The sequence below is a fragment of the Parabacteroides chinchillae genome (assembly GCF_900108035.1).
GTDB lineage: Bacteria > Bacteroidota > Bacteroidia > Bacteroidales > Tannerellaceae > Parabacteroides > Parabacteroides chinchillae.
Genome location: NZ_FNVS01000012.1, coordinates 1 through 57,671, shown reverse-complemented (window position 1 = coordinate 57,671; position 57,671 = coordinate 1). Strand labels below are relative to the sequence as shown.

At 40.7% G+C, this 57,671-nt stretch carries 51 protein-coding genes, 1 tRNA gene and 3 pseudogenes (1 of these 55 running past the window's edge); 32 read left to right on the top strand and 23 right to left on the bottom strand.

What is annotated here, in order from left to right; all coding sequences use genetic code 11:
• The 5 genes from C4S38_RS10570 to C4S38_RS10550 all read right to left on the bottom strand — a co-directional run.
• Positions 1 to 7 carry the 5' portion of an outer membrane beta-barrel protein gene (locus C4S38_RS10570; RefSeq protein ID WP_160034715.1) on the bottom strand. The gene continues 671 nt to the left of window position 1, outside the view, so the window shows 7 of its 678 coding nt (coding positions 1-7); its start codon is at positions 5 to 7; its stop codon lies beyond the left edge, outside the window.
• Positions 8 to 349: 342 nt separating this feature from the next.
• Positions 350 to 1,804 (bottom strand): hypothetical protein, encoded by a 1,455-nt coding sequence (locus tag C4S38_RS10565; protein WP_103983723.1) that lies wholly within the window; start codon positions 1,802 to 1,804, stop codon positions 350 to 352.
• 396 nt (positions 1,805 to 2,200) lie between these two features.
• A complete protein-coding gene (locus C4S38_RS10560; RefSeq protein ID WP_394340849.1) occupies positions 2,201 to 3,274 on the bottom strand; it encodes an AAA family ATPase in 1,074 nt (357 codons plus the stop codon).
• Positions 3,274 to 3,588, bottom strand: coding sequence for a DUF3853 family protein (locus C4S38_RS10555; protein ID WP_103983721.1), 315 nt, complete (start codon positions 3,586 to 3,588; stop codon positions 3,274 to 3,276). Before C4S38_RS10555 ends, C4S38_RS10560 begins: the two co-directional genes overlap by 1 nt.
• Before the next feature lie 207 nt (positions 3,589 to 3,795).
• Positions 3,796 to 5,121 carry a site-specific integrase gene (locus C4S38_RS10550; protein ID WP_103983720.1) on the bottom strand — a complete coding sequence of 442 codons (1,326 nt, stop codon included), beginning with the start codon at positions 5,119 to 5,121 and terminating at the stop codon, positions 3,796 to 3,798.
• A gap of 573 nt (positions 5,122 to 5,694) precedes the next feature.
• Here C4S38_RS10550 and C4S38_RS10545 point away from each other — a divergent pair.
• Positions 5,695 to 6,459, top strand: coding sequence for a hypothetical protein (locus C4S38_RS10545; protein ID WP_146059478.1), 765 nt, complete (start codon positions 5,695 to 5,697; stop codon positions 6,457 to 6,459).
• Positions 6,460 to 6,525: 66 nt separating this feature from the next.
• Here C4S38_RS10545 and C4S38_RS10540 read toward each other — a convergent pair whose 3' ends face one another.
• Both C4S38_RS10540 and C4S38_RS15840 read right to left on the bottom strand, forming a co-directional pair.
• A complete protein-coding gene (locus C4S38_RS10540) occupies positions 6,526 to 8,811 on the bottom strand; it encodes an NADP-dependent malic enzyme (protein WP_103983718.1) in 2,286 nt (761 codons plus the stop codon).
• Positions 8,812 to 9,155: 344 nt separating this feature from the next.
• Complete coding sequence (locus C4S38_RS15840; RefSeq protein ID WP_160034712.1) at positions 9,156 to 9,464, bottom strand: hypothetical protein; 309 nt, start codon at positions 9,462 to 9,464, stop codon at positions 9,156 to 9,158.
• A 65-nt stretch (positions 9,465 to 9,529) separates the two neighbouring features.
• Between C4S38_RS15840 and C4S38_RS10530 the strand changes: the two genes are divergently transcribed.
• The gene (locus tag C4S38_RS10530; protein ID WP_103983716.1) at positions 9,530 to 11,836 is read left to right on the top strand and encodes a TonB-dependent receptor; all 2,307 of its coding nucleotides are present in this window, start codon (positions 9,530 to 9,532) and stop codon (positions 11,834 to 11,836) included.
• 368 nt (positions 11,837 to 12,204) lie between these two features.
• On the opposite strand, the gene yihA is transcribed toward C4S38_RS10530, so the two are convergent.
• Genes yihA through C4S38_RS10510 form a run of 4 tightly spaced genes read right to left on the bottom strand, consistent with a single transcriptional unit; the run spans position 12,205 to position 17,668 of the window.
• Positions 12,205 to 12,801: a ribosome biogenesis GTP-binding protein YihA/YsxC gene (yihA, locus tag C4S38_RS10525; protein WP_099463022.1), complete on the bottom strand. Its 597-nt coding sequence runs from the start codon at positions 12,799 to 12,801 to the stop codon at positions 12,205 to 12,207.
• Positions 12,802 to 12,823: 22 nt separating this feature from the next.
• Positions 12,824 to 14,293, bottom strand: a complete 1,470-nt coding sequence (locus tag C4S38_RS10520) for a sodium:solute symporter (protein ID WP_103983715.1) — start codon at positions 14,291 to 14,293, stop codon at positions 12,824 to 12,826.
• A 55-nt stretch (positions 14,294 to 14,348) separates the two neighbouring features.
• Complete coding sequence (locus tag C4S38_RS10515) at positions 14,349 to 15,665, bottom strand: SpoIID/LytB domain-containing protein (protein WP_103983714.1); 1,317 nt, start codon at positions 15,663 to 15,665, stop codon at positions 14,349 to 14,351.
• A gap of 8 nt (positions 15,666 to 15,673) precedes the next feature.
• Positions 15,674 to 17,668, bottom strand: a complete 1,995-nt coding sequence (locus C4S38_RS10510) for an OPT family oligopeptide transporter (RefSeq protein WP_103983713.1) — start codon at positions 17,666 to 17,668, stop codon at positions 15,674 to 15,676.
• 355 nt (positions 17,669 to 18,023) lie between these two features.
• Here C4S38_RS10510 and recR point away from each other — a divergent pair, with 355 nt between their 5' ends.
• The 3 genes from recR to C4S38_RS10495 are packed head-to-tail and all read left to right on the top strand — an operon-like array spanning position 18,024 to position 20,371.
• Positions 18,024 to 18,641 (top strand): recombination mediator RecR, encoded by a 618-nt coding sequence (gene recR / locus C4S38_RS10505; protein WP_103983712.1) that lies wholly within the window; start codon positions 18,024 to 18,026, stop codon positions 18,639 to 18,641.
• Between the two features lie 13 nt (positions 18,642 to 18,654).
• Positions 18,655 to 19,830 (top strand): glycosyltransferase family 2 protein, encoded by a 1,176-nt coding sequence (locus C4S38_RS10500; RefSeq protein WP_103983711.1) that lies wholly within the window; start codon positions 18,655 to 18,657, stop codon positions 19,828 to 19,830.
• Position 19,831: 1 nt separating this feature from the next.
• Positions 19,832 to 20,371, top strand: a complete 540-nt coding sequence (locus C4S38_RS10495) for a GNAT family N-acetyltransferase (protein WP_103983710.1) — start codon at positions 19,832 to 19,834, stop codon at positions 20,369 to 20,371.
• Here the strand turns inward: C4S38_RS10495 and C4S38_RS10490 are convergent.
• On the bottom strand, positions 20,368 to 20,964 hold the full coding sequence (locus tag C4S38_RS10490; protein ID WP_099463015.1) for a YqgE/AlgH family protein: 597 nt from the start codon (positions 20,962 to 20,964) through the stop codon (positions 20,368 to 20,370). The genes C4S38_RS10495 and C4S38_RS10490 overlap by 4 nt on opposite strands.
• 119 nt (positions 20,965 to 21,083) lie before the next feature.
• Positions 21,084 to 22,397 (bottom strand): pyridoxal phosphate-dependent aminotransferase, encoded by a 1,314-nt coding sequence (locus tag C4S38_RS10485; protein ID WP_103983709.1) that lies wholly within the window; start codon positions 22,395 to 22,397, stop codon positions 21,084 to 21,086.
• A 147-nt stretch (positions 22,398 to 22,544) separates the two neighbouring features.
• On the opposite strand from C4S38_RS10485, the gene C4S38_RS10480 reads away from it, so the two are divergent.
• Positions 22,545 to 22,618 (top strand) — tRNA-Asp (locus C4S38_RS10480).
• A gap of 142 nt (positions 22,619 to 22,760) precedes the next feature.
• Here C4S38_RS10480 and C4S38_RS10475 read toward each other — a convergent pair.
• From C4S38_RS10475 to C4S38_RS10450, 6 genes are all read right to left on the bottom strand, one after another.
• The gene (locus C4S38_RS10475; RefSeq protein ID WP_103983708.1) at positions 22,761 to 23,885 is read right to left on the bottom strand and encodes a DNA polymerase III subunit; all 1,125 of its coding nucleotides are present in this window, start codon (positions 23,883 to 23,885) and stop codon (positions 22,761 to 22,763) included.
• A 430-nt stretch (positions 23,886 to 24,315) separates the two neighbouring features.
• A complete protein-coding gene (locus C4S38_RS10470) occupies positions 24,316 to 25,089 on the bottom strand; it encodes a prephenate dehydrogenase/arogenate dehydrogenase family protein (RefSeq protein ID WP_103983707.1) in 774 nt (257 codons plus the stop codon).
• Positions 25,086 to 26,153, bottom strand: coding sequence for a bifunctional 3-deoxy-7-phosphoheptulonate synthase/chorismate mutase type II (locus C4S38_RS10465; RefSeq protein ID WP_099464025.1), 1,068 nt, complete (start codon positions 26,151 to 26,153; stop codon positions 25,086 to 25,088). The genes C4S38_RS10470 and C4S38_RS10465 overlap by 4 nt, the downstream gene beginning before the upstream one ends.
• A 40-nt stretch (positions 26,154 to 26,193) precedes the next feature.
• Positions 26,194 to 27,372, bottom strand: coding sequence for a pyridoxal phosphate-dependent aminotransferase (locus C4S38_RS10460; RefSeq protein WP_103983706.1), 1,179 nt, complete (start codon positions 27,370 to 27,372; stop codon positions 26,194 to 26,196).
• Positions 27,347 to 28,192 carry a prephenate dehydratase gene (locus C4S38_RS10455; protein WP_099463010.1) on the bottom strand — a complete coding sequence of 282 codons (846 nt, stop codon included), beginning with the start codon at positions 28,190 to 28,192 and terminating at the stop codon, positions 27,347 to 27,349. The genes C4S38_RS10460 and C4S38_RS10455 overlap by 26 nt, the downstream gene beginning before the upstream one ends.
• Before the next feature lie 271 nt (positions 28,193 to 28,463).
• Positions 28,464 to 29,390 carry a hydrogen peroxide-inducible genes activator gene (locus C4S38_RS10450; protein WP_103983705.1) on the bottom strand — a complete coding sequence of 309 codons (927 nt, stop codon included), beginning with the start codon at positions 29,388 to 29,390 and terminating at the stop codon, positions 28,464 to 28,466.
• A 215-nt stretch (positions 29,391 to 29,605) separates the two neighbouring features.
• Here C4S38_RS10450 and C4S38_RS10445 point away from each other — a divergent pair, with 215 nt between their 5' ends.
• The 6 genes from C4S38_RS10445 (at position 29,606) to C4S38_RS10425 (ending at position 33,948) form a co-directional block, all read left to right on the top strand.
• Complete coding sequence (locus C4S38_RS10445; protein WP_103983704.1) at positions 29,606 to 30,097, top strand: Dps family protein; 492 nt, start codon at positions 29,606 to 29,608, stop codon at positions 30,095 to 30,097.
• Between the two features lie 177 nt (positions 30,098 to 30,274).
• Positions 30,275 to 30,412, top strand: a complete 138-nt coding sequence (locus tag C4S38_RS15735) for an antibiotic biosynthesis monooxygenase family protein (RefSeq protein WP_146059477.1) — start codon at positions 30,275 to 30,277, stop codon at positions 30,410 to 30,412.
• Positions 30,413 to 30,417: 5 nt separating this feature from the next.
• A complete protein-coding gene (locus C4S38_RS10440; RefSeq protein WP_103983703.1) occupies positions 30,418 to 31,464 on the top strand; it encodes an agmatine deiminase family protein in 1,047 nt (348 codons plus the stop codon).
• Positions 31,465 to 31,498: 34 nt separating this feature from the next.
• The gene (locus C4S38_RS10435; protein ID WP_103983702.1) at positions 31,499 to 32,374 is read left to right on the top strand and encodes a carbon-nitrogen hydrolase; all 876 of its coding nucleotides are present in this window, start codon (positions 31,499 to 31,501) and stop codon (positions 32,372 to 32,374) included.
• A 13-nt stretch (positions 32,375 to 32,387) separates the two neighbouring features.
• Positions 32,388 to 33,374, top strand: coding sequence for an aminodeoxychorismate synthase component I (locus tag C4S38_RS10430; protein WP_103983701.1), 987 nt, complete (start codon positions 32,388 to 32,390; stop codon positions 33,372 to 33,374).
• A complete protein-coding gene (locus C4S38_RS10425; RefSeq protein WP_103983700.1) occupies positions 33,358 to 33,948 on the top strand; it encodes an aminotransferase class IV family protein in 591 nt (196 codons plus the stop codon). Before C4S38_RS10430 ends, C4S38_RS10425 begins: the two co-directional genes overlap by 17 nt.
• Here the strand turns inward: C4S38_RS10425 and C4S38_RS10420 are convergent, their stop codons facing one another.
• On the bottom strand, positions 33,949 to 34,125 hold the full coding sequence (locus C4S38_RS10420; protein ID WP_099463003.1) for a DUF4250 domain-containing protein: 177 nt from the start codon (positions 34,123 to 34,125) through the stop codon (positions 33,949 to 33,951). It abuts the gene before it with no gap.
• Between the two features lie 105 nt (positions 34,126 to 34,230).
• Positions 34,231 to 36,060, bottom strand: coding sequence for a DNA helicase RecQ (gene recQ, locus C4S38_RS10415; protein ID WP_103983699.1), 1,830 nt, complete (start codon positions 36,058 to 36,060; stop codon positions 34,231 to 34,233).
• 306 nt (positions 36,061 to 36,366) lie between these two features.
• Between recQ and C4S38_RS16075 the strand changes: the two genes are divergently transcribed.
• The 6 genes and pseudogenes from C4S38_RS16075 to C4S38_RS10385 all read left to right on the top strand — a co-directional run.
• Positions 36,367 to 37,491, top strand: a complete 1,125-nt coding sequence (locus tag C4S38_RS16075; protein WP_103983698.1) for a phage integrase SAM-like domain-containing protein — start codon at positions 36,367 to 36,369, stop codon at positions 37,489 to 37,491.
• Between the two features lie 102 nt (positions 37,492 to 37,593).
• Positions 37,594 to 38,460 (top strand): hypothetical protein, encoded by an 867-nt coding sequence (locus C4S38_RS10405; RefSeq protein WP_103983697.1) that lies wholly within the window; start codon positions 37,594 to 37,596, stop codon positions 38,458 to 38,460.
• Positions 38,460 to 39,722 (top strand): MBL fold metallo-hydrolase, encoded by a 1,263-nt coding sequence (locus C4S38_RS10400; RefSeq protein ID WP_103983696.1) that lies wholly within the window; start codon positions 38,460 to 38,462, stop codon positions 39,720 to 39,722. The genes C4S38_RS10405 and C4S38_RS10400 overlap by 1 nt, the downstream gene beginning before the upstream one ends.
• Positions 39,719 to 40,288 carry a metallophosphatase domain-containing protein gene (locus C4S38_RS10395; RefSeq protein WP_103983695.1) on the top strand — a complete coding sequence of 190 codons (570 nt, stop codon included), beginning with the start codon at positions 39,719 to 39,721 and terminating at the stop codon, positions 40,286 to 40,288. Before C4S38_RS10400 ends, C4S38_RS10395 begins: the two co-directional genes overlap by 4 nt.
• A gap of 323 nt (positions 40,289 to 40,611) precedes the next feature.
• Positions 40,612 to 40,710: pseudogene (locus C4S38_RS16275) on the top strand (plasmid mobilization relaxosome protein MobC); the annotation flags it as partial.
• Positions 40,700 to 40,891 (top strand): annotated as a pseudogene (locus C4S38_RS10385) (relaxase/mobilization nuclease domain-containing protein); the annotation flags it as partial. The pseudogenes C4S38_RS16275 and C4S38_RS10385, both read left to right, overlap by 11 nt.
• Positions 40,892 to 41,069: 178 nt before the next feature.
• On the opposite strand, the gene C4S38_RS10380 reads toward C4S38_RS10385, so the two are convergent.
• Positions 41,070 to 41,963, bottom strand: a complete 894-nt coding sequence (locus tag C4S38_RS10380; protein ID WP_103983694.1) for a helix-turn-helix domain-containing protein — start codon at positions 41,961 to 41,963, stop codon at positions 41,070 to 41,072.
• Between the two features lie 179 nt (positions 41,964 to 42,142).
• Between C4S38_RS10380 and C4S38_RS16070 the strand changes: the two genes are divergently transcribed.
• The 14 genes and pseudogenes from C4S38_RS16070 (at position 42,143) to C4S38_RS10315 (ending at position 57,208) form a co-directional block, all read left to right on the top strand.
• A complete protein-coding gene (locus tag C4S38_RS16070; protein WP_234999350.1) occupies positions 42,143 to 42,295 on the top strand; it encodes a hypothetical protein in 153 nt (50 codons plus the stop codon).
• Entirely contained in the window at positions 42,292 to 42,522 is a 231-nt protein-coding gene (locus C4S38_RS10375; protein WP_234999349.1) for an aldo/keto reductase, read from the top strand. The genes C4S38_RS16070 and C4S38_RS10375 overlap by 4 nt, the downstream gene beginning before the upstream one ends.
• A 21-nt stretch (positions 42,523 to 42,543) precedes the next feature.
• A complete protein-coding gene (locus tag C4S38_RS10370) occupies positions 42,544 to 43,374 on the top strand; it encodes a carboxymuconolactone decarboxylase family protein (RefSeq protein ID WP_394340848.1) in 831 nt (276 codons plus the stop codon).
• A 5-nt stretch (positions 43,375 to 43,379) separates the two neighbouring features.
• Positions 43,380 to 44,387: an amidohydrolase family protein gene (locus C4S38_RS10365; protein WP_103983692.1), complete on the top strand. Its 1,008-nt coding sequence runs from the start codon at positions 43,380 to 43,382 to the stop codon at positions 44,385 to 44,387.
• A gap of 3 nt (positions 44,388 to 44,390) precedes the next feature.
• Positions 44,391 to 44,801 (top strand): putative quinol monooxygenase, encoded by a 411-nt coding sequence (locus tag C4S38_RS10360; protein WP_234999348.1) that lies wholly within the window; start codon positions 44,391 to 44,393, stop codon positions 44,799 to 44,801.
• A gap of 8 nt (positions 44,802 to 44,809) precedes the next feature.
• Complete coding sequence (locus tag C4S38_RS10355; protein ID WP_103983691.1) at positions 44,810 to 45,352, top strand: flavin reductase; 543 nt, start codon at positions 44,810 to 44,812, stop codon at positions 45,350 to 45,352.
• Between the two features lie 5 nt (positions 45,353 to 45,357).
• Complete coding sequence (locus C4S38_RS10350; protein ID WP_234999347.1) at positions 45,358 to 45,714, top strand: cupin domain-containing protein; 357 nt, start codon at positions 45,358 to 45,360, stop codon at positions 45,712 to 45,714.
• A 219-nt stretch (positions 45,715 to 45,933) separates the two neighbouring features.
• A complete protein-coding gene (locus tag C4S38_RS10345) occupies positions 45,934 to 47,226 on the top strand; it encodes a DEAD/DEAH box helicase (RefSeq protein ID WP_103983690.1) in 1,293 nt (430 codons plus the stop codon).
• 105 nt (positions 47,227 to 47,331) lie between these two features.
• The gene (locus C4S38_RS10340) at positions 47,332 to 47,925 is read left to right on the top strand and encodes an RNA polymerase sigma-70 factor (RefSeq protein WP_234999346.1); all 594 of its coding nucleotides are present in this window, start codon (positions 47,332 to 47,334) and stop codon (positions 47,923 to 47,925) included.
• A gap of 91 nt (positions 47,926 to 48,016) precedes the next feature.
• On the top strand, positions 48,017 to 49,024 hold the full coding sequence (locus C4S38_RS10335) for a FecR family protein (RefSeq protein ID WP_103983688.1): 1,008 nt from the start codon (positions 48,017 to 48,019) through the stop codon (positions 49,022 to 49,024).
• Positions 49,025 to 49,146: 122 nt separating this feature from the next.
• Positions 49,147 to 52,460, top strand: a pseudogene (locus C4S38_RS10330) (SusC/RagA family TonB-linked outer membrane protein).
• Between the two features lie 15 nt (positions 52,461 to 52,475).
• Positions 52,476 to 54,170 carry a RagB/SusD family nutrient uptake outer membrane protein gene (locus C4S38_RS10325; RefSeq protein WP_103983687.1) on the top strand — a complete coding sequence of 565 codons (1,695 nt, stop codon included), beginning with the start codon at positions 52,476 to 52,478 and terminating at the stop codon, positions 54,168 to 54,170.
• Positions 54,171 to 54,180: 10 nt separating this feature from the next.
• Positions 54,181 to 55,707: a sulfatase-like hydrolase/transferase gene (locus C4S38_RS10320; RefSeq protein WP_103983686.1), complete on the top strand. Its 1,527-nt coding sequence runs from the start codon at positions 54,181 to 54,183 to the stop codon at positions 55,705 to 55,707.
• A gap of 94 nt (positions 55,708 to 55,801) precedes the next feature.
• Positions 55,802 to 57,208, top strand: a complete 1,407-nt coding sequence (locus tag C4S38_RS10315) for a Gfo/Idh/MocA family protein (RefSeq protein ID WP_103983685.1) — start codon at positions 55,802 to 55,804, stop codon at positions 57,206 to 57,208.
• Positions 57,209 to 57,479: 271 nt separating this feature from the next.
• Here C4S38_RS10315 and C4S38_RS16060 read toward each other — a convergent pair.
• Positions 57,480 to 57,671, bottom strand: a 192-nt coding sequence (locus C4S38_RS16060; RefSeq protein WP_103983684.1) for a hypothetical protein, incomplete at its 5' end; no start/stop codon positions are given.

The following is a 57,671-nucleotide window of genomic DNA, read 5'->3' as shown; positions in this document are numbered from 1 at the left end:
TTCTCATAATGATAACATTTCCCATGACCCTAAGGATTTAAGTTTATAAAAAGAAACGTGAGCCAACTATGCCACGTCTTGATTTGTAGGTCGTAGGAAACCATTAGAGCAGATGTAACAATAGTGACCCACGCTATATGCGTGAGAACCACTATGCTATCCCTTGCTCTATTTGTTGAATTTCCTACGTTCACAAATCACAAGATAAGCATAACGCTTCTTATTTACCAAAATGTCATGGTTAGACTTCCGCCTAACCAATAGCAAAGTTAGCAATAATAATCGAGATATGACTATTCGGCACGGTGGAAAATGAGAGTAAATGAAAAATTGGTATGAATTTTAACATTTACCGTCTCATTCCCCGGTGTTGGGGCTGTTCAAGTTCCTCTATGACGGAAGGGAAGGAAGAAGTGAGAGCGTCCATCTCGCGGTATCCTTTCTTGAATTGAGCATCATCGAGAAACGGCCGGGAGAACAGCTTGACGAAGTCGGCTTGCTTCTTCGGGTCGTTGCCTGTGATGAGCCACGGCACGATCGCCTCCTTGTGAGTGCGTGTGAAAGTTGAGCATATTGACCTTGCAAACTGAATTAGGGCGCGTATCGCCTTTTCAAGATTGCCGCCGAGCATACTGAGCATCGCTTCCATCCGTGCCAGCATGGTCTCCTTCTCACGCTTGAGGTTGTCAATCACCATGCGGTTGCCGCTTTCCATTTCTCGGTATCGCCGCGAGAGGTCGCTAAACTTCGATTGCAGGGCTTGTTGCTCCCGACTGTGGGTGGCGTTCAACGTGCGGATTTCTTCGGCATGGGCTTCGTTATTGTCTGCAATAGTCCGGCGTACCTGCCTCTCCACCAGCATGGGGATTTTCGCGACCTGCGCCTCCATCCTTGCCACATCGGTCTTCATCCGGCTGTTCTCATCTGTCAGCCGCTCGTTCTCGCGCTCTATCTCCGCAAACCGTCCTTTGCCGAACAGGTTTGCCACGCCGCTCATGAGCGCGCTACCGTTTTCCTCGTCGAGAGCCTTCTTCTTCTCCTTGCGCCGCTGTTCAAGGTCTTCGATTGACTTCTCCGCCTCCAACACCTGCAGCCCAAGCTGCTCGTTGTGGCTTTCAAGACGGTCATTCTCGGCTGTGAGGCGACGGTTGTTCTCACGAGCCATCTTCTCCTTGTACTCGATTGCGTTCAATCCCTCTATGCCGGAATCTTCTTTGGGGGTTCCGCGCTCCATGCCGAGGCTTTCGGCAAGCACGGTCTGCATCTCCTTGCAGTCGTTGGCGTTGAGCTTGATGCTCTTCCCGGTCGCATGATCCATCCAGTCGACGATGATGTGGGCGTGATGGTTCGGCAGGAAATCGTCGGTCAGAGGGTCGGCATGTCCCTCGTCATGATGGAGGTCGATGCTGATGACGGTGATGCCCTTGTCGGCGAGCCATTTCACGAAACGGTCGAAATCCTTTATCTTCGTGTCCGACTTGATGGGAGGACAGCCCTCGCGGATGGCTGAGCTGCCCGACCGCTTCCGCTTCTTTCCGGTCTTGCGGTCGGTGTACTCCACATCCTTGCACTGCATGGCACGTCCGGTCTTCTGCTTGACAAGCACCTTGAGGTCTTCAAGCACATCCGGCAGCGGCTTCGGATAGGTGGGACTGCGCCACGACACGTTGAGGTGCCGGTACGCTTCCCAAAAATATGTCTGCCCGAACTTGCGGGCTACAGCCTCACAGTAGGCACGGATACGGCGGTTGTGCGCCTCGGCGGTGCCTACGTTGCATGGCTTGAACTTGATGCCTGTCTTCATGTTCCGTTAGGGTTTTTGATATTCGTTACAGCGGGTTCTCAGACGAAGGGTCTGAGCGAGAGGTGTCGGAGAGGGGTCATCTCTGACGATGGGTTCTTAGGGGTGAACGCCCTAAGCGGAGGGTGCAGGGAGAGGGTCACTCCTTGCTTTGGGTTCGCAGGGGCAACGCGCCCTGTGCGGGTCAAGGGCAGAGCCATTGCGGGTTCTTAGGGCAGCGCCTTAAGTCCCTCGGAAGAGCCCACAACTACGGGAGCGAAGCGGAGTAGTTATAGTGGGCTATAACAAGGGCAAGCCCTGTCTGTCGCCACTCCCGGTTTCTCTCTTTTACGCTGTCATGCCTATTCGCTTTACACTGTTCCATAATATAGACCCCGAAAAGCAGAGTAAAGCGGTTGGTCAATATTTAAAGTCGCTGTTGTATGTGTATTTCTTTGAGCCGTCCTGTATAATCATACGCTTGCATTTGAGCATGGAAATAAGGGAGACAATCTTGTTGTTGCTCAGTTTGACGCTGACAAGGGAATAGGCTTTGAGTAATGCCTCAGTCAGTTCCTTGTAGCCGTATTCCGATTGTAATGAGAATGCGGATTCAAGGGCAATCCTATGGTGCTGTTCGGAAATGTCGGAGTATGGGTCGAATCTGGAGCGGCGTTGCCTGCCGCCATCTTTGGTCGCCGCAACATATCCGTCCATCAGCTCCGGCAAAGCGTCACTGTTGATACGAAATGCAAACGGTTCAAAATCCATTGCTCGGATATGTACACTCCTTACGCAACTCGTGTCTGAATCCTGCGGATCCTTTTCTACAAGAAGTACGGTTTCAGCCTTGTTGTTGAGTTCAGTCCCGATATGCCCTCTTGCGTTTTCATCGCTCTTGTTCTGATGAAGGATTGCATGGATATGGATTTGACGCTCGTCAGTCCATTTCATAAGCATGGTTATTATCCTTGTCGATTCTCCGGGGCTATTTATATCGTTTACAAAATCACGGATTCCGTCAATTATCACCAAGCCGATGTCGGAAAGATTGTATATCGCCTGTTTGGTGATTTCAATGCGTTCCTCCGGAGAATATTTACGCAACGCGAGATATTCAAGATTCTCATGATCTTTGTCGGTAGGCAGACCACAAAGGCGAAGGATGCGCCGTATCACTTTTTGGCAATGATACGGGCTTTGCTCGGTGTCGATATACAGCACCCTGCGTTTGTTCTCCGGCAACGAGGCACTGTATCTCAGCACTGTTCCGTTCATCAGAGCGGCAGCCACTATCGCCGATACGTTGAATGTCTTTTTACTCTTAGCCTTTCCAATTGACGCACTGAAGTTGCCGAGTGTCCCAATTACTGAATCATGCGCCTTTATTATTTCCGGTGACATCTCATAGGTCTGCGTTACGCTCAGCCGCGAGGCGTGCCACATCTTTATGGCTGCCTCTGCGGTCAGTGCGGTTGTCATACGTTCCTCCATCATCTGCGTCCACCTGTTTTACGTCCTGCAAGTTCAAGCGCAAGCTCGGCATCAACAATTATTTTTCTGCCGATCTGACGTATCGCCTTATCAATCTTTCCGCTTTTCTTGATGCGGTTGGCGGTAGGGATACTACATCCGAAAATCTGCGCTATCCCTGCCAATCCATATACATACTTGGATGCGGTGGCATCCACTGTATTTGTCATAGGCTCTTTCGCCTCGGTATCTCTGCCGGCGTTCCGGGAGAGATACATGAACTCCTCCCCGGTCATTTGCCACAAAGGTTTCTGGAGTAAATTTGCGATATTCATATTATTGTTCCTTTTAGAGTTTAAGCCCCGGCGCCGGGGCTTTTGTTTGTTCTTGTCGACACTGCAAAATTACAATGGCTTACAGGTGGCACGGAGGTGGCAGACTTAAATATGTGATTATTGCATATCGCTGATATTTAATAAGTAATAAAAATACCACCCAAGAAAATTGAGTGGTATCGGTGGTTGTCAGGTAATATCGTCTGATTATGTATGCTGACCGAGAAGATTATCGAATTTTGTCATGGCTTGCGCCTTGATATTGTCCGCTATGTCGATGTACGGTTTCATCGCCTTGTAATCGGAATGCCCCGTCCATTTCATCACCACATGGGGAGGAATGCCAAGGGCAAGAGCATTGCATATAAATGTCCTTCTTCCGGCGTGGGAACCAAGCAGTACATATTTGGGAGTGACCATATCAATGCGTTCATTCCCTTTATAAAAGGTTTCGCGTATGGGTTCGTCTATGCCTGCCAATTGTCCGAGCTCCTTCAGATACACATTAAATTTTTGGTTGGTGATAATAGGAAGAACTCGGTCATTCTTAAATTGAATGTCTTTGTATTTCTCAATAATCGATTTTGTTTGCGCATTTAATTCAATACTCAAACTATCGGCTGTTTTCATGGTAGTAACCTCTATGTGCCCGGCTTTTATGTCGCTGCGCTTGAGATTTGCAATGTCGGAATATCGCAAACCGCTAAAACATAGAAACAGGAAAATATCTCTTACCCTTTCAAGATATTGTTTTGCAGAAGGAATTGTTACGTCGCGCAGCCGTGTCAGTTCCTCCGTGGTGAGAAAGATCACTTTTTTCTGAGTGCTCTTTAACTTCGGCTTGAATGAGTCAAAAGCCATATTGCTGTGATATCCCTTTCTCGCAGACCATCGCAAAAACCATTTCAAGAATGATATTTGCTTGCCTATGGTCACATTGCGCATATCCTCAACGTTTCGGAGATAATCAACATAATCATTCAACCCATCTTCTGAGAAAAAATCAAATGAAAGTTCGTGTTCCAGATAGTTCCTAAAATCGGTAAGGTGATTATTTACAGTCTTGAATTTTTGAAAAGTGGCATGAGTCCAATTATTGAGTCTGCCGTTTTCTTTCACAAATTCATCGTACAGTTCCCAAAACGATATGACGGGCTCTTCAATGATTTCCTCGGTGGGTTCTTCATTGACTGACGCTTTGATTCGTTCATTGAACGACAAACGAATCTGCGCAGGAGTAGGCAATGTGTTTGCGACTTCGTACTCCTTGAATATTGATTGTATTATAGATTCGTAATTGTTAATGTCGGCATTGATTTCACTTGATGATTGTTTGAGTTTATTCGTGCTGCCATTCTTAACACGTTGTTTCTCGTAATCCCATTTAGCGACATCAATACGATAGCCTGTTGTGAAGTCAATGCGTTTGCCTCCGAAAATCACTCTCATTCGGATAGGCACATTCTCCACAATTGGAAGACCGTCTTTTTTCCTGCTTTCGGGAGTGAAGATTATGTTTCGTTTGATATTCATTTTGGGTGCGTTTATTATTTACACCCAAAATTACACCCAATTTTTGAGATAACCAAATTAATTTTGCGATTATTCATTTTGTTATTCCAACGTATTAAGCTGCTTATTAGTAATATATTGATATGATAAGATATTTTATGATATAATAGGATAGAGAGCCTATCTCTCCGCTGAACACTAAAGATAAATGGTGGAAAAGCTAAGACAAGTCCCGTAAAATCAAGGTTTTACGGGACTTTTTTTGTTTTGTCGGCAGACAAGAAAAGGACAAGAAAATGCCTCGTTTGGACAAAGTAGTGTTACTAAATCGTTACTGAAAATTGAGCGAAATAAAATAGTAACGATTTTAATGTTAAGTTGCTGATTTGTCGCTCGTTGTCTCTTAGATGTCCGTTCATAAACTAATTGTTAATCGTTTCTTAGCAGCGGGAGGTTATAACCCCATTGTTACGAACATAAAAAACAAGGTATATGAGCAAGAGTATATTTAAGATTTCCTATAAATAGGTTATGAAGTTATGCAGTATTTTGTTAATCTTGCATTTTATAAATACATCATTAAAATCTTCCTTTATGAGAACAAGGACTTTATATGGAATACTAGTTTTATGCCTATTTGTCATAGGTATAGTACCGACCACGGCTCAAGAGAAAGAGCATTTTACAACTATTAAGGATAAGCATAGAATAGAATCTATGCAGAGACCGTTTATGATGTCATTTTCTTTAGGTTCTAATTTTAATACCGGAGGAAATGATTATTCAGAATGGTTTGGTTCACGAGCGGATGTAGCTACCCAGTTTGACATGCGAATGAATGTTGCGTTTGCACGCAATTGGTGTGCTTATTTTGATTTAGGACTTTCTTTCTATAAAGTACAAACCGATGATTTAGTACAGAATATCGGTAACGCACTTCTTGACGAGTTGATTCCAGGTTTAAGTAAAATAAAACCTTCTGTGGCACTTGGAGTATCATATATTGTGGAAAGGAATAGGTGGCAGTTGATGCCAAGAGTCGGAATAGGGTGGATGTCTGCCGGTTGTTCATCTGATAATTCGACAACGGTTGATGGGAAAACTACCCGTTTGGAAATAGACAGGTCGCCTATGTTTTTCAATGCAGGAACATCTATAGGTTATCGTACATCAAATAAATGCAGTGTCATTTTTGATGTAAGCTATCGTTTTCCGATACAATCTTGTAAAGCTATCCATACAACAACGTTGCCGGACATACCTCCTGTCATAGTTACAAATAAATCTCATTCATGGGCGAATGATTTGAGCGTTTCGATTGGTATTCAACTTCAAATGGACCTGAAAAAGAAGAAATAAAAATATAGCGCAGGTGCAAAGAAAAAGATTGTTGCACCTGCGCTATAGAGAGTAAGTTTTTTATTTTTATTTCTCTTTTTCTATCTGTTCCTGTACAATCGCATCTACAACTGCAACGGTTGTCAGATTTACGATGTCGCGGGTCGTGCTTTCCACATCTGTAAAGTGGATCGGCTTATTTAATCCCATTTGGATCGGGCCAATTGTCTCGGAAATTCCAAGTGCGTCCAATAATTTATAGGCACTGTTGGCTGAGCTTAGATTCGGGAAAATTAATGTGTTTACATCTTGGCCTTTTAGTTTATTGAACGGATACATCTCGTCGCGAAGTTTCTTGTCGAGAGCAAAGTTTACTTGCATTTCTCCGTCAATAACCATTTCCGGATAATTTTTATGCAAGAAATCGATGGCATCATGTACTTTTTGCGGACTACCTTTTTTGTCGGAACCGAAATTGGAATATGAAAGCATTGCCATTACAGGTTCATGTGCAAAGAACTTGACGGCATCATGCGTCAGACGTGCAATATCGATCAGTACGTCGGTAGAAGGATGACGGTTAATCAATGTGTCGGAAATAAAGAAAGTTCCTTTTTTGCAGGTAACAATATTCATTGCTCCGAAATGATTGTATGTGGGACGGATTCCGATGATTTCTTCCGCCAGTTTTGTCACTTCCGAATAACGGCTGTAAACGCCGGTAATGAACGCATCTGCATCTCCGGTTGCTACCATCATCATCCCGAAGGCATTGCGACCAACCATCTTTTCACATGCTTCGGCAAAAGTGACACCTTCGCGTGCCTTTTTTTCTGCAAGAATGCGGGCATAGCGATTGCGCCGTTCTTCTTCACGGTCGTGGCGCAGATTTACGATCTCTATACCTTCAAGGCTCAGATTTTCTTCGGCTGCCAGTTTTTGAAGTCGTTCTTCATTGCCTAATAAAATTGGTTGGCAAATACCTTCAGACTTTGCTTCAATAGCGGCTTTCAGCATATTTACATGGTTTGCTTCTGCAAATACCACACGTTTCGGATTTGCCTTGGCCATATCCGTGAAAGAACGAAGCATTTTATTATCGTATCCCATCATTTCACGCAAATGGTTTGCATAATCATCCCAGTCGGTGATTGTTTTGCGAGAAACTCCTGATTTGATGGCAGCTTTGGCTACAGCTATGGAAACGCGGGTTAGTAAGCGTGGGTCGAGTGGCTTTGGAAGAATATAATCGCGTCCAAAGGTAGTGCGTTTTAGCTTATAAGCCGCATTTACCACATCCGGAACAGGTTCTTTTGCCAGATCAGCAATCGCATGAACGGCACCTAGTTTCATCTCTTCATTAATTGCCTTGGCATGAACATCGAGTGCGCCGCGGAAAATATAAGGGAATCCTAATACATTATTTATTTGGTTCGGATAATCGGAACGGCCGGTTGCAAAAATGATGTCGTTGCGCGATGCCATTGCATCAGCATAAGAGATTTCAGGATTCGGATTAGCCAATGCAAATACGATCGGATTTGCATTCATGGAACGAACCATTTCCTGGGTTAATACGTTGGCAACAGACAAACCAAGGAATACATCACTACCTGCAACAGCTTCCTGCAATGTCTTTATATCCCGATCGGTTGCAAATTCGAGCTTAGCAGCATTCAAGTCGGTGCGTTTGTTTGATATAACGCCTTTACTGTCGCACATGATAATGTTTTCCTTGCGTGCTCCTAGCAATACATATAGTTTTGTACAAGAGATAGAGGCCGCACCGGCACCGTTTACTACGATCTGTACTTCTTCAATCTTTTTGCCGGTTAGTTCCAATGCGTTTAAAAGACCGGCAGCAGAGATAATGGCTGTTCCGTGTTGGTCGTCGTGCATGACAGGAATATCTAGTTCTTCCTTCAGGCGTGTTTCTATTTCGAAACATTCCGGAGCTTTTATGTCTTCCAGATTGATGCCTCCAAAAGTAGGCGCAATAGCTTTTACTGTTTGAATGAATTTTTCAGGGTCTTTTTCTGCTACTTCGATGTCAAATACATCAATGCCTGCAAAGATTTTGAATAAAAGCCCTTTTCCTTCCATTACCGGCTTTCCTGCCATTGGGCCGATGTCTCCCAAACCTAAAACGGCAGTACCGTTTGATATAACAGCTACCAGATTTCCTTTTGATGTATATTTATAAGCATCGAGCGGATTCTTTTCAATTTCCAGGCATGGTTCGGCTACACCTGGCGAATAAGCTAATGATAAATCTGTTTGTGTACTGTGTGGTTTTGTGGGAATTACTTCTATTTTTCCGGGTTTGCCTTCGGAATGATACCGAAGCGCTTCATCTTTCGTTATTTTTGCCATATGTTCATCGATTTTGTATTTTGTTTCTTTGTAAATTGCCTACAAAAGTAACAAATTATTATACAAATGCTATTTGATGCTTACAATTAGTTTGTTGTTTTTTGTTATAATTTTGTTTGTTCTGCTAAAAGGATTAAATAGTTATTTTAAATGAAATATTGCTTAAAAACGATTGTTTTTTTATCTTTGTTGTCCCTAATCGGGATAAAGTTGGATGAGACAACATATAATTAAATATTTGAAGTGGTTACTACCGGTACTTTTTATTACGTACTATAGTTGTGTATCACTTTTTACACACGTGCATATTGAGTACGGCGTAACCATTGTACATGCTCATCCATTTAAAACTGATTCGAATAGTTCTTCTCATCATCACAATTCCTTAGCCGAAATACAGCTGTTCCATATACTCTCTTCGCTACATGCGACCGATGGAACGGTTCATCCGCTGCAACTACATTTTTATACACTTTATATAGGCGAAATTTCTGAATCGCCGGTTTATCCGGCGTTTCCGGTTCCTGTGAAAGGGAATTTATATCTTCGTGCACCTCCTGTTTTAGCTTGATATTAAAAACATTCCTTTCGGAAGGATTTAGGATTCCTTTCGAAAGAAATTCTATTTTCTCCCGGAAAGAATTATATTCCATTGAAAGAATATGTTATTCCTTCCAAATAGATTATTAAGATCATATTAAATTATTTTTATCAAGCAATGAATAGGATATTTATACTTATACTATGCCTGTGTCATACCTTTTCGGTTTTATGGGCAGGAGATGATGATATGCACCTTAACCCTTCGGATGCTAATGTAGTGGGACATATTTTGGACAAAAAAAGCGGAGAACATCTTTCTTTTATTAACGTCTATCTACACGGAACAACGATCGGTACTTCCACTGATGCTACCGGACACTATTACCTGAAAAATCTTCCGGAAGGTAAGTTTACTTTAGTGATGAAGTCTTTAGGTTATAAAACAATAGAGAAGCAATTGACTCTTAAGAAAGGAAAGACTTTGGAAGTAAACTTTGAAGCTGAAGAAGATGCTGTTTCATTGGATGGCGTTGTTGTTTCGGCAAACCGGAATGAGACGACCCGCCGGTTGGCTCCGTCTCTGGTGAATGTATTGGATGCGAAGGTTTTTGAGACAACCCATGCAACCTCTTTAGCTGACGGGTTGAACTTTCAACCGGGAGTGCGTGTGGAAAACAATTGTCAGAACTGTGGTTTTCAACAAGTTCGAATCAATGGGCTGGAAGGCCCTTATACACAGATACTGGTAGATAGCCGTCCGATATTCAGTGCCCTTACCGGTGTTTATGGATTGGAACAGATTCCTGCTAATATGATAGAACGTGTAGAAGTTATGCGCGGAGGCGGTTCTGCATTATTTGGCTCTTCTGCCATAGCAGGAACAATAAATATCATAACAAAAGAGCCATTGCGCAACTCTGCCCAATTGGCTCACTCCCTGACAATGATAGGAGGTAGCCGCCCTGATAATAATACCACATTGAATGCTTCATTAGTAACGGATGATCATAAAGCCGGAATTTACCTTTTCGGACAAAGCCGTCACCGTGCTTCGTATGATTATGACGGCGATGGTTTTTCCGAGTTAGGACAGTTGAATGCAAAAACGGTAGGTTTTCGTTCTTATTTGAAGACCAGCACTTATTCTAAGCTGACTTTCGAGTTTCATAATATTAATGAATACCGTCGTGGAGGCGACCAGATTGATCGCCCTCCTCATGAGTCCCTTGTTGCTGAGCAAACAGAACATAATATAAATGGCGGAGGGTTGAAATTCGACTTGTTTTCCAAAGACTACAAACATCGCTTAAATGTATATACTTCGGCCCAGCATACCAAACGTGATAGTTATTATGGAACGAACCAGAATCCGGACGCTTATGGACATACTACTGATATGACCTTTGTTGGTGGTACGCAATATTCATACAACTGGAATAAATGCCTTTTTATGCCTGCCGAATTTACCGGAGGCCTGGAGTATAATTATGACAGGCTGAAAGATGAGATGTTAGGTTATCATCGTGTAGTTGACCAGACTGTACATATTGGAAGTCTTTTCCTTCAGAATGAATGGAAAAATGATCGTTGGAGCTTTCTTGTCGGCGGCCGTTTTGATAAACATAACCTGATGGATCATGTTATTTTTAGTCCGAGAGCTAACGTACGTTTCAATCCGGTTGAAGATATCAATTTACGTTTATCTTATTCAAGCGGTTTCCGTGCTCCGCAAGCATTTGACGAGGATTTGCATGTTGCTGCTGTTGGTGGCGATGTAGCTATTATCCAGCTTGATCCTGATTTGAAAGAAGAACGGTCGAACAGTGTAAGTGCTTCGGTTGATTTTTATCATCGCTTTGGGCCTGTTCAGGTAAACTTTCTGGCGGAAGGATTCTATACGGATTTAAAGGATGTATTCTTCCTTCAGGAAGTAGGGAAGGATGAACAAGGTAACTTGATATTGGAACGTCGTAATAAAGACGGTGCCCGCGTAATGGGGATTAATTTGGAGGGTAAGATGGTTTATTCGTGGATGCAGTTGCAGGCCGGTGCTACTATACAGCGTAGCCGTTATAAAGAAGCAGTGACGTGGAGCGAAACAAATCCGGGCATCCAGCCACAAAAGAAAATGTTCCGGACACCAGATGTTTACGGTTATTTCACTTCTGTTTTTACTCCAGTGAAACGTCTGTCCGCATCTCTTACCGGAACTTATACAGGAAGTATGTTGGTACAGCATTTGGCAGGTTATATTCCTGAAGATAGAGAAGAGAAAACGCCGGATTTCTTTGATATGAATATTAAACTGGCTTATGATATTCCTTTGTTTAGTTCTGTTAGTTTACAGATAAATGCAGGTGTACAGAATATATTCCAGGCATATCAGAGTGATTTTGATCAGGGTAAAGATCGCGATTCGAAATATATCTATGGACCCGGTACGCCCCGAAGTTATTTTGTGGGGTGCAAGATCAGTTATTAAGGTATAAAGAATGAAGGTGTGTCAAAAGTCGGAATTAAGGAACGCAGACGGAGCGCAGGCCATATTGATTATTAATAAAATCAGTCTGCGCTCTTCTGTGTGTTCTGCGTCATCTGCGTCCGGTAATAGCGTTTTGACACAACCTCATTTTTTATCTTATTTATTTTATATCTCTTCCGGTTGGCAATAAGGCCGGATTTCTACGTAATGTGAAGATATTATTTTCTGATAAAAGAGTACCGGTGGTTGGGCAACTGTACTCGGCGGGGTGTTTGCCCCATCGGGATAGTTTGTATTTGCTTCCCGGTAAAGTTGTTGGCGATTCCATACCACCCGTACTATTATCACCCCACAATAAAAAGGTGTATTTATAAACTTTTGTTGATTTCCTCAATGTAATTCAATATTTCGTCCCGCCCCTCTCTTTTTTCGGATGAAGAGACTAAAATCGGTGGTAATTCTTCCCATGTTTCAAGTAATTTTTCCTTATAAGCTTTCAGGTTTTCTTGCAACCGCCCTTTGGTTATTTTATCTGTCTTTGTGAAGATAATAGTGAATGGAATACCGTTTTCACCAAGCCATTCCATAAATTCAAGGTCTATCTTTTGTGCTTCATGCCGGCAATCTACCAGTAAGAAAAGACAGACTAACTGTTCACGTTCTAATATATAGTCTTCAATAATGCACTTTAACTTTTCACGTCCGCTTTTGCCGTGTTGTGCAAACCCATAACCGGGAAGGTCAACCAAATACCATTCATTATTGATGATAAAATGATTAATAAGCTGTGTCTTGCCCGGCTTTTGTGAAGTCATGGCAAGCCCTTTCTTGTTAGTTAGCATATTAATAAGGGACGATTTGCCTACATTACTGCGTCCAATGAAAGCATATTCAGGTAAGTTTCCTTCCGGACATTTCTTTACATCCGTATTGCTAATTACAAATTCCGCACTTTTTATTTCCATAGGTTGAATTGTAAATTATAAATTATGAACTATGTATACTTGTTTGTTTGTTATGTGCCGAAACTGCCCACAACCCGGCAAATGTAATACCTCCGTTAACCATCAGCATTTCATAACCAAAGGTATAGCCGGCATATTGTTTTACAAGATAATCCAGGGTAAAACAGATCAAAGGCGAGGCTATACATATGTAAGGAACATATTTGTCGCGTGGTTGTTTACGGGTAAACAGGCCGAAAACAAACAGGCCTAATAACGGACCGTATGTATATGAAGCAATCATGTAAATGGCATCTATCACACTCCGGTTATTAACAGCTTTAAATATAAGAATGATAATAGCGAATAATACGGAAATCATAAGATGTACTTTCAGCCGGGTACGTTTGGCCTTTTGTGCTTCTTCCTGTTCTACACCAAGAATATCTACGCAGAAAGAAGTTGTGAGTGCTGTTAATGCAGAGTCTGCACTGCTGAATGCCGCAGCAATAATACCGATGGTAAAGAATATCAGAATACTGCTCCCTAAAATACCCGAAGTACAGAACATGGGCAGAATATCATCGTTTAACTGAGGCAATTGTATTTGTTGCTGGTTGGCTAAGGTTAAAAGTAATACACCCAGCGCAAGGAAGAGGAAGTTTACCGGAGTAAAAGCAAATCCGTAAGTGTACATATTCTTTTGTGCATCCTTTAGATTTTTGCATGAAAGATTCTTTTGCATCATATCCTGGTCCAAGCCGGTCATCACAATGGTGATAAATATTCCGCTAAAGAATTGTTTGAAGAAGTTTTGCGTACTGTGCCAGTCTCCGAATTCGAATATGCGGAAGCGAGGACTTTCTACCAGCGTTTGTATCATGCCACCGGTACTTAAATCCATCTTGTCTTTTACTTGCCAGATAATGACAATAAGCATGGCAACCAGGCATAGCGCCTGAATGGTGTCTGTCCAAATAATTGTTTTGATCCCGCTGCGGTATGTATAAAGCCAGACCATAAAAATACTAAGTATAACCGTTACTGCGAATGGAATGTTCCAGGTACTGAACACGTAAGTCTGTAATATTAAAACAACGAGGTAAAGCCGGGCTGCCGCTCCTACGATTTTAGATAATAAAAAGAAGGAAGCTCCTGTTTTATAGCTACGCCGCCCTATACGGCTGTCAAGATATGAGTATATGGAAGTAAGTTGTAATTTATAATATAGAGGCAACAGTACTTTGGCTATCAGGATATATCCGACAAAAAAACCAAGAACCGTTTGCATATATGTCATATCTATTCCACGAACCATACCCGGGACTGATACGAATGTAACACCTGAAAGGGAGGTTCCGATCATACCGATAGAAACAATATACCAGGGCGATTTACGGTTTCCGAGAAAAAAAGCTTCATTGCCGCTGTGCTTTCTTCCGGTAATCCAGGCTATCAATAATAGTATTCCAAAATAAGCCGCAATGATAAAGAGGATAATGTAGCTATTCATCGAGTGATTTTTATTTCCTGCAAATATACAATAAAGGAAGGACTTTTTGAACCGTTTAATATCTTTTCTCAACTTCCGCTCCGGGGAAATAATGAGCCAGAATTTGTTTGTAGTTATATCCTTTGGCACCCATTACGGCTGCGCCTATCTGGCACAATCCGACGCCGTGTCCCCAGCCGGCACCAGTTAAAATAAAGCGTTGTGGAATATCGCATGATACCTCTTTCTTATCTACTATAAATGCAGAACTATACAAATGGGTTTCTGAGAGCGTACGGCGTATTTCAAGTTCCTTGCCGATAATTAAACTTTGCCGTGTGCCGATAATCTTCAGTTTTACGATACGCCCGGATGTTCCGCGTTCTATTGGAATTAAATCTTGTATCTGGCCGAAATCCATACCGCTTTTGCGATGGATAAGTTCGGAAAGTTGTTTTTGAGTGTATTCCACCTTCCAGCGATAAAAGTCAGTTGTCTCCTGATCGTAGTTGTTTAATACTTGTTTCAGAATGGCACTGTCATGTGTGTTGCAAAAGGCTTCCGGTGAGGTCCTTATCCAGTTTTCTGCGTTAGCTTCATTAGTAAGATCGGGATACTTTATCTCATATTGACTGTCTTTTACGGTGGTAAGGTAGGAGTGGGGAACCGGTTCCCAGCAATTCTCGAACTTCTCGGTTATACCGCCGCAGCATTTGGAGAAACGGGTATCGCAGATTGTTTTACCATCGGTCAGTATTTCTCCGCGTGTTTCGCGTATTACTTGTTCTACGATTGGAGTAGAAGTGCGGGTAATGCCTTGATAACGCTGGCAGTGATCGTCTGCACAAACATCAAAGAGTGTGTGATCTTCGCGGTCGTACCAACGGATCAGTTGCTCTCTGTCCCTGTAGTAACTTTGGTATTTCTTTTCCGAGGCCGATAGTATCGAACTTTTTTCTACCTGGGCAAGTAGCCAACTACGGGAAATGACAGCGTGTGCTTTTAGCAGTTCTTTTGATGCGTGTGCACTCATCTCAGACGAAATAACACTGGTTAAGTATAATTCGGCATCTACTTGGTTGATCGTGATAATACCTTCTTTTCCGGCAACTAAATTTAAAGCGCCGTAAAAACGTTGGTCTTCTTGCCGCTGCCAATGGAACTGAACGCCAATGGTTACAGCTTTCAATTCGAAGGAAGCGTCCGGAGAAGTAGGTTCAAAGAATATTTCTTTATATAGTTTGCCGTTAAAAACAATATTTCCGTTTACAAACAAAGCGCGTTGTTCCCCGGTTAGGAAAGTGCCTGTTTCTGTATGTACGTATTCTGCATTAAATACGAATGATACTGCCTTTTCTGTTAATATACCTACGTTTACTACCGGTGCTTCCATGATCTGAATTATTCTTTTTTTGCTTTTAATGAAGTAATTGCCAGATAAGCCATGATTGCAATATACATTACAATGGCTAGCATCTCTGCCATTGTGCTGTTCATCCAATCTTCATTCACCAGATTAACTCCTCCAAAGCGAAGGGCGGCACTCACCACTCCCATTAAAGCACCTCCGGCTATGAATCCGGAAGCAAGCAGTGTACCTTTTTCCAATCTGGCAGAGTTCAGAGCTTGGTCTTTGCTACGGCTTCCTACGTACCAACTGATGGCTCCGCCTATTAGCAAAGGTGTGTTGAGTTCCTGAGGGATAAACATACCCAAGGCAAATGCCAATGCCGGGATTTTGCAGAAGTTCAGTACGATAGCCAATACGGCACCTATGGCATACAAAGCCCACGGCGCACCGGCTCCACTCATTAAAGGTTCTATAACAGCTGCCATAGCGTTTGCTTGCGGAGCGGCCAATTGTCCGGTAGTAAAACCGTATGTCTGATTCAGTATCAATATAACACCACCTACTGTCGCTGCCGAAACCAATGTTCCGAGGAACTTCCATGTTTCCTGTTTGGCTGGTGTACTTCCCAGCCAATATCCTATCTTTAAGTCGGTAATAAAACCTCCAGCCATAGATAGAGCAGTACAGACAACACCGCCAATAACGAGGGCGGAGACCATTCCTGCCGTTCCTTTTAATCCTGCGGCTACAAGGATGATGGAGGCTAAAATAAGTGTCATCAACGTCATGCCCGAAACCGGGTTTGTACCTACTATAGCAATTGCGTTGGCTGCAACTGTTGTAAAAAGGAAGGCAATAATACCAACCAGCAGTAGCCCTATTACAGCATAAAACCAGTTATCTAATACGCCAAAGTGGAAGAACAAATAAGTGATAATTAATGTCACAATTACACCGATGGATATAATTTTCATTGGGATGTCCCGCTGTGTCCGGATTGTTTCTTTTTCAGCGTCTCCGCCTTTTCCTTTCAGCTCTTTAGCAGCTAATCCTACAGCTCCGCGTATAATTCCCCATGATTTGATAATACCTATTACACCTGCTGTTGCAATACCGCCAATACCAATGTGGCGGGCGTAAGTGGTGAATATCTGTTCCGGTGTCATACTGCCTACAGTGGCGGTTATAGCATTATTGCCGAATGTGAGCACATCGGCACTGAAGATGGCGGACATAGCCGGGATGATAACTAACCAGACAAGGAATGAACCTGCACAAATAATCATGGAATATTTTAATCCGATGATGTATCCCAAACCTAATACGGCGGCACCGGTATTGACTTTCAATACGATTTTTGCCTTCTCTGCAAGCAATTCTCCGGCACCTATTATGCGTGTGCTGACCGTTTCGCTCCACCATCCGAAAGTAGCGATGATGAAATCGTACAGCCCGCCTATTAATCCTGCAAAGATCAAAGGTTTTGCCTGACTGCCTCCTTTCTCACCGGACACAAGTACTTGGGTGGTAGCTGTAGCTTCGGGGAAAGGGTATTTGCCATGCATGTCTGAAACAAAATACTTACGGAACGGAATTAACAATAAGATGCCCAATATTCCACCAAGCAACGAACTCATAAATACTTCAAAGAAATTTATGCTGATTTCCGGATATTTATCTTGTAAAATATACAAGGCCGGCAGCGTAAAGATGGCTCCTGCAACGATAACGCCGCTACTAGCCCCGATAGACTGTATGATGACATTTTCGCCCAGCGCGTTTTTCCGTTTGAATCCGCTGGATAGTCCTACGGCAATAATGGCAATGGGAATGGCCGCCTCGAATACCTGCCCTACTTTTAACCCTAGATAGGCAGCTGCTGCACTGAATAGTACGGCCATGACAAGTCCCCATAGAACCGACCAAGGCGTTACTTCCTTGTATTGTTTGTTGGGTGACATGATTGGCTTATATACTTCTCCTTCTTTCAGTTCCCGATAGGCATTTTCAGGCAGCCCGCTTACCTTTTCTTTGTTTTCTTCCATTACGGCATTAAAATGTTAGGTTTATTATTCGTCTAAGCAGCCTTGAATCTGGCTTGTTGTTGACAAAAGTATGTTATATCTTCGAAAGAAACAAATCCTTTCATTGCTATAATTAAATCTGGGATACAGCATGTTTTGTACGAAAGATCGGGAATAAGTATTATTTTTACCGGGCATAAAATTAATTACTACCTGGCTAAAAATTAATTTTGACCATGCTGGAAATTGATTTTTACCAAGGACAAAAGAATAAAAATACAGTATCTTTGGGGTAAAATGTCGGTATTCCCGGATTAAGATATGCTATGGAAAGAACTAATTATTCGTTATCTTTGTGCTCAAATAGTTAGAGACAATGAGTGAAAGATACCCGTCGGCATTACTTGAAAGTGCAGTGAATGAGTTGGCTTCGTTGCCCGGAGTAGGGCGGAAGACCGCTCTGAGATTGGCTCTTTATATGCTTAGGCGTGATGTGGGCTATACCGAAAACTTTGCAGCGGCTTTGGTAGCTTTGCGTCGCGATGTAAAGTATTGCCGTGTTTGCCATAATATATGCGATGATGAGATATGTGCTATTTGCGCCAATCCGCAACGGGATCATGAAACGGTTTGCGTGGTTGAGAATATAAAAGAGGTAATGGCAATAGAGAATACCGGTCAGTTTCGTGGTGTTTATCATGTGCTGGGTGGAATTATTTCGCCTATGGACGGAACCGGCCCCGGTGATTTACAGATTGATAGTTTGGTAGAGCGCGTGGCCCGTGGCGAGGTGAAAGAAGTGATTCTTGCTTTAAGTACGACGATGGAAGGCGATACTACAAATTTCTTTATCTACCGTAAATTGGCTCCTTATGATGTAAAAACGTCTATGATTGCCCGTGGAGTTTCTATTGGGGATGAGATTGAATATGCCGACGAGATAACTTTAGGACGTTCTATTGTTAACCGTACGGAATTTAAGATGAACAGCTAATCTGATGTAACTCATGTATGAAACGAAGATATCTATTATAATAGTAAACTACAACGTAAAATACTTCCTGGAGCAATGCCTTTATTCTGTACGGGCTGCAGTGTCGGGCATGGATGCTGATGTGTTTGTTGTAGATAATAACTCTACAGATGGTTCGGTAGAATATCTGCGTCCTTTGTTTCCTGAAGTCGTTTTTATTGAGAACTGCGATAATCCGGGTTTTGCAAAGGCCAATAACCAGGCTATTGCCCGGTGTAAGGGAGAATACGTATTGCTGCTTAATCCGGATACGGTGATAGGTGAAGAAAGTATCCGTTCATTGTGCTATTTTATGGATGAAAATCCGCAATCGGGCGGGATAGGAGTGAAAATGTTGGACGGACACGGTGTATTTCTGGCGGAAAGTAAACGCTCGTTTCCAACGCCGTGGGTTTCGTTTTGCAAAATGTTCGGGCTGTCAAAGCTTTTTTACAATTCACCTTGTTTTGCACGTTATAGCTTACCTTATCTGGACGAGAATAAGCAACATGAAGTTGAAGTATTGGCCGGAGCATTTATGCTGTTGCGCCATGAGGCTCTGGATAAAGTAGGCTTGCTTGATGAGGCTTTCTTCATGTATGGAGAAGACATTGACCTTTCGTATCGCCTGGTACTTGGCGGTTATACTAACTTTTATATGCCTGAACGTATTTTGCATTATAAAGGCGAAAGTACAAAGCAGGGAGACCTGAAATATATCCGGGCATTTTACGGGGCAATGATTATTTTCTTTAAGAAGTATTATCCGCATTCCGGCATTGTAATGAGTTTCCTTATCCATGTTGCGGTTTGGCTTAAGGCAATCTTGTCTGCTCCTTTCCGGAAGTTCGGATTAAATAAAGGTAAGAAAAGTAAGCACCGCCGTTTGCTGGTGTTATGTAATGAAGAACATTTTGAAGAAATAAAGAAGACCTGTACCAAGCGTATGCCCGAACTCGAATATGTCAACCTTTGGGATTTGGATGAAGAGCATGCGATGGATGCGATTTGTCGTCGCAACCAGATGAAAGGCTTTACCGATTATGTTTTCTGCTATCCCGACGTCCGTTTTGAGCAAATGCTTCTTTTTATGGACAGGATAGTGAATAAAAAGGCTACATATCATATTTATACTAAAAAAAGCGGCCGGCTTGTATCGCCCGGTAAATGAGATGGCTCTGTTGGAAAATGAACATATCCGCCTTCGTGCGTTGGAACCGGAAGACCTGGATTTACTGTACCGTTGGGAGAATGACACTTCTCAATGGAATGTTGGAAATACGCTGTCTCCGTTCTCGAGATATATACTAAAGGAATATATTGCTAATTCCCATTTGAATATATATGAATTGAAACAGCAGCGTTTTATGATAGAGTTGAAGTCTGACGGGACAGCTATCGGAATGATTGATTTGTATGATTTTGAACCTCATCATAGACGTGCTGGGGTGGGAATTATGCTTGACCGGTTATATCAGGGGAAAGGCTTTGCTATGGAAGCATTGGATCTGACGGTAGAATATGCATTTTCATTTCTCCGGTTACACCAACTTTATAGTCATGTTCCTGCAAAGAATAGTCCTAGCAAAGCTCTTTTTGAACGTTGTGGATTTATACTTACAAGTGTTCTTACAGATTGGATCGTAACAAAAGAGGGTTATTCGGATGTATACGTTATGCAACGAATAACCACCAAACTGACAGATAATTAATTTAGGTATGGATCTTTTGGATAGTTTATCCAGGTTTCGTAACGGCTGCCCATTTCTTTAAGCGAATCTTTCCAGAAAGATTCCCCTTCGGCAAACATTACATTGTCGTTGGCATTGCGGCTTACAATCCATGAATTTTGCGTTATCTCTTTTTCCAGTTGTCCTTGTGTCCATCCTGAATAACCGAGGAAGAATTTTACTTTTCCTTCTATGGAGTGTCCGTTAACGATATATCGTTTAAGTGCTTCAAAATTGCCGTCGAAATATAATTGATCGTTGATTTTTACAGCATCAGGAATGATGTTGTTTCCCAGTGAATGAATGAAAAACAAACGGTTCGGACTTACGGGTCCTCCTAAATAGATGGGTATTTCGGATAAATCTTCAAGTTCGGAAAAAAATGTATTTACAACCAGATCGGTCTTTTTATTTAATACAAATCCCATAGAGCCTTGTTTGGTATGTTCAATTAATAAAACAACAGATCGTTGGAAGTAAGCATCCTGAAGAAAAGGTTCTGAAATAAGGATACTGCCTTGTGCCGGCAGTACATTATTATGTGTTATTTTGAATATATCTTTATAAGCCGCCATAGTTATTGGGAATAAATTGATTGAAAAACACGGACAATGTAAGGCTTTTAAAGATGAAAAACAAATAAAAAGCCCGGCAGAATGGTTAATAAACGCAAATTTTACCGGGCTTTTGTCATTTATAGCGGATGGTTTTCACTGAATATTTTTAATCGTTTTTCTAGCAATTCATATTGATGATCTTTTATGAAAGAGGTGCAGGCACGCAAGCCTTGCTGGTTACTTCCTGTTGTACTCAAAGATATGGCACTAACACCATAGTAGATGAGTTCCTGCATTAATTCTCCTCCCGTCATGCCCGGATAAGAGATGGTAAAGTAGAAACCATCGGCAATAGGCTCATCCAAGTCATGATTATATACGATCTGAAAACCATATTGGGTGAATATCTTTTTCAATCGTTCTGCACGCCTTCCGTATTCTTTCACTTCGGATATAAAGTCGAATGTCCCGTCTGAAGCAGCTTTGAACATGGCAGCCAAGGCATATTGTGCCGAGTGGCTTGTGCCGGAAGAGAGAGCATAAAGTACGCGATGGATATAAACCGTGCCGAATGTTCCTCCGCCATAACGCTGTGTAAGTCCCTGGTATGCGCGGTGGTATAATTTATCAGATATTGCTGTTACACCAATGCGTTGTCCGGCATAACTGAAAGCTTTTGATCCGGAGATTTGTAGTATGTAATTGTTTGTATAACGTGCAACACTTGCCTGATAAGGAGCTTTGAATGGCGTACCTAAATCTTTACGGAAATCCATCGCAAAATAGGCAAGGTCTTCAATAACAATAACATCGTGCTTGTTTGCCATGTCGCCGATAATCTTCAATTCATCTTCGGTGAGGCAGAACCAGGCCGGGTTATTTGGGTTGGAGTATATCATGGCTGCAATATTACCTTTGGAAAGGTATTTCTCCAGCACATCACGTAGCTTTCCTCCGCGGTATTCATAAACATCAAAAGATTCGTACTTATATCCCATAACCGTAATTTGCTGTTTTTGTACAGGAAATCCGGGATCGATAAATAGGATTGTATCTTTTCCGGGCGTGCATTGTCCGCTTACAAGGAATGAAGCGTAAGTTCCCTGCATGGAGCCTGTTACCGGTACACAGCCTTCTGGTGACACATCTATATTAATAAAGGCTTTGATAAAACGTGAAGCTTCTGTTTTAACTTCCGGTATCCCGTTGATATTGGGGTAGATGGATGCTATTCCGTTACGTAAAGCATTTACTTCGGCATCTACGCCGACTTGGGCTGCTTTAAGTCCGGGAACCCCCATCTCCATATGAATAAATTCTGTTTTTGTCTCTTGTTCCAATTGGGTAGAAATGGCTACTACTTCGCGGATAGTTGCTTTCCCGAAATCAGGAAGTCCATAGCCATCAATAACTTGTCTGGCCTTTTGATAATCTACAGGAGTATTTTTCATGATTATATTAATATGTTATACTGGGAAGCAAAAGTAGAAAAATAATCTGTGTGATCTAATTTTTTCTGCCGAAACTATTGCAAAATCAAATAATCGCTCTATCTTTGCACCGCATTCAACGGAATGATTTGTTTTGAAGAAATAATTGGTGCGTTAGTTCAGTTGGTTAGAATACATGCCTGTCACGCATGGGGTCACGGGTTCGAGTCCCGTACGCACCGCGAAGAAAGCTCTGAAATCGGAAAGGTTTCGGAGCTTTTTTATTTCTATTCGGTAATGAATGGCAATAAATATCTTCTACTGAATATTTTAGGGAAGATGATTCTATAAGAAAAGAATGTATTGTTGGAATAGGTAGGTTTTTTATCTTTTAATCAATACAGTCAGACGTAATGCTAAATCAAAAAACACCATCTTTGCATTTACATTCTGAGAAATATGCTTTTCTGCTTTGTCTAATTCTTTCATTATATCGATTACATTCCTTTCATTAACAAAAGGTGCGAATTTTACAGCGAAACCGGATTCATCGAGGTTCATGTAATTTAATTCTGGCGTTTGAAAACGGTACATGAAGTTTTCACGTATTAGATGCTGACAGTAAGCGAGGAAGTTTTTCTGTCTTTCTCTTCCTATGCCAGCCATTACGTCTGCCATGTTCTTCATATCTTTGACATTCCGGGCCCATGAATTACGCATCATGCTTTTGAATTGTTCCAGGAAAAATTTATTCTCTTCTCCCAAGCTGATCGCTTCCATGGCTTTGATAAAGCTACCGCATGATAAATGAGCTATATGCTTAGCATCGTCTGCCGATAATCCGAATTTTGAAATCATTGATTGAGCAATATCTTGAGCTTGAATTGCTTTTACATTGATACGTTGTGCACGGGATAAAATTGTACCTAATACTTGATCGGGAGTTTCGGAAACCATCAGTATTATTGTATTCTGTGGTGGTTCTTCAATGATTTTTAGCAGTTTGTTGGCACATGTAGGGTGTAGTTTTTCCGGTAACCATACTAACAATATGCGGTATGCCGCTTCGTATATTTTTAGATTAAGCTTATGGATAATCTCGTCACTTTCTTTAGAATAAATCAATGCTTGTGAGTTGCCGGCCTCAATATAATCCAGCCAGTTATCCATGTTAAAATAGGTATATTCTTTCAGGAATCCTCTCCATTCGGTAAGATAATCGTCGCAAACTTCCTTTTTCTTTTCTTTTTTGGCAACAATAGGGAATACGAAATGAAGGTCTGGGTGAACCAAATCATTAAACTTTAGGCATGAAGGACATTTTCCACAAGCATCGGTCTCTGTACGGTTCGTGCAGTTCAGATATCGGGCATATGCAAGAGCCAACGGAAATGCTCCGGCTCCTCCTTGTTCGGTTAATAACTGTGCATGGGGTACAACACCAGTTTGTGCCGACTGTATTAATCGTTGTTTTATTTCTTCTTGGCCGATAATATCTTTGAAGTACATAAATCTTTATTGTTGTTTCGAAAGCATAGCAAAGGTAAGAATAATATCCATTTGCACAGACAGAACAAACCAAATAAGATGTACAATACAGAGTCGGTTACAAAAAATACGATATATTTCATGTCAATAAGAATAAAATTACGATAGTAAGACATGCTCATAACAAAATACCCCTATTGGAAGATGAAATATTTTTCAAAATATTTTATTCGGATAAAAATAATGATCTGTTTTGAATTTATTGAATACGTTTTTCAAGTATGATTTAACAATAACTTGTCTTTGTTTATCAGTTAGGTTGGATAACTACTCATAAAAAAATCATAGTTATGACTTTTTTAAGTCATAACTATGATCCGATAATATTATAATTATGAAATTTCAATTTCTCTTGAAAGGACTTAATACAGGACGATTATTTTAAAAGTCGTTACTCTATATTTTTTCTGATCTTTGTCAGATATTCCTTCATCTTTATAGAATCTTTATCTTTTATGATTTCCTGAAGGGTTTTAAGTTCTTCCTGGATACGTTCGATTTGATGAGGAGTTCTCGGGTTGAAAAGAATTTCCGTCAAAAGATAATCATCTTCTGATAAAAGTCCACGGGCGATTTTCATATGACGTTTGAATGTTGTACCCGGTGCGTCCTGGTGCTTCATAATGGCAGCAAAAACCATTGTCGATGCAAAAGGAATGCCTAATGAATAAGCCACTACTTTGTCGTGCTCTTCGAATGTGTACTCTCTAATATTCAAACGAAGGCTGGAATAAATATCTTTGAAGAATATTTTACCCAAATGATCGCCTTCGGAAATTACAATGGTGTTTTCTTTTTCAAGGCTTCCCAAATTAGCAAAAGTAGGACCAAACATCGGGTGGGTAGAAACATAAGGAAAACCGCATGTTTCATAAAACTCTTTCAGATGCGTCTTTACAGATGCAATATCGGAAATGATACAATATGGCTGCAAATAAGGCATAACCGATTTAAAAGCTTCAATCGTATAGCTTAATGTAACACAGTTTATTACTAGTTCAGGATTAAATTCGGCAACCTCTTCCGGTTTTTGCAGACGCAGGGCGTTGTAAATAAAACGCATCCGTTTAGGATTGTTTTCCAGTACGGCTACTTCATGTTCGAAACTTAGCAGGTCGGTGAAGAAAGATCCCATCTTTCCGGCACCTAATATCAGGATTTTCATTTCTGTTCGTTCATTATAATCATCTGTTGGCGTACAGATTCTTCGTGTATTTCTTTTAATATTTCTTTTACAAAGTCCGGACTTAAATCCATCTGTTCGCCCATATTGGAGCGTTTTTCCAGAATCTCACTGTAACGAGGCGACTGTAAGATCGGCATATTGTGCTCCTTCTTATAAATACCTATTTCGCGCGACACACGCATACGTTTCGCCAATAGTTCCAGCAATTGTTCGTCTATACCGTCTATCTGACGACGTAAAGCAGCCAGATTTTCCGTTGTTTGATTGACGTCACGGATTACTAACAGGTTTAATACATAATCTAAAACGTCAGGCGTAACTTGTTGTGATGCATCGCTCCATGCACAATCCGGGTTACAATGTGATTCAACAATCAGACCGTCAAAACTAAGGTCCATTGCCTGTTGACATAAAGGAGCAACCAATTCTCTTTTTCCTCCGATATGACTAGGATCGCAGAAAATAGGCAAATCCGGCATGCGGCGACGCAATTCAATAGGAATATGCCATAAAGGAAGATTACGGTATATCTTTTTGTCGTATGAGCTGAATCCGCGATGAATTGCACCTAAGCGGTGGATACCTGCGCCGTATAGACGTTCGAATGCGCCGATCCATAATTCTAAGTCGGGATTAACCGGGTTTTTGATCAGAATGGGAATATCTACTCCTTTTAATGCATCTGCAATTTCCTGTACGGCAAACGGATTTACAGCTGTACGTGCGCCAATCCAAAGAATATCGATTCCGGCTTTCAGAGCTTCAAATACGTGATCTTTAGTAGCTACTTCGGTAGAAACATACATACCTGTTTCTTGTTTGACGCGCTTTAACCATTGTAAACCTAGTGCTCCTACACCTTCGAAACCACCTGGTTTGGTACGCGGTTTCCATATTCCGGCACGGAATATTTTAACGCCTCTTGAGGCGAGTTCTTTTGCTGTTTCTAATACCTGCTCTTCTGTTTCTGCACTGCAAGGGCCGGCTATTACAATCGGACGTTTAGTATCTAATCCGGGTAATGAGATAGGTTCAATTTTCATTTCCATGTTATGATGTGTTTTATTAATTATCAAATTCCAATTATAAATTCTTGATTCTATTCAGAGCTTCTTCCAATGTCTCGTTTTTACAACAAAGCGAAATCCGGATATAACGTTCGCCGCGGCTACCGAAAATAAAACCGGGAGTAAGAAAAACATTTGCCCCGTATAATACTTTGTTGGCTATGGCTTCGCTGCTTTCTGCGTCGTCGGGTATGCGTCCCCAAAGGAACATTCCAACTTGTTTTTCATCGAATGTACAACCTAATGTGTGCATGATCTGGCCTGCCAAGTCCCGACGGCTGCCGTATGTACGGTTCATGTTGTCATACCATTCTTTCGGGGCTTTCAATGCTTCAACGGCTGCATATTGCATTGGTTTGAACTGTCCGGAGTCGATGTTGCTTTTTACTTTCAGAATCCATTTAACAAACTGTGCGTTAGATGCAAGCATTGCCATACGCCAGCCCGGCATGTTGTGCGCTTTACTCATTGAGTTAAGTTCGATACATATGTCTTTAGCTCCAGGTATACTCAAAATGCTGATCGGGTGATCGTTCAGTATAAAGCTGTATGGATTGTCGTTGCAAATGATAATGCCGTGTTTCTGTCCGAATGCAACCAGTTTTTCATAAAGTTCTGTTGTTGCATTGGCACCGGTTGGCATATTCGGATAGTTGGTCCACATCAGTTTTACGTTAGACAAATCCATCTTTTCCAGTTCTTCGAAATCCGGTTGCCAGCCTAGTTCTTCTTTCAGTTCATAAGGAATAAGGGTAGCTTCTACCAGTTTGCTTACAGAACTGTAGGTCGGATAACCAGGGTTGGGAATCAATACGCCATCACCCGGATTCAGGAAGGCAAGCGAGATGTGCAGAATACCTTCCTTTGAACCTATTAACGGTTGGATTTCTGTTTTAGGATCAAGGTCTACATTATACCATTTTTTGTACCAGCCGGCGAAGCCTTTGCGAAGCTCGGGAATACCAACATAAGGTTGATAACCATGTTCGTTTGCATTGTGAGCGTGTTCGCACAGCGCTTCGATCGTTTTTTCTGACGGAGGAAGATCCGGGCTGCCTACACCGAGATTGATTACATTCTTGCCTGCGGCATTCATTTCGGCTACCTCTTTCAGTTTTTTTGAAAAGTAGTATTCCTGCACGGCGTTGACACGTGCTGCTGGTGTGATGTTACACACTTTGTTTTCCTTCTGCATATTCGCCTAATATTTTTAAGTCTTTTGTCAACGGTCTGATAGCATCCAATGCTTGTTTGTAGCGGGTGAAATCTGTAAATGTGAGATTGATATAAAACAGATATTCCCATTCGCGTCCGATAATTGGCAAGGATTGTATTTTTGTAAGATTCATATCGTAGAAAGAGAGAACGGAAAGAACTTTGGAAAGGCTGCCGGCGGTGTGAGGAAGTGCAAAAACGAGAGAAGATTTGTTCCTGTCGGTTTCCCGGAGTAATTCGTCCGCCGTCCATCGATCTGCTATGGCAAGGAAGCGGGTGAAGTTCCGTTTGTTTGTTTCAATTCCTTCAGCAAGTACTTCCATATTGTATATTTGTGCTGCCAGTTTCCCACAAATAGCTGCGTGTCCTTTTAGCTGATTCTCCGAAATCCAACGGGCACTCATGGCAGTATCTTCTTTCTCCACTACCTTTGCATGCGGTAATGTGTCAAGAAAGTCGGTACATTGCATCAGGGCGATAGGGTGGGAGTTTACCTCTTTAATCTCATGGATAGAAGTTCCCGGCAGGGCAACCAGCGAATGAGAGATGCGCAATTTGTATTCTCCTATGATGTTTAATCCGCTTTCACGAATCAACTCATGGTTTTGCAAAAGGCTTCCTGCTATTGTGTTTTCGATAGCCATAATACCAAGAATAGACGGATCTTTCTTAATCATCGAGATCACATCCCGAAATGTATTACACGGAACGATCTCAATATCTTCATCTTCGAAATAACTGCGGGCGGCTATATCATGATATGAACCGGCTATTCCCTGGATTGCTACTTTCTTTTTCATCTTATTTCTTTTTGCTCAAACTATTATATATACAAAAAAAGTCCCACCGTATTCGGCAGGACTTTATATTGTTTATTGATACATTCAATTATATTCATCAACACTCTACATACAAACTCCTGCCTTCACTCTGCTAAAGTAAAAGTAATAAAAGAAGTATGTAAAGCTAAATCGATTCATTAAATCTGTTCGTTTTAATTATGCAGCAAAAGTAACGATTTTTTGGTAACTACAAACAAAAAGTATAGTTTTTTTCATTTAAAGATCATTTTTATACCAATTTCTGAAAAGCTTGCAGCGTAAGCATCTCTTTAGGTACCGATTTTTTGATACTTTCGATCAGTATCCCGGCAATTGTGTGACGGATAAAATCTTTTCGTGTTACCCATACAATTTCACGTGTAGGCTTGGGAATAGCAAATGGACGGACTAAATCTTTTTGTTCATTGCTCAACTGATAAATTGCTAATTGCGGAATAAAAGTAATACCGTTACCACTTTCAACCATCCGCATAAATGTTTCCAAACTTCCTAACCGGTAAGAAGCTTGGCGCAGTTTTACCTTTTCCATCTGACAGAAGCGCATCAATTGGTCACGGAAGCAATGTCCTTCATCCAGAAGCCAGAGATGTTCGTCGCTGATGTCTGCCGTACGTATTAATTCTTTTTTAAATACAGGATCACTTTTGGCAACATAACCAAAAAATTCTTCGTAATATAATGTATCTCCTTGTAGCTGCGATTCTATTGGTTGATTGGCGATAATGGCCGCATCTATTTCTCCGTTTAGTAATGCAGACATGGTAGGAGCAGTCTTCATTTCCATGATACGTATATCCATATCCGGATGTTTCTCTGATATTTGCTGAAAAAAACGAGGCAAAAGGTAAGGCGCAATTGTTGGTAATACGGCTAAACGAAATGTTCCCTTCAAAGTCTGTTCTTCTTCATTTACAATGTCTTTTATCAGTGAAGCCTGATATAAAACGTTTCGTGCCTGCTCAATAACCTTGCGTCCTGCCGGAGTAGGGCGTACGGGCTGTAGATTGCGATCAAACAGTTTAATGCCCAGTTCATCTTCCAGTTTCTGAATCATCATACTTAATGTGGGCTGGGTTACCCGGCAATGTTCAGCTGCTTTGGCAAAATGGCGGAATGAATCGACAGCTAGGATGTATTCAAGTTGTTGTATGTTCATAGAGTGCTTGTCGTATATTGAATATTAAAACCTAATTGTACAAAGGTAATAATAATCTGTAATAATTTATATTGCTTTGGTAAAAAGAACTTTCCTGTTGTTTATAAAGTGTGTCTATGAACATATAAAAATTATCTGTTTGACAATGGCTTATCCGTGCCGTATCTTTGCAATACAAGAAAAACGAAACGTATAACAATTTAAAAGTAATAAGTATGAAAACATTAGATTTTATCCATTTAGAAGAATCAGCAGCAAATAAAGTAGTATCAGCTTTACAACAGTTATTGGCAGATTATCAGGTGTTTTACACAAATATTCGTGGTTTCCACTGGAATATTAAAGGACATGGATTTTTTGTTCTTCACAGCAAATTCGAAGATATGTATAACGATGCAGCCGAAAAGGCGGATGAATTGGCAGAACGTATTTTAATGCTTGGCGGAACTCCTGTAAATAAGTTCAGTGAATATCTGAAAGTTTCCAGGGTGAAAGAAATATCAGGAGTATCTTGTGGTGATGAAGCTTTGAAAAATATCCTTGAAACTTATAGCCTGTTTATTGCAGAAGAACGCAAATTACTTTCTCTTGCTTCTGAACTAGGAGACGAGGCTACTGTTGCATTGATGAGTGATTATTTGAAAGAACAGGAAAAAACTGTTTGGATGTTGGTTGCTTTTTCATCTTGTGATTGCAAAAATTCTTAAGTTTATTGATTACACTATTCATTGCGTTAGTGAAGAGGGCAGGAAGTGATTCCCGCCCTTTTGTTTTGTGTACTACTTGAAATTAAAAAAAAGGATATTTGTTTTAGTTCTATACATTATGTTGGTAACTGTGTATTATAGGGAAATGATTACCTTTGCAAAAAATACTGTAATACTATGCTGAAACATATTGTTATGTGGAAACTGAATGAGCAGGTCTTGGCCGCTTATAAAGTGAACCCTCGTCATGCAGAGGTTAGTTCATATTGCAAGAAGATACGTGAGAGTCGTGTTGTCGTTGATTTTTACGAATAAAAAGAATGGAAGCGAAAGTAATATTACCGGCCGAATGGCATCCGCAGAGTGCGGTGCAGCTTACATGGCCGCACGAAGGGACAGACTGGGCGCCTATAATCGACGAGGTTGTTCCTTGTTTTGTGGCAATTGCTAAAGAGATTATAAAACGAGAGATGCTGCTGGTTGTTTGTCCGGATGAAGCAATGGTTCGCGCACAGTTAGGTGATGTGGATTATAGCCGTGTTATATTCCGTGAGATGGAGACAAACGATACGTGGGCTCGCGATCATGGTGGAATCTCTGTTTTCGATGGAGCACAAGCTGCCGTATATGATTTTGTTTTTAATGGCTGGGGCATGAAGTTTGCTGCTAATTATGATAATCTGATAACGAGAAAACTGTTTCATACGAAAACTTTTTCAGAAGAAGTTATTCCTGTTAATATGCAACCTATCGTACTGGAAGGCGGTAGTATAGAATCGGATGGAGAAGGAACGTTACTAACAACGGTAGAATGTCTGTCTTCTGTCAACCGAAATGAGTATCTGGGACAAGAGCAATTAGAATATCATTTGAAAGAAATATTCGGACTGGACCGTATTCTTTGGCTTGAAAGCGGCTATTTGGCAGGAGATGATACAGATAGTCATGTTGATACGTTGGCTCGTTTCTGTAGTCCTGATACAATAGCTTATGTACAGTGCACCGATGAAGGAGATGAGCATTTCGAAGAATTGCAGGAGATGGAACAAGAGTTGAAGGCTTTCACCCGGAAAGATGGTAAACCTTATAACTTGGTTCCTCTTCCTATGGCCGATAAGGTGGAATGGGAGGGAGAGCGTTTGCCTGCTACGTATGCTAATTTTTTGATAATAAACGGAGCTGTACTTGTGCCGTTTTATAATTCACCTAAAGATGAGGTGGCGAAAACTGCGCTACAACAGGCTTTCCCTGATCGTGAGATCGTTGGTGTTAATTGTTTACCGCTGATTAAGCAACACGGATCATTACATTGTGTAACTATGCAGTATCCCGAAGGATTTGTTATTTCCCTTTCAAAAGAGAAGTAATAATTAAAGCATATAATAAATTTATATAGATAAAATGAAAGTCGGATTAATTCAACAAGCAAACAGTAGTGATATTACTGCCAACATAGACAAATTAAAACAGAATATTTGTAAAGCTGCAAATCTGGGTGCAGAATTGGTTGTTTTGCAAGAATTACATAATGGTCTTTATTTTTGCCAGACAGAAGATACTAATTTGTTTGACCAGGCAGAAACGATTCCGGGACCTTCTACAGAAATATTCGGTGCTTTGGCAAAAGAACTAGGCATTGTTCTGGTTTTGTCTCTTTTTGAGAAACGTGCCCCGGGACTTTACCATAATACAGCTGTAGTGCTTGAAAAAGATGGTTCTATTGCAGGTAAATACCGGAAGATGCACATCCCTGATGATCCGGCTTATTATGAGAAGTTTTATTTTACACCTGGCGATATGGGGTTCGAGCCGATCTCTACATCGGTAGGTAAGCTGGGTGTACTGGTGTGCTGGGATCAATGGTATCCCGAAGCCGCTCGTCTTATGGCTATGCGTGGTGCCGAGATGCTTATTTATCCTACGGCTATCGGTTGGGAAAGCAGCGATACGGATGAAGAGAAGCAGCGTCAGCTAGGTGCTTGGGTAACTGTTCAGCGCGGACATGCTGTTGCGAATGGCTTGCCTGTTATTACAGTAAACCGTACAGGACATGAGCCGGATCCTTCCGGACAAACAAAAGGCATTCAATTTTGGGGCAATAGCTTTGTAGCTGGCCCGCAAGGTGAACTGATAGCCGAATTTTCGAATAATAAAGAAGAAGTACGCGTTATTGATATAGACAAGTCCCGGAGTGAAAATGTGAGACGCTGGTGGCCTTTTTTTCGCGACCGCCGTATCGATGCGTTTGGAGGATTAACCGAACGGTTTCTGATATAAACGAATATTATTTATGATTGTATATACAAAGCAGGAGGCTATTTCCCGGATGAACCATTTCGGAATGTCGGGAGAGCCTTTTTTATTCTGTATAGATTACAAACAAGAGAGGATATTTGTTGAAAAGCCGGAACTGATTAATCCGGGTGAATTTCTTTATGACTTGAATGGCTTAACGAATACGGATAAAGAATCTCATGAATTATTATCTTCGGAGATAGAGTGGAAAATAACTCCGGTTTCTTTTGAAGAATATACTGCATCTTTCGATATTGTCAGTCGTAACATTCACGCCGGCAATTCTTATCTGGTGAATCTCACTTCCGAAACGCAGGTTCAAACGAATTTATCATTGGAAGAGATATTTTATCATTCTATAGCTAAATATAAATTCCTATGGAAAGAGCATTTTGTCGTATTTTCTCCTGAAATATTTGTTCGTATTAGCGATAATGTAATTTCTTCTTATCCGATGAAAGGGACGATCGATGCTTCCCTGCCCGATGCGAATAACCGTATTATGAATGATCCCAAGGAGGCAGCAGAGCATGCTACGATTGTTGATTTAATACGAAATGATTTGAGTATGGTAGCTACAGGTGTTTCTGTCCCTCGTTTCCGTTATATAGATGAGTTGCGTACCAACAGCGGGTATCTGTTGCAAGTAAGTTCTGAAGTAAAAGGTTTTTTGCCGGATGATTGGCGTTCGCGGGTAGGAACAATACTTTTTACTCTTTTACCGGCAGGCTCTATTACAGGTGCCCCGAAAAAGAAGACAGTGCAGATAATAGAAGAGGCGGAAACATACGAACGCGGTTTCTATACCGGCATAATGGGATATTTTGATGGATTTAATCTGGATAGTGCAGTTATGATACGTTTTATTGAACAACGGCAATCCGCTTTCTATTTTAAAAGTGGAGGAGGAATTACTTCGCAAAGTAATGTATCGGATGAATATAATGAAATGAAACAGAAAGTGTATGTGCCGATTTATTGAAACAATCCGTATTGAAGAGGGGCGGATATATAATTTGCCTTATCATAACCAACGTTTGAATCAAACGCGAAAGGCCGTTTTTGGCATTCATACAGAGTTGGATTTATCAGGTATTATAGATTCGGAAAAGTGTCGTGAACGGACGAAATGCCGAGTTGAATATGGGGAAGAAATTTGTAAAGTGGAATATTTCCCGTATAATATCCGTCCGGTTCATTCATTGCGATTGATCTGCTGTGATGATATAGATTATCATTATAAAAACACGAACCGTGAACAACTAAATGATTTGTTTGCAAAGAGAGGTGCTTATGATGATATCCTCATTGTGAAGAATGGTTTGGTGACAGATACCTCAATATGTAATATTGCTTTTTGGAATGGTGCGCGTTGGGTTACTCCTGCTCAGCCCTTATTACCCGGAACGAAAAGGGCTTCTTTGTTGAGTGCGGGGATGTTGGTTACTAAAGATATCGCAATAGATACTTTAGGCGAATATTTATCTTACCGTCTGTTCAATGCAATGATTGATTTTGGCGAGCTTGAACCGAATATTAATAGTATCGGTAGATAATTACCAGAATTTGTTGTATTCGGCACTATATTCAAAACCTGCTTTCTGCAATTTATTTATCAGGGATTTTTTGTTTATTCCCATGTCATCGCAGAGTTTATCCAAAGATGAATAGTCGTCACGCAGTTTCATATTTATAACGCTGAAAAGCATCATCGGATCGTTAGGTAATTCCATCTTATTCTTCTTTTTATTTTGTGGATGCAAAGTTAAGGATCATTTTGGAAAATCATCCCGATGTTTTTATAAAATGATCCCGATGATTTTTTGACAACATCGGGATCATTCTGATTTTGGCAGTCTCAATACGAAACGGATAAGGGCGACAAATACTTTTCCATATTTATCCAGTTTCATTTGTCCGACACCATGTATCCCACTAAACTGATCGATGGTGACAGGTTTCTTTTTTACAATATCTTCAAGTGTGTCATCGGAGAAGATGATATACGGAGGTTGTTCTTGACGCTCAGCGATTTGTTTGCGTAACTGGTTAAGTGAATCAAGTAAGGTTTCATCGATAGATTCCGAACTGATCGGGCGAATAGGACGTGCTTTGAAAGAAGGCAACATTCTCGGATGTTCAAGGTCGTCAGGCTCTTTATAAATAGCAAGTTGTGTCTTCATTTCTCCATATAATACTTTTGTGCCGAGCGGGGTGACTTTAAAGTTATTCTCTCTGGTATAATCTACTTCCAGATAACCAAGCTGAGTCATTTGATATAAATACTCTTTCCACTCTTTATAAGACAGGTTTTTCCCGGCCCCGTAAGTCTTCAGTTTATCGTATCCTTTTTTTATGATTTCGTTCTGATTGGATGCACGTAAAATCCCAATGGTTAGTCTCATGCCTATACGTTGGCCTGTCCTGACGATGGCGCTTAGCGCTTTTTGTACTAAAACAGTTCCGTCGAAACGTTCCGTCGGATTTTTGCAAACATCGCAGTTGCCACAGTCGTGTTCAGATTCTTCACCGAAATAACTTAACAGAATACGGCGGCGGCATATGTTTGCTTCGCAATAGCGTTTCATATGTTGTAGCTTTTCCATATTAATCTCTTTTTGCTGACTGCCTTCTATAAACCACTTTAGAACAATTAAGTCATTCATTGAATAAAAAAGGAGTGTATCGCTTTTCATTCCATCACGTCCTGCACGCCCTATTTCCTGGTAATAATTTTCGATACTGGATGGCATATTGTAGTGTATAACCCAACGGACATTGCTTTTATCTATACCCATACCGAATGCAACAGTTGCACATATTACTTCTATGCGGTCTTTAATAAAATCGTTTTGTGCCTTTTCCCTGATATTCGGCGGAAGCCCCGCATGATATGCTGTTGTTTTTATATTGTATGTTGCAAGTGTTTGAGCTAACTCTACGGTATCATTTCGTTTCATACAGTAAATGATACCGCATTGTCGCTTATGGGCATAGATGAAATGTATTATAGCGGCTAGTTTATCTTTTTTATTTAGTCCGCGTCGTACGGTAAGCGATAAATTCGTACGGTCGAAAGAGGAAACATATGTTTCGGGGTCGTGTAATTTTAATTGTTGTATTATATCGTTTCGCGTAATCTTGTCGGCTGTGGCAGTGAGTGCTATAATCGGAACTTTAGGAAACCGTTCTTTTAATATGGATAGTTGTGTATATTCCGGTCTGAAGTCGTGTCCCCAGTGTGAAATACAATGTGCTTCGTCAATTGCAATTAAAGAAATATCCAATCGGGGAAGCAGCCAGTCTATCTCGCTCATTACTTTTTCCGGCGAGATGTAAAGTAGCTTTACTTTACCCTGCATGCAAAATTGTTTGATATTTTGCTTTTCATCTTCCGGCGTCGTGCTGTTGAGGGCTGCTGCCGGTATGCCATTTGCAATTAAAGCACCTACCTGATCTTTCATTAGGGCAATCAGAGGTGATACAACGACTGCTGTTCCCGGTAAATAGATAGCAGGCAATTGGTAACAGATTGATTTACCTCCGCCGGTAGGCATTAATACCAATGAATCTTTTTTTTGCAATATTCGTTGTATTATTTCTGCTTGTTGAGGGCGAAAAGAAGTATATCCGAAAAATTTCTTTAACAGTTTTAGTAATTCATTCATATAAATAAAGAGGGAAGTAGGTGTTAATTGACAAACATACAAAAAATCTCTGGAATAACCTCGAAAAACGGAAGAAATGACGCTAAACGACTTAATATCAGAGTTGTTACGGTGTCAAATGATGACAAGCCGAAAAATCGGAAAACGCAAAGAAAAGCGGATTTAAGAAGAAGAATGGTTGCTAAATCATTACCCATGAAAGAGTAAGATTTAACATATGAGAGATGCTATTGCACCGTTTGTCACCGATTTGCGTATCAAGGTCTAACTCGTTGATATTTAACTTTGCAAACAAAAAAAGCGAGTATGGCAAGAAGTACATTCAAAGTGCTGTTCTACGTGAACGGCAGCAAGGAGAAAGACGGTATTGTCCCCATCATGGGACGAGTGACAATCAACGGTACTGTGGCGCAGTTCAGTTGCAAGCAGACCATCCCGAAAACCCTTTGGGATGCGAAAGGCAACCGGGCGAAAGGTAAGAGTACCGAAGCACGGGACATCAATCTGGCTTTGGATAACATCAAGGCGCAAATCATCAAGCACTACCAGCGCATATCCGACCGTGAGGCATACGTAACGGCAGAAATGGTGCGCAATGCCTATCAAGGGATAGGAAGCGAGTATGAGACACTGATAAAGGCTTTCGACAAGGATTGCGCCAACTTCCTGAAACGTGTCGGCAAAGACCGCAGCATCGGCACATACAAGGTCATGGTAAGGGCAAGGAACTATGTCGCAGCCTTTATCAAGTCGTTCTACAAACGGACGGACATGTCCATGCTGGAACTTACGCCCGACTTCATCAAGGAGTTTGCGGCTTATCTCACGGCTGAACGGGGACTGAAAAACGCCACCATCTGGCTGAACTGCATGTGGCTGAAAGGCGCAGCCACGACCGCAGCCACCAACATAGCGGAAAGTGTCGGTTCTCTTTTCGGAAGTAACAAGGTCAAGACTTTGGAAAGGGAAAATTCAGCCTTGCAAAACCGTATTTCTGAACTTGAAAATGAAGCCCAACAACGTGAGGAACGGCAAGCCAAACAGGTGCAGGAGGTGAAAAACGCATACGAACAACAGAACCGCAGGTTGTCCGAGTTCGTGGATTTTGTCAAACGCTACTTCCCGTACGTGGAAAGGCTGATGCCCGTGATAAACTTTCTGCGAGACCGTTTGGGATTCAATGATGAAATAATTCGAAGATTGTGTGAGTTCAAGGAGGTCGGAATAAAAGGTAAACTATATTCTTCTGAGTTTAACCAAAGTTTTGATACCCGACATTCCGTCTGCTCCATCAAACAGGACGAAAGCGGAAAATTCGATTTCAAGATTGATGGAGTTTCACATGTAAGCTGGTTCAGACGAAAGAAAGATGAGTTCATGGAAGCATTGGGAATGCCTATAAAGAAACAAAATCGAGATATTAAGCTGTAAATCATAATAAATCCGTGATAGTTGAATACTAAATCACGGATTTATTGTACTTTTACATACCTTATTGAATAATGATGGTTATAACAAAATAAATAAAGCAATATGAGAACAATAACATCTGAGCATATCGAAGCATATAGAAATGGATGCTTAAAGAAACTATTTGATGTAATAAAAGAAGACCCTGAATTATCTTTTGAAATTAGAAAGGATAATGAGGTGATGGTTTATTACAGAAAAGGTAAAATACTTACAATCAAATACACGAATGAAAACAATTTCCAAATAAAGCCACTTGACAAGCAGTATAATAAAGGTGTTCCTCTAACGGATTTATTTGATACAAAAAAGAAAGCAGACACACTCAAAAACGCCTCATGCTTACGTAAGTATTTTAAACAAGCAAAAGAACTTGTATACAAGCACAAGATAGGGGTTGAATTTGGCTTTCAGCAAAATATAGCATTAGGAAACCGTAGTTTCAATAATCGTTTTCTTGTCGTTGATATGGAATGGCAGTTCTCTCAATCCGGCATAAACAAAACAGGACGAACCGTAAAGACGAGAATAGATCTTGTTATCGTTGATACACAGCCAAATGAATTTGGTACAAACGATATTTATCTTACGGAGTTGAAAGTTGGTACAGGAGCAACAGAAGGAAAGTCTGGTATTGTAGACCATATAAAGAAAACAAAAATAATAACAAACAAAGAGGAAGTATGTAACGACCTTAAAAGTGATGTGAAAAGTATCATTGACATTAAATCACGTTTGGGGCTTATTGAAGGAGAGAAAAAAGAATTGAAATTATCCTCTAAGCCTAAAATGATGATTATATTAGCATATAGAGGAGAAAAAGAGCAAAAGTTGTTGGACAAACAAGCAAGTATCGCAATAGAAGAAGCTAACAAAAATGGTATGTGTGAACCGATAATTAAAAAAATTGATTTACGAATAACTTTATAATGAAAATTACAGTCCATAGAGGTGCCAATCAAATCGGTGGCTGTATCACGGAAATCTCGTCCAAAAGCTGTAAAATTTTGATTGATTTCGGAAGTAACCTTCCCGGAAGCCAAAAAGTGGAATTGACAGAAAGGCAAGTTTGTGATATTGTCGGAAATGCGGATGCTGTTTTCTATACTCATTACCATGGAGACCACGTTGGTCTGCATCATCTGATTCCCTCTTGCATAAAACAATATATAGGTGCAGGAGCAAAAGATGTAATGCTTTGTAAATATGAGGTATTAAATAAATCCGGCGAGTATAACAAGCAGATTGAAACTGTAAAAAACATATTGCCTTACTATATTAAACACCGCATTGATGTCAGTAGTAAGGGGGAGATATTTCTGACACCTTATTTCGTTAGTCATTCTGCTTTCGACGCCTATATGTTCAAGATAGAATGTGAAGGGAAGAAGATTCTTCATACCGGTGACTTTCGTAGGCATGGTTATCTTGGCAAAGGCTTATTTCCTACATTAGAAAAACATGTCGGTGAGGTTGATATTCTAATCACAGAGGGGACAATGCTTGGTAGAAAGCAGGAACAGGTAATATCTGAACATGAACTTCAACGCAATGTAATCGAAATATTGAAGAAGCATAAGTATGTTTTTGCACTATGTTCTTCAACGGATATAGACAGGCTTGCATCGTTTAATGCGTCTTGCAAAGAGGCTGGTCGGGTATTCGTTGTTGATGAATATCAAAAGGAAATACTCGACATATTCTCAAAGTATGAAGAAAAACATTCTCACCTTTACAAGTTTGATACATTCAAATTACTCAATTTCAAAACGGAAAAGGTAAAGAAGAAACTAAGCCAAGAAGGATTCTTGATGCTTATACGTGCAAGTAGTTTACCTTTGGTTGAAAGTATGATGGATATTTACAACAGTGAAGATTCTTGGCTGATATATTCCATGTGGGGAGGATATGCCGAAAAGAATAAAGATTATAGCAACGAAAACATAATAAAAATCCGCAAGCTTTTTGAAGAACGTGTATTTGACGGAACTAAAGACGGAGTACACACCAGTGGACACGCTGATGTGCATACACTGGCAGAGGTTTGCAAAATTGTCAATCCACATATAGGGGTGATACCCATTCACAAAGACCAAAGCTCGGAGTATGAATCATTGACCAATGTTTCAGAATACAAAATATTCCATGAAGGAGACACGTGTGTCGAAAATATTTCCATTTCAATACGATGAAAATACTTCAAATATCAGATACTCATAATCTTCATCAACACCTTATAAATTTGCCTGTCGCTGATGTGATTGTGCATTGTGGTGATTTTACGGAGCAAGGGACAGAAACAGAAGTGCTTGATTTCCTAAATTGGTTCATTGATTTGCCATATCGTGAAAAAATTTTCATTACCGGCAACCACGACCTTTGCCTATGGGATGCTGAAAGCATAGAGGACTTGCCGGATAATATGCACTTTCTTCAAGATTGTGGATGCAGGATAGATGGCATTAATTTTTGGGGACTATCGTATAATCACGATGAGAACCTAATACCCGATAATGTGGATGTACTTGTCACGCATGAACCTCCAATTAAAATTTTGGACGAAAGTAATAACATTCATTGGGGTAATGTTTCTTTAAAGAATAGAGTATTGCAAATTAAACCTCATTATCATCTATTTGGACATGCTCATGAAAGCCATGGAATTATTCAAGAAGCAGGTATTGTGTTTGCAAATGGAGCTATGCTTGATGACCAGTATAATATATATCAAAGTTTAAATATGATTGAATATCAATAACTCCATAAGAAGAAAGCCCCCTTTCCATATACTTAATGAATGATTTTTTTGTAAACTGATGTTGAAGTTGACATCAATGGTTTTGTCTTTCAGAGAAATATATTACCTTTGTGATGCAAAGAGTTACTTGAATAGCAAATCAAGGCAGAACGCTGCAGATTGCACAGTTGCCAAGTCATTACCTCAAAAATGGGCAATTCTCCCAAAGTCCTTTGTATAAGGCACTAACGAAAGTTTTCCAGAATTACTAAAAATCTCTGGAATAAACGAATAAAAAGGGAGAAATGGCATTGAATGGCTTATGAATAAAGCGTTTGCGGTGACAGGCGAACACCTACGGATTCTTTGCCGTAGCCGATAAGTGCGAGAACATGGCAAAGGCAGTGTCCCAGCTCATAAACAGGCTGAAAGATGATAGGTAAACAGACGAAAGGGACTTCTTTCAGCGGTTGCGTATGCTATGTGCTGAGAGAGGACAAACCCAAGTTGCTGGAAGCGGTCGGTGTGGAGGGAACACCCGAACAGATGGATGAACAGTTTGAGTTACAGACGTTGCTCAATGACAAGGTAAAGAACACGGTCGGGCATATATCGCTCAGTTTCTTGTGCACTGCAACTTTGCCAAGAAGCAGGAACAGGAATTGCAGGAACTTGTGCGGTTCTTCAAGGAGTATGCACCACGGTATGGTTACAAGTATATCGGGATTGAGGATAATCCACGGCTCAACCAAATGCTGGGATTCAGACATATTCTGCCAGTCTAAAATATTATTTTTATTGATTAACAGCTCAACCGATATTCCGATGGAGAAATGCCGACGCTCTTCTTAAATAAACGAGTGAAATGGGTTGGATATTTAAATCCCAATTCATCCGCTATCTCATTAATAGACAGTATTCTTTCTCCCAATAACTGTTTGGCTCGGTCTATAATCTTCAATTGAATGTATTCCTGTGCTGTTTTTCCTGTTTCTTTCTTTATTAAATCTCCGAAATAATTAGGCGAGAGAAAGACTTTATCCGCACAATAAGACACGGTAGGCAAACCTAACTGACGAGGACGGTCGGAAAGGATATAATCAGAGAGTACTCTCTCAAATCGGCTCAGAATATCGCTGTTCGCTTTATGCCGTGTGATGAACTGACGGTCATAAAAGCGCATACAATAATCCAGCAACATTCCGATACTGCGTGCTACGAGGCTGTTGGTATGTGCATCTATCTCCCTGTTCAATTCGGTGAGAATGTTGCTGAAACATTGTTCTATGATTTCACGTTCCTTTTCGGATATATGAAGGGCTTCATTGGCATCATACGAAAAAAAAGTATACTCCTTCAAAGTCTGTCCCAGTTCTGTTCCATAGAGTAAGTCAGGATGAAAAACCAATGCCCAACCTTTAGGTTGGATAGGTTCATTGCTTTCCACTCCGAAAATTTGTCCGGGAGCCACCGCCACAATAGTCCCGTCCTGATAATCGTAGTAGTTGATACCATAGCGCAACGGACCGCATGTTACGTTTTTCAGAAAAATGCAATACAGACCGTAGTTGATACGATGAAATTCTCTGGGCGGACATTTCGACATATCAACTACGCTAACCAGCGGATGCAATGTTTCCACTCCCATGTATTCATTGTATTGATGGATTGTATCAATCCTTGCAATTCTTTCCATACGTACTTTCTTTTTTCATTTTGCCACAAAGGTAATAGATTTATAATGAAACTGATACGGCACAGTGCATAATCCGTAAAAATGGTTGTTCGTTCTGTAATGTGTATAGCAGTCAAGTGATTGAAACTCCCTAATTTTGCATTATCAAAATTGTTTCAAACCAAAAAATGAAAAGAATAATGAAGAAATTACCGACAATCGCATTGGGAACATGGTCGTGGGGCACAGGTGCCGCAGGAGGCGACCAAGTATTCGGGAATCATCTGGAGGCGGAGGACTTGAAACCTACAATAAAATACTGCCCAAACTTGATGTTTTACTTTATGCCATGAAAGAGATGGCAGACAAACGCAATGCAACGATTTCGCAAATAGCAATAGCATGGGCGATTGCCAAAAACACGTTGCCCATTATCGGGGTTACCCAAACGAAATATATAGCCGAAACAGTAGCGGCTGCGACTATTAGCCTGAATAGTGAAGAAACGACCCTTTTGGAGAATTTGGCGGCAAAGACAGGAGTGGATACCAAAGGAGCTTGGGAAAATCCTATGTACTAATACAATAATAAACAGATGTCTATGAATTATAAAACAATAACGATGGCCTTCATGCTATCATTAACAGCCATGACAATGAACGGACAAGAAAAAATAAAGCAGACGGCAGGCCGTGACCAGTTGGGCGACTTTGCACCTAAGTTTGCAGAACTCAACGACGATGTACTCTTCGGAGAAGTGTGGAACAGAACCGACAAGCTCGGCTTTCGTGACCGTAGCCTGATTACAGTAACCTGTCTGGTAAGTATGGGCATTACGGATTCTTCCTTGAAATATCATTTGCAAAGTGCCAAGAATAACGGAATTAGTCGTGCCGAAATAGCCGAGGCGCTTACTCATATCAGTTTCTATGCAGGTTGGCCAAAGGCTTGGGCTGCATTCCGCTTGGCTAAGGAAGTATGGAACGAAGAAAGCGGCAGTGCGGCAGATGCGAAAGCTGCCTTTGAACGTGAGATGATGTTCCCTATGGGGCAACCTAACGATGCTTTTGCAAAATATTTTATCGGACAAAGTTATTTAGCTTCTTTATCAACCAAGCAAGTGGGCATTTACAATGTGACATTCGAGCCGGGCTGTCGCAACAACTGGCACATTCATCGTGCGACAAAAGGCGGCGGACAAATTCTTGTTTGCGTGGCAGGAAAAGGCTGGTATCAAGAATGGGGAAAACCGGCACGGGTTCTTTGCCCCGGCGATGTGGTAAATATCCCGGCCGGTGTAAAGCATTGGCATGGGGCTGCTGCCGACAGTTGGTTTGCTCACCTTGCCATAGAGGTTTCCGGCGAGAATACGAGCAACGAATGGCTTGAAGCGGTAGATGATGAACAATATGGCAAACTTATGAAAGAATAAAGTCAATGAAATGCATGTTGCTTCTTTTGGGGCTATGGATGTCTGCAAATTCATTTGCTCAACAAGTGGTAGATGTCCATTCGCATATCGTGACGACTGATTACATGAATGCGTTGAAGCGTCATCATGCCGAAATGGAAGATGGTTGTCCGTTACCGGAGTGGAGCGTAGAGGCGCATCTCGCTTTTATGGAAGAGGCCGGTATAGATTGTTCGGTTCTTACCATGCCTTCACCACAACCGTATTTCGGCAATACGGAAGAATTGGCACAGATTATCCGCTCTGTCAATAGAGAGGCTGCACGAACTAAGGCTTCTTATCAGGGAAAGTTCCTGTTTTGTGCATCTCTGCCTCTTCCTGATATGGACAGAGCCATTGCCGAAGCGATTTATGCGCTCGATACCCTGCAGGCCGATGGCATCAAACTTGCCACAAACGTTCGTGGCTTGTATCTGGGCGACAGTAAGCTCGACCCGCTTATGGAAGTGCTGAATGCACGTGGTACCGTGGTGATAATTCATCCGCATGTTCCGGCACAACGTCCTGAAAACATTTTTACCGGAGGCCCGATATTCGTTTATGAATATCCGGCAGAGACCACAAGGGCTGTGTTGAATATGATAGTAAACAACGTGATGGTTCGCTATCCCAACATTCGGTTCATTGTGCCACATAGCGGTTCTTTTCTGCCTATCGCCCTGCCCCGATTCCGTGCCGCACTTCCTCTGCTTGTATCAAAAGGATTGGCAAACAAAGTGGATGTGGAGAAGAATCTGGCTAATCTTTATTATGACTTGGCAGGAGGGCCGACAGCGGAAATACTCGAAATGCTTCTTTCTATCACCACGCCCGACCACATTATGTATGGTTCTGATTTCGGATTTGTGCCAAATGACATTTTGATAAAGGTAAAGCAAAGTCTTGTTCAGAAATTGCAGGCCAATGATATGCTCAGAGTCCACACGGAAGATATATGGGGGAACAATGCCAAACGATTATTCAAACAGAAGTAAAAAATGAAAAAACAAGTTATTATTCTACTCATGATGATAAGTTCATTAACGGGGTTTGCGCAAAACCAAGTGACGGACAGTATGTTAATCAGAATATCCGAGATAGAAGTCTATCCCGAGTATCTCGACGAATATCTTGAAGCTGCAAGAAATGTAGGTGCCACTTCGGTAAAAGAAGAGACGGGAGTAGTGTGTATATTCCCCATGCAGACGAAACGTGACAAGCATCAAATCCGGATTGTGGAAATCTATGCTTCGATGGAGGCATACCGGAAGCACATCGTTTCAACGCATTTTCAAACCTACAAGCAAGGAACGCTCCACATGGTTAAGAGTTTGGACTTGGTGGATATGAATGCCCTTGCCCCGACAAGCATGTCGCAGATATCCTTAAAAGCAGGAACAAACAAATAGATAGGAATATGAAAAAGAATATCGGAAGTATATTGGCACTTTATCCTACTCCCACCATCGTAATAGGCACGATGGTGGATGGCAAGGTGAACTGGATGTTGGCAGGACATGTGGGTATCATGTGTCACGACCACATCATGGTAAGCCTCTTTCAGAAACACTACACCAACAAAGGCATCAAAGAGACTATGAAATTCTCGGTAAATATCGTGGACGAAGACATGCTTCCCAAAGCTGATTATGTAGGCACGGTAAGCGGAGAGAAAACAGACAAAAGCGGAGTGTTCGACTATTTTATGGGCGATGGCGGTACACCTGTCATCAAGGATGCTCCGGTAGTAATGGAGTGTAAGGTCGAGGATAATTATGTATTGAATAATTTCGATAACTTCATCTGTTCTATCATTGATACATACGCTGGCGAGAATGTGCTGAATGAATCGGGAAAGAAGATTGCCATGTTCTGCACAAGTGCCAGCAGCGGAATATCCGGTACAGTAACCGATGCCCGCCGACTTTGTCCTGAAGCCGACATAAATTTTTATTTGTAATAATCGTGGTAGCACTGCTAAACAGTTGTGCCAGCCAATCGGCAATTTTCCCCTTGGAACAAAAAGCTCCCTCTGCCAACAATACGGGAGATGTAAGAATCTCCATGCCGAAAAAATCGGGAGAAACCATGATAGTTCACTTTCTGTTTGAGAAAGGAAGCCGTAATTTTTGGCACTACCATCGTATGACCGTTACCGAACACTCTGTCAAAGACCATGTTATCCAACTTCATGCTGTATCAGACGAAGAATATGCTTCTTCTACACTGAACAAACAGGATACTCTCACCATATTACATCCAGAATACAAGAAAGAAAGTAAAAACATCAATATTGCACAAAATGAAGTGAAATGTGATTAAACCCCGAATTTGTATATTGCCGTATTCGAGAAAAGATATTTTCTATTACGACAGGTTTTAATTGGGCATCGAAATATTGCGGTTTAGATAATTAAATCCTGCTTGTTATAAGACATTTTTATAGCTACTTGATTAATTATTATGGAACTCAAAATAAAAATTCCTATCTTTGTGCCATTATTTACATAAAGAGCCGTGATGGCTTAACTATTATTTTAGATGACATTTGAACAATTGAATTTGATTGAGCCTATACTTAAGGCTCTAAAACAAGAAGGTTACACTATTCCAACCCCTATACAAACCGAAGCTATTCCAGTGGTATTAAAAGGATATGATTTGCTGGGATGTGCACAAACAGGAACCGGTAAGACGGCAGCATTCTCAATTCCTATTATACAGAAACTCGAAGAACAGAAGGTTTTAGGACATTCACGTGGTATTAAGGCGCTAATTCTGACTCCAACACGGGAACTGGCTATCCAGATAGATGAAAGCTTTGCGGCATATGGGCGTTTTACCAAATTACGCCATACGGTGATATTTGGAGGAGTAGGGCAAAAACCGCAGACTGATGCGCTGAGAAGTGGTGTGGATGTGCTTATCGCAACACCGGGCCGTTTGCTTGATTTGATAGGACAAGGTTATATCAGTTTGAAATCTCTTGATTTTTTTGTACTCGATGAGGCCGACCGGATGTTGGATATGGGTTTTATACATGATATTAAGAAAGTTCTTCCATTGCTGCCTAAAAAGAGACAATCGTTATTTTTCTCGGCTACCATGCCTCAAGAGATAGAACGGCTGGCAGATACTATTCTTTCAGACCCGGAGAAAGTAGAGGTAACTCCTCCTTCTTCGACAGTAGATAAAATCGAACAATTTGTCTATTATGTGAAGAAGAGTGAGAAAATGGATTTGCTGATAAAATTGTTGCAAGATAAATCGCTTGAATCGGTGCTTATATTCACCCGGACAAAACATGGGGCAGATAAAGTAGCCCGCGTCCTGACAAAAGCGGGAGTCGGTGCTGAGGCTATTCACGGAAATAAAAGCCAGACAGCACGCCAACGTGCTTTGTCAAACTTTAAGGACAGGTCTACACGTGTATTGATAGCAACCGACATAGCAGCGCGTGGCATAGATGTGGATCATCTTTCGCATGTAATTAATTATGAGTTACCGAATGTGCCCGAAACTTATGTACACCGTATCGGACGTACGGGACGTGCCGGACGGGAAGGGATTGCTTTTTCATTTTGTGATGTTGAGGAGGTTCCGTTGTTGAAAGATATTCATAAGCTCATAAACAAACAAATACCGGTGGCCGGTGGTAATGAATTTGAGACGGCGGAAGTTAAAATAGCTGTTGCTGAGAAGAAAGAAGCTTTGAGAGAAGAGTCGAAGAAACGTAATATGTTTGGCAGTAAACGAGACGGCAGCTATTGGCGGAATAAGAAAAGACAGGCGCAAAATGGAAAGCAACAACAGAAAATAGCCGGTAAAAAGTAAGAAATCTTGTTTGTCCGGTTTTCTTTATGTTAAAATCATAATATGAAAGTCAAAATATTTAAGTATGTTTGCAAATGAGAAATGCAAGCTTACAAGAATAGATCTGTGCAGATTATTAAAGAAGATATAATTGCTCGTATTAACAAAGGAGATGCCAAAGCGTTTGAACAGTTATACATTGCTTTTTACGTATATCTGTGTGCTGTGGCAACTAAATATATATACCATGCCGAAGCGGCACAAGAGATTGTAAACGATGTGTTTTTGAATGTCTGGAATAATAGGAAATCATTAACTTATCCTGTAAATGCTTATCTGGTTCGTTCCATACAGAATAGATGCCTTAATTATCTTCGCCAGCAACATTTACAGGAAATACCTTTATCTGATATACAAGAAAGTTTGTTGAATATACAGGAGCATCAGGTGGAAGGAGAGGCTCATCCTCTGGCAAAACTTGAAAATAAAGAATTTGAGGAGAAAATATTATCGGCTGTTAACCAATTACCTGAAAAATGCCGTGACATATTTGTACAATATCTTTATTATAATAAATCGTACGATGAGATTGCAAAAGAGAATAATATTGCAACCAGTACCGTGCGTGTACAAATTAAGATAGGACTATCCAAGTTGAAGGATATTTTAGGGGATATTTATCCGGCTTTTCTTCTTATATATGATTTTTTTCAAAAATAATTACATTTCTTTTAAACGCAACTTATCATTTGTGTGTATTTATTATAAAACGTAGTTTAAAAATACGTTATTATATATCTGAATAAAAGAAATGGAAAACGCAAATATAGAAAATCTTCTTTTTGATTATTTTTCCGGTAATCTGTCTGAAGCCGAAGAAAAAGAATTATTACAATGGCTGGAGTCTGATGAATCCCATTCGAAAATTTTTTCAGAAATGACTGATTGGTGGGCTATAGCACACGTGCCTCTTTTTGTTTCGGATATGAAATCTGATTTTGAAAAGCATTTTGGAAACTTAAATACAACTGTTCTTCAAAATAAAGTTAGTAGTAAAATAGGTTTGTGGAGTAAAATTGCTGCATCTATTTTAATATTGATTTCCATAGGGACGTTTTCTTTTTATATGGGCAAAAACAGTGTTAAGGAAGAAATGGCATATTTTGAAACAGTAACTCCGATGGGAACTCGTTCAAAAGTCATTTTACCAGACCATTCTGTTGTATGGGTCAACGCCGGTTCTTCTTTAAAATATAGTAAGGATTTTAACCAAAAAGAGAGGGAGGTCTTATTGGAAGGTGAAGCTTATTTTGAAGTTCAACCGAATCATTCGAAACCTTTTATTGTAAAGGCCGAGATGTTGGATATCCAAGTTTTGGGAACTCATTTTAACGTAAAAGCATATCGTGATGAACAACTAATGGATGTGTCTTTAGTTTCCGGGAAAGTAAATATCCATTTAAATGATGACGATCATAAGTCAAAAAAAGTGGTGCTGGCTCCAAACCGTATGTTCAGCTTTAATAAAGAGAACAAATGTGTAAAAATAGTTGAGATAAAAGGTGATGATTCCTACGCTTGGACAAATGGACATCTGAAATTTACAGAACAACCGTTTTCAGAGATCGTAAGAGATTTGGAACGTAAATTCAATGTGAATATATCTATTGATAGCGAATCATTACAAAATGAAATATTTTCGGGAAGCTTTTCTCCAGAGTATAGTTTAAACGAAATTTTGCGTGAAGTAGACATGGAACATAAATATACGTGGAAACGAAACGGAAATGAAATTGTAATACGAGATAAATATAAATAAAAGAGTACTAATCTAAACTATTAAAATATGGCATAGAAATTACGAAAAAACTAAATTATTCTCAAAGAACGAGATTTTTTTATTATCGAAAAAACAAGAATTATTTACAAATCTAACTTTTCATGAAAATGAACTATTTTAAAAAGACCAGTAGGCTTGTGGTTACTGCTTGTATGCTTGCAGGTATGCCTTTAGTATCTGGAACCGTTTCTGCTTCCGAATTACAGACACAGATAATGTCGGTTCAGGCAGAGACAACAACGCTGAGAGAACTTTTTGACTTAATCGAAGCTAAGTTTAATTATTCTTTTCTTATACGGAACAATGACATTAATATGAATGAACGTATCACTATGGATATGTCAAACCGTTCTGTTGAGGAAATATTGAAAAGCGCACTTAGAAATCAGCATGCTGATTTCTATGTAAACGATAACCGAATTATCGTTTACAAAACTTCATCTAAACAAGGTTCAAATCCGGTTGTATCAGAAAAACAGGCTGCTCAACAAACTCAGAAGATTGCAGGAACAGTTGTTGATGCGCATACAGGTGAACCGATCATTGGTGCGAATATCCTTGTGAAAGGAACTACAAACGGAACAAGTACCGATTTTGATGGCAACTTTGTGTTGGAAGATGTTCCGGCCAATGCTACATTGGTTATTTCATATATTGGTTATCTTCCTTTGGAGATGAAGTCGACCGCAGGGAAAATGACTATCCGTTTGAAAGAAGATACACAAAATCTGGATGAAGTTGTAGTTGTTGGCTACGGTGTTCAGAAGAAAGAAAGCCTTACCGGTGCCATGCAGGTGGTAAGCAGCGATAAGTTGTTGGATGCAACGACTCCTTCGGTTGAAAACTTGTTGTCCGGTAAAGCTCCAGGTGTATATGTCACATCCGGTGGTGGACAGCCGGGAGCTGCAGGTACGGTTGTTATCCGTGGTAAATCTACTGTAAACGGTAGTACAGACCCGCTTTGGATTATTGACGGTGTTATTGTTGGCAATAGTGCGGGAAGCTTGAACCCTTCGGATATTGAATCTATGTCAATTTTGAAGGATGCTGCCTCTACTGCAATTTATGGATCTCAGGGTGCTAATGGCGTAATCGTTGTTACAACAAAGAAAGGTAAAATAGGTAAGGCTACCATCAATGTTTCAGCAAAGATGGGGGTAAACCAATTGAACAGAGGTAACTTTGAAATGATGAGCCGGGACGAATTGCTCGGTTATTATAAATCGTTTGCAAACCAACAGGCTATTCCTCAGGAAACATGGGATAAGATTGGTCAGGGATATGACTATGATTGGTGGAAAAACGGTTCTCAGTTGGGGTTTGCGCAAGATTATAACTTATCTGTGTCTGGTGGTTCCGAGAAGATAAAGACATACATTTCTGCCGGTATTTATGATGAAAACGGAGCAGTTAAGGGATATGACTATACTCGTTATAATTTTCGTTTCAATGTAGATTACCAGGCAACAGACTGGTTGACTATTAAACCGAAAGTATGGGGTACGCGCAGCGACATAATGGACCAGCAGCATAGCCTGGGTGCAATGTATGAGAACATGCCTTGGGATTCGCCTTATGATAAAGACGGTAACCTGATTCAAGCATACAGACCTTCGAGTTGGGTAAGTTCGGACCACGTAAACTACCAGTATGATTTGCAGTGGAACTATAAAAAGACAACTAAGTATGAATTTATGGGTAACTTTGATTTTGATATCAAATTTACGGACTGGTTGACTTTCTCTTCTGTAAATAACTATAAGTATGGCAGTACTTTATATAAGAAATATGATGATCCGCGTTCTTCCGGAGGACAAGCTGAAAATGGTCAGTTGCAAGATAAAACTACTTCATACTATCGTGTTTACAGCAACCAGTTGCTGCGTTTTAACAAAGTATTCGACAAGCATTCGATTAATGCGATTCTGGCGTATGAATGGAATACATATACAGCTCAGGTAACAGATCAGATAGCTACAGGTTTCGCTCCTGGTTTTAGCGTTGGAGATGCGACAATTGTACCCAAAAAAGCCAAAGGTAGCCAGAACGAATGGGCTGTTCAGTCTTATCTGTTCAATGCCAATTATGCATACGACAGCCGTTATCTGTTGTCATTCTCTTTCCGTCGTGACGGTGCTTCAAACTTCGGAGAAAATGCAAAATATGGTAATTTCTTTTCTATAAGCGGCGGTTGGAATATCCATCAGGAAAACTTCTTTAAAGCAGATTGGGTACAACAACTAAAATTACGCGCAAGTTATGGTTCCGTAGGTAATCGTCCGACAGAGTTGTATCCTCAGTATGCTTTGTACAGTATGGGTACAGGTTATAACGGCCTTCCGGGCGCTATTATTTCCCAGGTGGAGAATAAAGATTTGACGTGGGAAAAAACATATACGGCTGGTGTTGGTATAGATGCTATCTTGTTTGACCGTTTGACTGTTAACCTGGATTATTATAATAAAAAACAACCGATTTGCTGTATAACGTGCCTCTTCCTGGCGTAACAGGTGTAACAGGAATGTTCCGTAATGTTGGAGCCGTTAAAAATAATGGTTTTGAAGCAACCGTGGCTGTCGACATTCTGAAAGGCGGAGACTGGAACTGGAATGTATCTGCTAATATCGGTGTAAACCGTAATAAAGTGACAGAGCTTTACGGAGACAAATCGGAAATTGTTATTGCAAATGCAAACTCAGGTATTTTAGGCCCGATCGATAAGATATTGAAGCCGGGTGAAGATGTGGATACCTGGTATGCTACAGAATGGGCAGGTGTTGATCCTGAAACCGGATCACCTCTTTGGTATACAACAAATGAAGCCGGAGAACGCGTAACTACTTCAAACTATAGCGACGCTTCTAAGCATCAGGTAATAGTTGGCAAACAAACGCCGGACTTTTACGGAGGTTTCTCAACCGACTTGTCATGGAAAAATATAGACTTGTCGGCTGTGTTCGGTTATTCTGTTGGTGGACAGATTTTCAACTACGACAGAACTGTCTATGATTCGGATGGTGGTTATACCAGTTACAACCAGCAGAAACTGTTAAGCGGTTGGAGTCGTTGGGAAAAACCGGGAGATATTGCTACGCACCCGAAAGCAGAATATGGAAACTTATCACAGTCAAACAAACCTTCTTCCCGTTATTTGGAAGACGCTGACTATCTGCGTCTGCGTAATTTAACGATTGGGTATACTCTACCTTGTAAAATTCCGTATATAAGCAATTTCCGCTTATTCTTCTCTGGCGAGAATTTGTTTGTGATATCAGGCTTTTCCGGTATAGATCCGGAACTTCCGTCTAATACGGATATAGCTACAGGAAAAAAAGTAGCAGGAGCATCGGGAGTAGCTTCTTCTCCTTATCCAATGGCTCGTAAGTTTATGTTTGGTTTGAATGTTTCATTTTAATTAAAGAGAAAACAAATGAAGAAAATAGCTATATGGGCGCTTGCCGCTGTTACATTAATGACAAGCTGCGATCTGGATCGTTTTCCATATGATAAATATTCTAAAGATAAGATTGATGCCGACAAAGTTGCTGCATTCGACATATTATTAAACGGGTGCTATGCAAAGTTGAAAAGTGCATCAGATGTATTCCATCGTACCGGCGAATACCCGGGTGATAATATCTGCAAAGATAAACCTACTACCAATCCGTTTGGTACATATATTACTTATCAGCATACGGTAAATAACTCACAGTTGTCTTCAACCTGGAATAATGCGTATAATATAATTTCGCAGACAAGTGATTTGATGAAGATGGCTAATGAAGGCGAATCGCCAGAAATCGACCAGAAGCTAGGTGAGGCATATTATATGAGAGGTTTGATGTATTTCTACCTTTGCCGTGTGTTTGGCCGTCCCTATTATCAGGAGCCGGAAAAGAATATGGGAGTACCTATTGTAAATGGTATGCCGGATGATATTGCCAATTTGCAATTGCCAGACCGTTCTTCTGTAAAAGATACATATGCACAGGCAATTAATGACTTGAAAAAGGCAGAATCGTTGATGACTACTTATACATCGGCTTCTTACGCTTCGAAGTATGCTGCACAAGCTATGTTGGCTAAAATCTATATGTATATGAGCGGTACTTTTGAAAATCCGAATACCGATTATGCAAAAGAATCTTTGAAATATGCTGACGATGTAATCAATAGCGGAAAGTTTAGCTTGCTGAGTCGTACCAGCTTTATGAGATACAACGAACTGGCTCCGGATGATGCTTCGCAGACAGAGACAATTTTTGCTGTTAAATTTATCAGTTCGGACATTACGAGTTATACGAGTGCTATCGGCAGTATGTATGCTACTATTAATGAGGTAGGTTGGGGTGAGATTTATGCCAGTGCCAAATATCTGGATATTTTGTATGAAACAGGCCGTGGTAATGATGCCCGCGAAGCATTTATACATCCGGACTATAAACTTGATGACAAAGGTAATAAAACCCGTAATTTCCGTTTTGTTGCTAATGTTGTTGCAAATGGTAAAGTGAGCGGATATACTTATAAGCAATGTGATGTGAAAGTGGGAAGTGATGGTAAATTAGTTGCTGCCGTTTTGGATTCAAAAGAGTATCCGCTGACATTACTGGATGAGGCTAGCCGTAAATATTCGATTGTATATGAGGGTACGACATACTACGGATATGATGATTATTTTATGAATACCAGCCAGGGACATCCTAAATTCTTTAATTATAAATGCTCTATGCAGGAAGGTGTTTCGCATTTGTATTCACCTATTATATCTCGTCTGGGGGAAGTCTATTTAATACGTGCAGAAGCAAATGCCAAATTAGGAAATTATGCAGATGCACTGAAAGATTTGAATACGGTACGTGAACGCTCTATTGTAAATGGGGGCTATCAGACATTAAATGCGTCGAATGCCCATCAATTGATTATGAAAGAGCGCCAGTTGGAACTTGCGTTTGAGGCTGACCGCGGTTTTGATGTTTATCGTGTTGGTGATACCATGACCCGGCATTATCCCGGTTATCATGACGGAACAATTGAATTTTTGGCAACAAGCCCGTTAGTAGTCCAGTATATACCGAAGTCTGAAATTGACGCTTATCCTGGAACTTTGACTCAGAATCCGTAAATATTGAGTAATGAAAAGAAGTTCATCAATAATAAGTATACTGGCAGGGGTAACCCTGCCGGTCTCTTTATTGGCTCAAACCCAGCCTAAGCAACCGAACATTATTATTATAGTTGCTGACGATTTGGGATATGGCGATTTAAGTTGTTATGGTGCACATCGTATTCATACTCCGGGAATGGATCGTATTGCCAACGAAGGAATACGTTTTACTCAAGGTTATTGTACGGCAGCAACTTCTACCCCTAGTAGATACTCTCTTTTGACCGGTTTGTATCCATGGACAAATAAAGATGCAAAAATTTTACCGGGCAATGCCGCTTTAATCATAGACAATCAGCAGATAACATTACCTAAAATTATGAAACAGGCTGGATATGTAACCGGTTCTGTAGGTAAATGGCATTTGGGATTAGGTGATGGTGCTGTAGATTGGAATAAGACTGTATATCCCGGAGCGAAGGAAGTTGGGTATGACTATTCTTTTATTCAGGCTGCAACTAATGACCGGGTACCTTGTATTTTTATAGAAAATGGTAAAGGAGTTAATTTGGATTCTGATGATCCGCTTTTTGTAAGTTATAAAGAAAATTTTCAGGGCGAACCTACAGGAAAAGATAATCCGGAAATGCTTCGGATGCATCCGAGCGTGGGACATGGCGGTTCTATTGTCAACGGAGTTCCCCGTATTGGTTTTCAAAAGGGAGGCAAAGCTGCTCAGTGGAAAGATGAGGATATGGCAGAATTATTTCTGGAAAAGGCCAAAGATTTTCTGAAAGATAATAAAGATACCCCTTTCTTTTTGTATTATGGCTTACATCAGCCTCATGTGCCACGTGTTCCAAATCAGAAATTTGTGGGAAAGTCAGGAATGGGGGCAAGAGGTGATGTGATTTTAGAAGCTGATTGGTGCGTTTCTGAATTTTTGAAGGAACTGGATCGATTAGGGCTTACCGAAAACACCTTAATTATCTTTACCAGCGACAATGGCCCTGTGCTAGATGACGGCTATCAGGATCAGGCCGTGGAACTTGTTGGAGACCATAAAGTGGCAGGCCCTCTTCGTGGTGGCAAAACAAGCTTGTATAATGGTGGAACCTGTATTCCGTTTTTGCTTCGTTGGCCGGCAGTGGTAAAGCCGGGTGTTTCTAATGCTTTGGTTTGCCAGATGGATTTATTGGCATCTTTGGCGTCTCTGGTTGGACAAACTTATTCGGATAAAGTTGACAGCCAAAATACGCTCCCTGTATTTTTAGGACGGAGCAGTAATGGGCGTAAAGAGCTTGTTTTGGAAGGCTATTTTAATTATGCTTTGCGTGACGGGGACTGGGTAATGATACCTCCATATCCCGACTTTTCAAACGATCCGGAGGATGCCTCTTTTTGCGGCCGCAGTAATTGTTATCAACTATATAATGTGGAAAATGATCCGGGACAGCAAATTAATTTAGCGGAGAAGGAACCTAAACAACTTCATCGAATGATGATGTTGTTTGAAAAATTGAAAAGAGAAACTGGTAAGATTACGAATTTCTGATTCCCGATAAATGTTTCGGTTAGAAATGTAATTTGTAATTTAGATATAAAAAACTAAATTTGCCAACTTGAAGAAATAATAAAAAGATACGAACATGGAAAACACTCGTCGTTCATTTTTAAAACAAATGTCGGTAGCAGGCTTAGGTGCTGCAGGTCTGGCAATAGCTGGTGAGGCATCAGCTACAACAGTAGTAACTCCGGGGGCGAAAGATAAAAAGAAACCGGTAGGTAAAGATGATGGTAAGCTTCGTTTCGGTTTTATCGGAACAGGTTCAAGATGTCATGAACATATTAATAATGTCTTGGCAATTCCCGGTAATAAAATTGTTGCAATTTGTGATATTCAGCAAGGACCGATTGAAGCAACATTGAAACATATCGCAAAATTTAATGTTCCGGCTCCTAAAGTATATACAGGCAGCGAACGTGAATTTGAGAAAATGTTGAATAATGAAGAATTTGACTGCGTAATTATTGCCAGTCCGTGGGAATGGCATGTACCGATGTCTGTTGCTGCAATGAAGGCTGGCGTTCCTTATGTAGGTGTAGAAGTTTCTGCTGCAAATACATTGGAAGAATGCTGGGATCTGGTTAATGTTTCGGAGGCTACAGGCAGCCATTTGAATATTATGGAAAATGTATGCTATCGTCGTGACTGCATGGCTGCATTAAGAATGGTTCGTGAAGGATTATTCGGAGAGTTATTGCATGGAGCTTGTGGTTATGAGCATGATTTGCGCGAAGTGAAGTTCAATGATGGTAAACATTATACATACCAACCGGGTAGTGGCGATCTTCGTATGGGTCCAACCGCATTTTCCGAAGCACAATGGCGTACAAACCATTCTGTTCATCGTAATGGTGATGTATATCCTACTCATGGTATCGGGCCGGTTGCAAATTGCTTGGATATAAATCGCGGTAATCGTTTTCTTTCTTTGTCGGCGATGGCTACCCAATCTCGCGGATTACATAAGTTTATTGTGGATAATGGTGGAGAAAACCATCCGTTGGCAAAAATACAATTTAACTTAGGCGATATTGTCACTTCTATGATTAAATGTGCAAACGGACAGACTGTAATTGTAACACATGATACGAACTCTCCGCGTCCTTACTCATTAGGTTTCCGTATTCAGGGTACTGAAGGTTTGTGGATGAATGATGGAAATCATGTATATGTCCAGGGTAAATCCAAACCTCACCGTTGGGATGATTCGGAAGAATGGTTTAAACAATATGATCATAATTTATGGGCTAAATATGCTGCTGAAGCTGCCGAAGCAGGTCATGGCGGAATGGACTATATTATGATGTATGATTTGATTAATGCTATTCGGAATAAGAAGCCTGCTCCTATGGATTGTTACGATGCTGCAGCTTGGAGTGCTATTTCCGGTTTATCGGAAATGTCTATTGCCCGTGGTGGTGCATTGGTAGATTTCCCTGATTTTACCCGTGGACAATGGATTCATCGTCAACCTGCATTTGCTTTATAATTCATATATAGATATCTAAAGAGGGACTATCTAACAACAAAAGGTTGGATAGTCCCTTTTTTTGTTGCTTACCTTATTCAATTTAGTTGTCTACTCAAATACTGTCTATATGGGTCTTAATAAAGGGTCGTTTAAGGGCTCACTTTGTCACCTTCTGTCACTTTCTTCGGGGGGTGTTTTAAAATCTGAAAAATTATCTACAGACATTCCATGTAAGCATACAATATGCTATTATAGACAATATTACAACATAATATCGCTATTTTAAAAGTTAAAAAACAAACCGGATCGGATTTCGTTTTAATACTTCCGCGAACACTTTCCCTGATGCTTGAATAAGCAATTTATTGCATACAGACAATATAGAATTTCCAAGAAGAAATTTGGCTAAAGCCAATAAAAATAAATCTCCCTTTAGTCTGTCAGCTGAAGCAGACGGCAATTGAAACCAGGCTAAAGCCAT

Bases quoted from the DNA above. Each gene is read 5' to 3' on its own strand.
- C4S38_RS10395 (WP_103983695.1), top strand. From the start codon at position 39,719: ATGAAAATACTTCAAATATCAGATACTCATAATCTTCATCAACACCTT.
- C4S38_RS10475 (WP_103983708.1), bottom strand. From the start codon at position 23,885: ATGTACTTCAAAGATATTATCGGCCAAGAAGAAATAAAACAACGATTA.
- C4S38_RS10460 (WP_103983706.1), bottom strand. From the start codon at position 27,372: ATGCAGAAGGAAAACAAAGTGTGTAACATCACACCAGCAGCACGTGTC.
- C4S38_RS10520 (WP_103983715.1), bottom strand. From the start codon at position 14,293: ATGAATAGCTACATTATCCTCTTTATCATTGCGGCTTATTTTGGAATA.
- C4S38_RS10440 (WP_103983703.1), top strand. From the start codon at position 30,418: ATGGAAGCGAAAGTAATATTACCGGCCGAATGGCATCCGCAGAGTGCG.
- C4S38_RS16070 (WP_234999350.1), top strand. From the start codon at position 42,143: ATGAAGAAATTACCGACAATCGCATTGGGAACATGGTCGTGGGGCACA.
- recR (WP_103983712.1), top strand. From the start codon at position 18,024: ATGAGTGAAAGATACCCGTCGGCATTACTTGAAAGTGCAGTGAATGAG.
- C4S38_RS15840 (WP_160034712.1), bottom strand. From the start codon at position 9,464: ATGGAATATAATTCTTTCCGGGAGAAAATAGAATTTCTTTCGAAAGGA.
- C4S38_RS10335 (WP_103983688.1), top strand. From the start codon at position 48,017: ATGGAAAACGCAAATATAGAAAATCTTCTTTTTGATTATTTTTCCGGT.
- C4S38_RS10450 (WP_103983705.1), bottom strand. From the start codon at position 29,390: ATGAACATACAACAACTTGAATACATCCTAGCTGTCGATTCATTCCGC.
- C4S38_RS10355 (WP_103983691.1), top strand. From the start codon at position 44,810: ATGAAAAAGAATATCGGAAGTATATTGGCACTTTATCCTACTCCCACC.
- C4S38_RS10425 (WP_103983700.1), top strand. From the start codon at position 33,358: ATGTGCCGATTTATTGAAACAATCCGTATTGAAGAGGGGCGGATATAT.
- C4S38_RS10320 (WP_103983686.1), top strand. From the start codon at position 54,181: ATGAAAAGAAGTTCATCAATAATAAGTATACTGGCAGGGGTAACCCTG.
- C4S38_RS10380 (WP_103983694.1), bottom strand. From the start codon at position 41,963: ATGGAAAGAATTGCAAGGATTGATACAATCCATCAATACAATGAATAC.
- C4S38_RS16075 (WP_103983698.1), top strand. From the start codon at position 36,367: ATGGCAAGAAGTACATTCAAAGTGCTGTTCTACGTGAACGGCAGCAAG.
- C4S38_RS10315 (WP_103983685.1), top strand. From the start codon at position 55,802: ATGGAAAACACTCGTCGTTCATTTTTAAAACAAATGTCGGTAGCAGGC.
- recQ (WP_103983699.1), bottom strand. From the start codon at position 36,060: ATGAATGAATTACTAAAACTGTTAAAGAAATTTTTCGGATATACTTCT.
- C4S38_RS10360 (WP_234999348.1), top strand. From the start codon at position 44,391: ATGAAAAAACAAGTTATTATTCTACTCATGATGATAAGTTCATTAACG.
- C4S38_RS15735 (WP_146059477.1), top strand. From the start codon at position 30,275: ATGCTGAAACATATTGTTATGTGGAAACTGAATGAGCAGGTCTTGGCC.
- C4S38_RS10465 (WP_099464025.1), bottom strand. From the start codon at position 26,153: ATGAAAATTGAACCTATCTCATTACCCGGATTAGATACTAAACGTCCG.
- C4S38_RS10420 (WP_099463003.1), bottom strand. From the start codon at position 34,125: ATGGAATTACCTAACGATCCGATGATGCTTTTCAGCGTTATAAATATG.
- C4S38_RS10560 (WP_394340849.1), bottom strand. From the start codon at position 3,274: ATGGAGGAACGTATGACAACCGCACTGACCGCAGAGGCAGCCATAAAG.
- C4S38_RS10445 (WP_103983704.1), top strand. From the start codon at position 29,606: ATGAAAACATTAGATTTTATCCATTTAGAAGAATCAGCAGCAAATAAA.
- C4S38_RS10545 (WP_146059478.1), top strand. From the start codon at position 5,695: ATGAGAACAAGGACTTTATATGGAATACTAGTTTTATGCCTATTTGTC.
- C4S38_RS10550 (WP_103983720.1), bottom strand. From the start codon at position 5,121: ATGAATATCAAACGAAACATAATCTTCACTCCCGAAAGCAGGAAAAAA.
- C4S38_RS10500 (WP_103983711.1), top strand. From the start codon at position 18,655: ATGTATGAAACGAAGATATCTATTATAATAGTAAACTACAACGTAAAA.
- C4S38_RS10565 (WP_103983723.1), bottom strand. From the start codon at position 1,804: ATGAAGACAGGCATCAAGTTCAAGCCATGCAACGTAGGCACCGCCGAG.
- C4S38_RS10495 (WP_103983710.1), top strand. From the start codon at position 19,832: ATGGCTCTGTTGGAAAATGAACATATCCGCCTTCGTGCGTTGGAACCG.
- C4S38_RS10375 (WP_234999349.1), top strand. From the start codon at position 42,292: ATGAAAGAGATGGCAGACAAACGCAATGCAACGATTTCGCAAATAGCA.
- C4S38_RS10325 (WP_103983687.1), top strand. From the start codon at position 52,476: ATGAAGAAAATAGCTATATGGGCGCTTGCCGCTGTTACATTAATGACA.
- C4S38_RS10430 (WP_103983701.1), top strand. From the start codon at position 32,388: ATGATTGTATATACAAAGCAGGAGGCTATTTCCCGGATGAACCATTTC.
- C4S38_RS10490 (WP_099463015.1), bottom strand. From the start codon at position 20,964: ATGGCGGCTTATAAAGATATATTCAAAATAACACATAATAATGTACTG.
- C4S38_RS10485 (WP_103983709.1), bottom strand. From the start codon at position 22,397: ATGAAAAATACTCCTGTAGATTATCAAAAGGCCAGACAAGTTATTGAT.
- C4S38_RS10345 (WP_103983690.1), top strand. From the start codon at position 45,934: ATGACATTTGAACAATTGAATTTGATTGAGCCTATACTTAAGGCTCTA.
- C4S38_RS10370 (WP_394340848.1), top strand. From the start codon at position 42,544: ATGAATTATAAAACAATAACGATGGCCTTCATGCTATCATTAACAGCC.
- C4S38_RS10400 (WP_103983696.1), top strand. From the start codon at position 38,460: ATGAAAATTACAGTCCATAGAGGTGCCAATCAAATCGGTGGCTGTATC.
- C4S38_RS10515 (WP_103983714.1), bottom strand. From the start codon at position 15,665: ATGGAAGCACCGGTAGTAAACGTAGGTATATTAACAGAAAAGGCAGTA.
- C4S38_RS10455 (WP_099463010.1), bottom strand. From the start codon at position 28,192: ATGAAAAAGAAAGTAGCAATCCAGGGAATAGCCGGTTCATATCATGAT.
- C4S38_RS10530 (WP_103983716.1), top strand. From the start codon at position 9,530: ATGAATAGGATATTTATACTTATACTATGCCTGTGTCATACCTTTTCG.
- C4S38_RS10470 (WP_103983707.1), bottom strand. From the start codon at position 25,089: ATGAAAATCCTGATATTAGGTGCCGGAAAGATGGGATCTTTCTTCACC.
- C4S38_RS10540 (WP_103983718.1), bottom strand. From the start codon at position 8,811: ATGGCAAAAATAACGAAAGATGAAGCGCTTCGGTATCATTCCGAAGGC.
- C4S38_RS10365 (WP_103983692.1), top strand. From the start codon at position 43,380: ATGAAATGCATGTTGCTTCTTTTGGGGCTATGGATGTCTGCAAATTCA.
- C4S38_RS10405 (WP_103983697.1), top strand. From the start codon at position 37,594: ATGAGAACAATAACATCTGAGCATATCGAAGCATATAGAAATGGATGC.
- C4S38_RS10555 (WP_103983721.1), bottom strand. From the start codon at position 3,588: ATGAATATCGCAAATTTACTCCAGAAACCTTTGTGGCAAATGACCGGG.
- C4S38_RS10435 (WP_103983702.1), top strand. From the start codon at position 31,499: ATGAAAGTCGGATTAATTCAACAAGCAAACAGTAGTGATATTACTGCC.
- yihA (WP_099463022.1), bottom strand. From the start codon at position 12,801: ATGGAAATAAAAAGTGCGGAATTTGTAATTAGCAATACGGATGTAAAG.
- C4S38_RS10510 (WP_103983713.1), bottom strand. From the start codon at position 17,668: ATGGAAGAAAACAAAGAAAAGGTAAGCGGGCTGCCTGAAAATGCCTAT.